The organism is Rathayibacter sp. AY1C7 (assembly GCF_002931865.1).
Classification (GTDB): domain Bacteria; phylum Actinomycetota; class Actinomycetes; order Actinomycetales; family Microbacteriaceae; genus Rathayibacter.
Genome location: NZ_PSWB01000024.1, coordinates 1 through 54,904, shown reverse-complemented (window position 1 = coordinate 54,904; position 54,904 = coordinate 1). Strand labels below are relative to the sequence as shown.

Sequence of the window (54,904 nt, the reverse complement as noted above, 5' to 3'; positions counted from 1 at the left end):
ACGGCGAGGACGGCCGCGATCAGGACAGCGAGCACGGCGACGACGACCCGGCGGCGGGCCCCGCGGCGGCGGCGGCCGGCCGCGACGGCGCGGGCGGTGGCGGAGGGCGCCTCGAGCAGCGCGGTCACAGCTCGCGCACCTTCTGGCGGCGGACGATCGCGATGAACACCGGGGCGCCGACCAGCGCGGTGACGATGCCCACGTCGATCTCGCTCGGGCGCGCGACGACGCGGCCGACGATGTCCGCCGCGATCAGGAGCACGGCGCCGGTCACCGCCGAGAACGGCAGCAGCCAGCGGTGGTCCACGCCGACGAGGAGGCGGCAGGCGTGCGGGACGACCAGGCCGACGAAGCCGATGGGCCCGGTGACCGCGGTCGTCGCTCCGCAGAGCACGACCGCGCCCAGGGCGGCCCCGCCGCGCGCGAGGGCGACCCGCTCCCCCAGGCCCGCGGCGAGCTCGTCGCCGAGCGCGAGGGTGTTGAGGCTCTTGGCCGAGAGAACGCAGAGGACGAGGCCGGCCAGGAGGAAGGGGAGCACCTGCGCGATGCTCGCGGACGTGGCGCCGCCCACTCCGCCGATCTGCCAGGAGCGGATGCCGCCCGCGATGTCGGCGCGCGGCAGGACGATCGCGCTGATGACCGAGACGAGCGCGGCCGAGGTGGCGGCGCCGGCCAGGGCGAGCTTGAGCGGAGTCGCGCCGCCGCGCCCGAGCGAACCGACCGTGTAGACGAAGACCGCGGCGACCGCGGCCCCGCCGATCGCGACCCAGACGTAGGCGGCGGAGCTCGTCAGCCCGAAGAAGACGATGCCCGTCACGACCGCGAGCGAGGCTCCGGTGTTCACCCCGAGGATGCCGGGGTCGGCCAGCGGATTGCGGGTCACCCCCTGCATCAGCACGCCGGCGACGCCGAGGGCCGCGCCCGCGATCGCGGCGAGCACGGTGCGCGGGATGCGCTTGGCGACCGCGGCCTGCGCGAATCCGTCCGTGGACCCGCCGAACGCGGCGACCACGTCGCTCCACGCCACCTCCCGCGACCCCACCAGCACCGAGACCACGGCGGCGGCGAGCAGCACGGCCACGGCCGCGACCAGCCAGAGGGCGCGCAGCCGCCTCGGGCGGCGCACGGCGGCGACGCCCGAGGCGGCGGGAGGAGCGGCGAGGGTCACGCGGGTCGGATCCCGGCTCAGGCGGCCGGAGTGCTCTGCGCGGCCTTGGCGGCGGCCTCGTCGAGCAGGTCCAGGTAGTCGTCGAGGACCCACGAGATCGAGAGCGGCGTCGGGTTGGCGGCGGTGCCGAGCGGGGTGGAGGGCAGGCGCACGATGGCGTCGTCGGCGACCGCGGGGATCTGCGAGAGCAGCGGGTCGGCCTTGAGGGTGCTCACGAGCTCGTCGTCGCCGTAGGTGACGATCACGTCGACGTCGCTGAAGGCGTCGGCCTGCTCGGCGCTCTGCGTGAGCGAGAACTTGTCCGTCTCGGCGGACGCGGTGGCGATGCTGCCCGGGGTGGCCATGCCGAGGTCCTCGAAGAACGCGGGGCGGGTGTCGTGCGACGTGTAGAAGCTGACCTGGCTCAGGTCGGTCGGGTCGACGTGGGTGAGGAACATCGCCGAGGTGCCGGCCAGCTGCGGGTGCGCGGCGACCTTCTCCTCGATCTCGCCCTCGAGCTCGGTGATCAGGGCGGCGCCCTCGTCGGCCCTGCCCATCGCCTCGCTGTTCAGCGTGATCATGTCGCGCCAGGAGGTGCCCCACGCGGTCTCGGGGTAGGCGACGACGGGGGCGATCTCGCTCAGGGTGTCGTAGTCCTCCTGCGTGAGGCCGGAGTAGGCGGCGAGGATGACGTCCGGGTCGGTGTCCGAGACGGCCTCGAAGTCGATGCCGTCGGTCTCGTCGAAGAGGACGGGGGTCTCGGCGTCGAGCTCGTCGAGCTTCTCGCTCACCCAGGGGAGGAGTCCGTCGCCGTCGTCGTCGCCGAAGTTGGCGGCGGCCATGCCCACGGGGACCACGCCCAGCGCGAGCGGCACCTCATGGTTGGCCCAGTTCACGGTCGCCACGCGCTCCGGCGCCGACTCGATGGTGGTGGTGCCGAGGGCGTGCTCGATCGTGATCGGCGTGAAGCCGCTGTCCGAGGCGGCGGCGTCTCCGGCGGCCGAGCCGCTGCAGCCGGCGAGGCCGATCGTCAGCGCGGTGGCGGCGAGCAGGGCGAGGGGCGTGGTGGCGCGGGGCATGGGTCCCTTTCGAGAGGCTGTGCGGGAGGCGGCGCAGGGTCCGAGTGGACCGGCACTAAGGACAGCCTAACCAAAGAATGTGCGTGCTCTCAGCCCCGATTCCTCGCCTCCCGAGGTCGGAGGCGCCCCGAGGCGCCGCTCGCGGAGCCCGGAGACGGCCCTGCCACGGCCGCGGACGTCACGCCGTCGCGAGCCTCTCGACGGTGCGCAGGTTCCGGGTCGTGGTGCTCGAGCGGTAGGCGGAACGGGCGAGGATCCTCGCGACCGGAGTGTCCGTCGAGGAGCCGCGCGGGCAGCGCCAGTAGAGGACACCGGCGCCCCGGGCGACGAGCTCGACCGCCGGATCCGGCTCGCCGATCGCGGCCTGCGCGGCGTCGAGCGCCTCCTCGTCCGAGCCGAAGACGACGTACGGATGCGCCTCCTCGTCGATCCGCGGGAACGGGTAGGCGGCGAGCACCGCGGCGAGCGCCTCCTGCTTCACTAGCACGATCCAGGCGTCGTAGCCGAACCGCTCGGCGAGCGCCGCCTCGAGCCCGGGCTTCAGCTCGGCGGCCGGGCGGTCGGAGTCGAAGGCCGCGTTGCCGCTCGCGAGGACCGTCCGCACCCGGTCCACGCCGATCCGTCTCGGCGAGCTCGGCGCTGCGGACGGTGCGGCCGTTCACGTTCACTCCGCGGAGGAGGGCGAGGAACCGGGTCATGCGGCCGACGGTAGCGTGACGGCATGGCGCGCGGAAGCGGACGACGACGACCCCGGCGGACCCTCGAGGAGGAGATCCTGCGGGCGAGCGAGCGCGGACCCGGGGCGAGGACGCGGGCGGAGACCGTCCCTCCCTCCGGACGCCGGCTGGTGGCGCCGCCCGCCTCGGGCACCCTGCTCCACGTCGACGTGGACGCGCTGGTGGCGCTCGCCGCGCGGGAGGACCTGCTGATCGCGCTGGAGCGGCGGATCGGCGAGCACGCGGTGGCCGCGACTCCGGTGCTCTCGTGGTGGTCGGCGACTCCGTCGGTCCCGGGCGAGGAGGAGGAGCGCCGGCTCGACGCGCTCGTGCTGCGGGCGGTGGAGCTCGGGGCGGGGCCGGCCGAGGACGTGGACTCGCGGCTGCGGGAGCTGGCGCGCGCGGGCGACCTGGACGAGCTGGGAGCCGCGCTGGCGCTGCTCGCGCGGGTCCCGGATCCGCCGGCGGCGTTCCAGGATCCGGATGGGTTCCTGCGCGTGACGGTCCCGGAGTCGCCGTTCGAGCGGCGGCTCGAGGTCCTCGCGGAGGCGCAGGGCGGGCCGGGCGAGCTCCTGGTGCTGCTGCGCGACTGCGCGTTCACCGCGACGCTCCCGCGGCGGCGCGCGGCGATCGCGGCGATGAGCGGGCGGATCCGGGCGGCCGCGGACCCGGGGCGCCTCGACTCCCGGCGGCTGGACGAGCTCGCGGAGGCGGTGGACGCGGCGCTCGAGAAGCGGTGGACCGTGCTCTGACGGCGGTCGGCGTTACGGGCGCGCCCGTCGCAGTGACCGTTCGCGCACCGGTTCAGCCCCCGCGCACTCCGGGTGAATAGGCTGGACGGATGCCTCTCACCGGTCTCGACCTCCGCCGCTTCCCCGCCGCCCTGAACGACGAGGGCGGTCCCGACGCCGCCACCGCCGCGTGGGCCACCGCGATCAACGCGGGCTTCCACGAGAAGGAGTTCACGCCGGAGAAGCTGCGGGACTGGGCCGAGCACATGGTCGCCGACCAGCGCGTGCTGACCGCGGTCGTCGACTCCTCCGCCCCCGAGGGACTCGACGGCGCGGGCGTGCCGGTCGGCACCTACGCGGCGTTCCCCGGGGCCCTGCAGGTCGGCGGCGGACGCGAGCTGCCGGCGCACCTCGTCTCGCAGGTGACCGTGCGGCCCACGCACCGGCGCCGCGGCATCCTGCGCGCGATGATCACCGAGGACCTGCGCCTGGCGAAGGAGGCCGGCACCCCGGTCGCCGCGCTCACGGCGAGCGAGGCCTCCATCTACCGCCGGTTCGGCTTCGGCCGCTCGGCCTTCACCCGCTCCATCCGCGTCGACACCGGGCCGCGCTTCGGCCTGCAGACCGAGCCCGCCGGCCGCGTCGAGGTGGTCGCGACGAGCTGGCTGCAGCCGCGCATCCCCGCGGTGTTCGCCGCGTTCCAGGCGTCGACCCCCGGCTCGCTGACCCGCCAGTCGCGCTACGAGGCGAACTCCGTCGGCACCGCGTCCGGCGAGACCACGCCCGGCCTCGACGTCCGCTCGGCCGTCCACCTCGACGAGGAGGGGACGCTCGACGGCTTCGTGACCTACCGCGCGGTCGGGCCCGAGGACGACAAGACCCTCGAGATCGTCGACCTCGTCGCCCCCGGCGCCGACGCCTATCTCGCGCTCTGGGGCTACCTCGGCGCGGTCGACCTCGCCTCCGCGGTGACCTGGGACATGGCGCCGGTGGACGATCCGCTGACCTGGGCGCTCCGCGACGCGCGCGTGGTGCAGGTGAGCCACGTGGGCGACCTGATCTGGCTGCGGATCCTCGACGTCGCCGCCGCGTTCTCGGCCCGGCCGTGGACCGCTGACGGCTCGGTCGTCGTCGAGGTGGCCGACGGGCTCGGGCTCGCCGACGGCCGCTACCGCCTCACCGCCTCGGGCGGCTCCGCCACCGTGGAGCGCACCGGGGACGAGGCCGAGCTCGCGCTGGACGTGGCCGACCTGGGCTCGCTGCTGCTGGGCTCGGTGCGGCCGTCGATCCTGGCGAAGGCCGGGCTGGCGCGCGTCACGGGCGAGGCGGGGCGGATGGACCGCCTGTTCGCGCCGATCGCGACGCCGTACTGCATCTCGTTCTTCTAGGGGGCACCGCCCGCTCGGATGCAGCGCCCGCCCGGAGGCGTCCGGCTCCCGCGCCGCCGCCGTCCCGCGCACCTCAGCCGCCGCGGACTGCCAGCCGCTTCCGGGCGTCCGCGCATCCCGCGTCGGTCATGCTGGAGGACCCGTCCCCGACACCGGCAGGAGTTCCGCGTGGGTGCATCCGTGATCGTCGACGTCATCGTCGTGCTGAGCCTCATCGGCGCGCTCGTCGACGGTCTGCGGCGCGGTCTGCTCCGGACCCTCGGCGGTCTCGCCGGGATCGTCGCGGGCGCGATCGGCGCCTCGTTCGCCGTGCCCGCCGTCTCGTCGTGGGCGGCCGGCAGCGAGTGGCGCCTGCTCGCCGTGATCGGCACCGCCGTGCTGCTGCTGGGCGTCGGCTACGCGATCGGAGCGACGCTCGGCGCGGTCATCGGCCGCGGAGCCGACCGGGTGAAGCTCGGCCTGCTCGACCGGCTCGCGGGCGGCGTCGCCGGCGTCGCGATCTCCGGCCTGGTCTGGATCGCCGTCACCTCGGCCGTCTCCCTCCTCGGCGTCCCCCTCGTCACGACCTCGGTCGCCGGCTCGACGGTCATCCGCACGATCGACGACCTCACCCCCTCCCCCGTCCGCGCCTTCCTCGCCCAGCTGCAGTCGACCGTGGTCGACGAGGGCACGTCCTGGGTCGTCGAGGCGCTCGACGCTCCGACCCAGGCGCCCGCGATCCCGGACGTCTCGACCGACGACCCGGAGGTCGCCGCCGCCACCCGCTCGGTCGTGCGCGTCTCCGGCACGGCCTGGGCCTGCGACGTCGGAGTGACGGGCAGCGGCTTCGTCGTCTCGGACGACCGCGTCATCACCAACGCGCACGTGGTCGGCGGAGTCTCGCAGCCGGTCGTCGAGGCGCCGGGCGAGGCCCCGCGCACCGGCCGCGTCGTCTACCTGGACCCGGCCGCCGACCTCGCCGTGATCGCCGTCGACGGGCTCGACGCGTCTCCGCTCCCGCTCGACGACGCCGTCGCCGCCGGGGACGACGCCGTGGTCGCGGGCTACCCCTTCGGCGGCCCGCTGACCCTCGGCTCGGCCGAGATCTCCTCCGACGCCACGGTCTCGCTGATGGTCGACGGAGCACCGACCTCACGGGAGGTGCTGACCCTCGCCGCCGTCGTCAACCAGGGCAACTCGGGCGGCCCGCTGCTCTCTCTCGAGGGCACCGTGTCGGGCGTCGTCTTCGGCAAGGCCGCCTCCGTCGACAACGTCGGCTACGCCATCCCGCTCTCGGTCCTCACTCCCGTGGTCGAGCAGGCCGCCTCGCTGACGGACGCCGTCGATCCGGGGGCCTGCCGCTCGAAGTGAGCGGTCACGGCAGCGGTCCGTCGACCAGCACGAGGGTGAGGTCGTCGAGCCGCACCGTCTCGGGCCGCGCCGACTCGAGGTAGGCGGACACGCGCGGATCGACGGGGAAGCGCGCCGACCGCTCGATCGCGATGGCGACGATCCCTGCGGACGACGGATCGGTCGTCACCCGGTCGCCGATGTAGGGCACGTAGACGCCCGAGGACATGCCCTGCGCGAGGACCAGGCCGCCGTCGAGGCCGCGCTCGCGCAGCACGTCGGCCACCCGCGCGATCCCGGTCGGCCGCTCCTGGGCGATCCCCGCCGAGGTGGCGATCGCGATCACGAGGGAGGCGGCCAGCAGCACCGCGCCGGCGCCGCGGGCGAGGGGTGCGGGCAGCACGATCCCGCCGCGCAGTTCCTCCGCGATGCCGATGCCCGCCAGCGCGCAGAGGAGCCACGCCCACGCCGCGTAGTAGTGCGGCAGCGCGACCGAGCTGATCGCCAGGTGGAACACGAGGAGGAGCAGCGTCGCGGCGCCCAGGTAGAGCACCAGCGCGCGGCGCCGCGGAGCGAGCAGGGCCAGCAGGGTCCCGAGGAGCAGCACGGCGAGCGCCGCCGGCCCGATGCCGACGACCATGAACCAGAGGTTCGCCCACCACGGAGGGAAGACGTACGCGGTCCCGGCGACCTCGATCAGGTGGCCGTCGGCGTTGTGCTCGGACTGGAACTCGAGCAGGTACCGGACCGCCTCGACCGGGTGCACCGGCAGGTAGGCGAGCACCCCGGTGACGACGAACGCGACGGAGAGGGCGAGGCCGCCCCGCAGAGCCCGGGCCCTGCTCCCCGACCACAGCAGCGGCAGCAGGAGCACGGGCGCGAGGACCGCGGTGGTCAGCTTCGAGGTGACCGACAGCGCCAGCAGCGCACCGGCCAGTGCGATCAGCCAGCCGCTCCGCCTGTCCGGGGAGGCGCGCGACCAGGTCCACGCCGCCGCCATCGCCGCGACGGCGAAGAGCACCATGAACGGCTCCAGGAGCGCGAGGCGGTCGATCCGGGTGCCGGCTCCCACGGCGGTGCGCGGGAGGAGGAGGAACAGGCCGGCCGGGACGAGCGCGAGCGTCGGGCCGAGCTCGCGCCGGAACCAGAGCCAGAGCACCACCCCGGTGAGGAACGCGGCCGCGCCGGCGGCGATCCTGCCCGCGAGCAGCCCCTCGCCGAGCAGCACCTGCGCGAGCCCGATCAGGTACTTCGCCGTCGGCGGATGCTCGAGGTTCGCGCTCACGTCGCCGTGCAGGTAGTCCCACCCCGCGGCGAGGTACACGGGCTCGTCCGACGAGATGTTCGCCGCTCCGAGGTTCCCGAAGCACTGGTAGAGCCCCCACAGCACGGTCCCGATCAGAGCCGCCCGCTTCACCCGCCCGATCCTAGGCGCCGCTGCCCGCACCGCTCCACCGGAGGGCCCGGGCCCCGGCGACCGCGGCGGGTAGGATCGACGCGCATCCCGTCCCCCTCCCCTGGAGCCTCCAGCACATGGCAGACAGCCGCACCGCCGTTCCCGACACCACTGCGAACGCGGAGGCGACGCCCGAGCGGGAGCAGCCCTACGCGGCCCTCGGACTCAAGCCCGACGAGTACGCGAGCATCCGCGAGATCCTCGGCCGCCGCCCCACGAGCGGCGAGCTCGCGATGTACTCGGTGATGTGGAGCGAGCACTGCTCCTACAAGTCGTCGAAGATGTACCTCCGCCAGTTCGGGCAGAAGGTCTCCCCCGCCATGAAGAAGAACCTCATGGTCGGCATGGGCGAGAACGCCGGAGTGGTCGACGTCGGCGAGGGCTGGGCCGTCACCTTCAAGATCGAGAGCCACAACCACCCGAGCTACATCGAGCCCTTCCAGGGTGCGGCGACGGGGGTCGGCGGCATCGTCCGCGACATCATCTCGATGGGCGCCCGGCCGGTCGCGGTCATGGACGCGCTGCGCTTCGGGGCGATCGACGACCCCGACACCGCGCGCGTGGTGCACGGCGTCGTGGCCGGCATCTCCTTCTACGGCAACTGCCTCGGCCTGCCGAACATCGGCGGCGAGACCTACTTCGACTCCGTCTACCAGGGCAACCCGCTCGTCAACGCGCTGGCCGTCGGCGTCCTCCGCCACGAGGACCTGCACCTCGCGAACGCCCGCGGCGTCGGCAACAAGGTCGTGCTCTTCGGGGCGCGCACCGGAGGCGACGGCATCGGCGGCGCGTCGATCCTCGCCTCCGACACCTTCGCCGACGGCGGACCGACCAAGCGTCCCGCGGTGCAGGTCGGCGACCCCTTCGCCGAGAAGGTGCTCATCGAGTGCTGCCTCGAGCTGTTCCGCAAGGACCTCGTCGAGGGCATCCAGGACCTGGGCGCCGCGGGCATCTCGTGCGCCACCTCGGAGCTGGCCTCCAACGGCGACGGCGGCATGTTCATCGAGCTCGACTCGGTGCTGCTGCGCGACCCCTCGCTCACGGCGGAGGAGATCCTCATGTCGGAGTCGCAGGAGCGGATGATGGCCGTCGTCACGCCCGAGAAGCTCGACGCGTTCCTCGAGGTCGTCGGCAAGTGGGACGTCGAGACCAGCGTGCTCGGCGAGGTCACCGACTCCGGCCGCCTCATCATCAACTGGCACGGCGAGGAGATCGTCAACGTCGACCCGCGCACCGTCGCGGTCGACGGCCCGGTCTACGAGCGCCCGATCGAGTACCCCTCCTGGCTCGACGCGCTGCAGGCCGACTCCTCCTCCCGCCTGCCCCGCTCGACCGGCGGCGACGCGCTGCGCGCCGAGACCCTGGCGCTCCTGGGCTCGGCGAACCTCGCCGACAAGAGCTGGATCACCTCGCAGTACGACCGCTACGTGCTCGGCAACACCGCGCTCAGCTACCCCGACGACGGCGGCATGGTCCGCGTCGACGAGGAGTCGGGCCTCGGCTTCGCGGTCGCGACCGACGCGAACGGGCGCTGGTGCCAGCTCGACCCGGCACAGGGCGCCCGCCTGGCGCTGGCGGAGGCGTTCCGCAATGTCGCCGTCACCGGAGCGACCCCGGTCGCCGTCTCGGACTGCCTCAACTTCGGCAGCCCCGAGAACCCCGAGGTGATGTGGCAGTTCCGCGAGGCCGTGGGCGCGCTCGCCGACGCCTGCCTCGAGCTCGAGATCCCCGTCACCGGCGGCAACGTCTCGTTCTACAACCAGACCGGCGACGTGCCGATCTTCCCGACCCCGGTCGTCGGCGTCCTCGGCGTGATCGACGACGTCGCGCGCCGCATCCCCTCCGGCTGGCAGGACGAGGGCGACAACCTCTACCTCCTCGGCACCACCCGCGACGAGCTCGACGGCTCCGCGTGGGCCGGCACCATCCACGACCACCTCGGCGGGCTGCCCCCGCAGCTCGACCTGGCCGCCGAGCGCGCGCTGGCTGAGCTGATCTCGGCGGGCGCGAAGGAGTCGCTCATCGCCTCCGCCCACGACCTCGCCGACGGCGGGCTCGTGGTGGCGCTGGCCGAGTCCGCGCTGCGCTTCGGCGTCGGCGCGCGCATCTGGCTCGACGAGCTGATGGAGCGCGACGGCGTCGACGCGACCGCCGCGCTGTTCTCGGAGTCGACCGGCCGCGTGCTCGTGTCGGTGCCGCGCGAGGACGACGTGAAGTTCCGCGGGCTCTGCGAGGGCCGGGGCTACCCGGTGCTGCGCATCGGCGTGACCGACGCGGCGACCCCCGCGGTCGAGGTGCAGGGCCTCTTCACGCTACCGCTGGACGAGCTCCGCTCGGTGAACGGCGCCGTGCTGCCGCGCCACTTCGGCTGAGCCTCCGGGCGATCCGAGTCCGCAGGAGTCGCGGTGGTCGAGCTGGACCACCGCGACTCCTGCGGTATCGGCTCCGCTCCGGAGTTCCGTGATTACGGAATGTTTGCAATAGTGGAGGCATGACCTCCTCCCGAGACCTCGCCGGCGAGGTCGACGAGCTCCGAGCGCGGCTGGACCGCCTCGAGCGCGCCGACACCCCCGCCGCGCCCGCCGCCGACGATCCGCTCTGGGCCCTGACCGCTCTCCGCGAGCGCCTGCCCTCTCCCGGCGGAGTCGTCTTCGCCGGCTCGGTCGCCACTCCGGCCGGCCCCGTCGAGTGGCAGTACGGCCTCAGCACCGACGCGTTCTTCGAGCGCGACTGGGGAGCGAGCCCCGGGCCGACCGCGCTCGCCGCGCTGGGCAGCCCCGTGCGCCTGCGGTTTCTGCAGGCGGTGGCCGGCGGAGTCGAGACCGTCGCGCAGCTCGCCGAGAGCGAGGGCGCGGGTACCACCGGACAGATCTACCACCACGTCAACCAGCTGGTCGCCGCCGGCTGGCTGGAGGCGCGCGGCCGCGGCCGCTACGGCGTTCCGCCGGAGCGGCTCGTCCCCCTGCTCGTGATCCTGCTCGCCTCCGGAGGACCCCGATGACCCGCCGCCGCCTCGCCCTCGCCGCCGCCTCCGCCGCGGCCGTCGTCCTGCTCGGCGGAGTGCTGCTCCGCCCCTCCGCTCCCACCCTCTCGACCGAGGCGACGGGCGACGCCGAGATCGCCGAGTGGCTCCGGACCGACGTCGGAGACGGGGCGCGGAACCACCTCGTCGCCGCCGTGATCACGCCCGACGGCGTGCGCTACGGCGGACTCGGAGCCGACGAGCGGACCGAGGTCGAGATCGGATCGGTCACGAAGACGATGACCGCGCTCCTCCTCGCCCGGAGCGCCGCCGAGGGGACGGTCGGGCTCGAGGACCCCGCCGCGGAGCACGCCGACGTCGGCGGCTTCACCGGGACGCTCGAGGAACTGGCGACCCACCGCTCCGGCCTGCCGCGCCTCCCCACCGGTGTCTGCGACCTCGCCTCGACGCTCGTCGCCCAGCTGCGCGGCACGGACCCCTACGCGGGCTGGTCGGCCGACGACGTCCTCCGGCAGGCCGCCGAGGCGGACCAGGGCGAGCACGTGCACGCCTACTCGAACCTCGGTGCGGCGGTGCTGGGCCAGACGCTCGCCCGCGCCGAGGGCCGCGACTACGCCGACCTCCTCCGCGAGCGCGTCCTCGATCCGCTCGGGATGACCGCGACCTCCGTCCCGGAGACCGCGGACGCCCTCCCCGCCGACGCGCCGACCGGCTTCTCGGCGAGCGGGCGGTCCGTCGACGCGTGGACGATGGCGGGCTACGCACCGGCGGGCGGCGTCCGCTCCACGGCGGCGGACAGGGCCCGCTACGCGCAGGCCCTCCTCACCGACGACCCCGCGCTGGGCGTGCCCGCGGCGAGCGTCCTGGATCCCCGATTCGACGCCGACGGGGCGCGGATCGGCCTCGGCTGGTTCACCTCGGAGTCGGAGGACGGCGGATCCGTGACCTGGCACAACGGAGGGACCTCCGGCTACTCGACGATGCTCGCAATGGACCGGGAGCGCGGCCTAGCCGTGTTCGTCAACGGGGACACGGCGAGCTCGGTCGACGAGCTCGGTCTGCGCCTGCTGCAGCGCGCCGGGGAGGAGTCGTGATGATCGCCTCGATCCTCGTCCTGCTCGTCGTCGCGTTCACCGTCGGCCGCTTCGCCCAGGGGAGCATCCCCCGGCGCCGGGCGGCCGGGTTCCTCGACCGCGACCGCGTCCGGACGCTCGCCCGCGGCGTCGAGGCCGTCGCCGTGCTGCTGCTCGGGCGGGCGCTCGTCGACTGGTCGGCGCTGACGCTGCTCCCCTGGGCCGTGCTGGTGGCTCTCACCGCGGCCGGGGCGGCCGGCGCCGTGCTGCGCTGGGACGGGCTGCCGTGGTTCGAGGACCCGGCGCGCCGCCGCTCGCGGACGACCGGGCTCGCGGCGACCGTCGCCGTGTCGGCGGTCCTGATCGGCGTCCTGGGCTGAGCGCCGCGCACGTGCCGTCGGATCCGCGCCTTCCGCGGTGGTCGCGTGCTGCTGCGAGGCGGGAGGAGTGGCGGCGGGCGTCGGCGGCGTCAGCCGGTCTGCGCGGGGAGGTCGTCGGGCTCGGCGTTGTCGAGGACGCGGCCGTTCTGGTCGCCGACGCTCAGGACGGTCGCCGGGCGGAGGTTGAGGGTGTCGCCGCCGTAGAGGCTGTCGATGTCGACGCCGTCGCGGCGCACCGAGTTCAGCGCGGAGAGGTAGTCGGAGCTGATGCAGAACCGGTCCGCGATCCGCTCGCTGATGTCGCCCGCTGCCACCAGGTAGGAGGCCGGGGCGCCGTCGGAGGCGGTGCTCGCCGTCCCGGTCGCGCCGACGCGGGTGCCGCGGTCGCGCACGCGCTCGAGGTCGACGCCGTCGAGCGTCCCCTCGTCGAGCGCCTGGACGACGCACTCGCCCGAGACGTCCTCGACGGGTGCGGGAGTGGTCGAGACGCTCGGCACCGGCCGCGGCGTGGACTCGGCTCCGGCGGCGGGCGGTGCGGTCGAGGCGGTCGAGGCGGTCGGCTCGGCGGGCGCGGCGGCGGGGCTCGTCGCCTCCGCCGTGCAGCCGGCGAGCAGGACCACGGCGGAGAGGGCGATCACGAGGCGCTGCGTCGTCCGGACCATTCCGCGACTCTAACCCGGCACCCGGGCGGCCGGGCGCCACCGCGCCCAGCGGGCTGCGGGCGATCCGGTCGAGGCCGCTGGACCCGGCCGACGCGCAGGCCCGAGGCGGGGCGCGGGGTGGTCCCTGGACGGCGCGCCCCCGATTGACCTCCCCCGTCGATCGCACCCATGCCGAGCACCTGTTGGACACGCGGCCCGAACCGGAGTCGACTGGGACCATGCAGTACACGCACCTCGGCCGCACCGGCCTGTCCGTCTCCCGCACCGTCCTCGGCACCATGAACTTCGGCATGCAGACCGAGGAGTCCGACTCGTTCGCGATCATGGACCGCGCCCACGAGCTCGGCGTCAACTTCTTCGACACCGCCAACGTCTACGGAGGCGAGGCCGGCCGCGGCGCCACCGAGGAGATCGTGGGCCGCTGGTTCGCGCAGGGCGGCGAGCGCCGCGAGCGCACCGTCCTCGCGACCAAGGTCTTCGGCGACATGGGCGAGTTCGCCGCTCCCGGAGCCGAGCGCGGCCGCGACTCCTGGCCCAACGGCGGCCGCCTCTCGGCGCTCACCCTGCGCCGCGCGCTCGACGAGAGCCTCCGCCGCCTGCAGACGGACCACATCGACCTCTACCAGTTCCACCACGTCGACCGGACGACGCCCTGGGACGAGATCTGGCAGGCGATGGAGGTCGCCGTCCAGCAGGGCAAGGTCCTCTACGTCGGCTCCAGCAACTTCGCCGGCTGGCACCTCGCCCAGGCGCAGGAGGCGGCGCGCGCCCGCCACTTCACCGGCCTCGCCTCCGAGCAGTCGATCTACAACCTGCTCGTCCGCGACGTCGAGCGCGAGGTCCTGCCCGCCGCGCTGCACTACGGGCTCGGCGTCATCCCCTGGTCGCCGCTGCAGGGCGGGCTGCTGGGCGGCGTCCTCGAGAAGACCGCGGAGGGCGGGCGCCGCTCCTCCGAGCGCACCCTCGCCGCGATCGAGGAGCACCGCCCCGCCCTGGAGCAGTGGGAGGCGTTCGCCCGCGAGCGCGGCGAGGCGCCCGGCGAGCTGGCACTGGCGTGGCTCCTCCACCAGCCCGCCGTCACCGGTCCGATCACCGGGCCGCGGACGCTCGAGCAGCTCGAGAGCGCCGTCGCCGCCGTCGACATCACCCTCGACGCCGAGGCCCTCGCGCGCCTCGACGAGATCTTCCCCGGTCACCGGACAGCCCCCGAGGACTACGCCTGGTGACCACCCACCCCACTGCGAAGGAGCATTCATGAAGCAGCGCACTCTCGGCGACCTCCAGGTCGGCGCGATCGGACTCGGCGGCATGCCGATGTCGATCGAGGGCCGCCCGGACCGCGAGCGCTCGATCGCCACGATCCACGCCGCCCTCGACGCCGGCGTGACCCTGATCGACACGGCCGACGCCTACCACCTCGCCACCCAGGACGACCTCGGCCACAACGAGCTGCTGATCGCGGAGGCGCTGCGCAGCTACGGCGGCGACACCTCCGCCGTGCTCGTCGCCACCAAGGGCGGCCACCTGCGCCGCGAGCCCGGCCCCTGGGATCAGGACGGCCGCCCCGAGTACCTCAAGGAGGCGGCTCGCGCGTCCGCGAAGCGCCTCGGCGTCGACGCGATCGGCCTCTACCAGTACCACCGGCCCGACCCGGCGGTCCCCTACGCCGACTCGATCGGAGCGCTGGCCGAGCTGCTCGACGAGGGCGTCGTCCTCCGCGCGGGCATCTCGAACGCCGACCCGGACCAGATCCGCGAGGCGCACGGCATCCTCGGCGAGCGCCTGGTCGCGGTGCAGAACCAGTTCTCGCCGTCGTTCCGCTCCAGCGAGCCGGAACTCGAGCTCTGCGCCGAGCTCGGACTGGCGTTCCTGCCGTGGAGCCCGCTCGGCGGCATCTCCTCGGCGGGCGAGCTCGGCTCGCGCTACTCCGCGTTCGCGGCGGTCGCCGAGGCCCGCGGCGTGACGCCGCAGGTCGTCTGCCTCGCCTGGGAGCTGGCGAAGGCCCCGGTCGTGCTGCCGATCCCGGGCGCCTCCCGCCCCGAGAGCATCCGCCACTCCGCCACGGCGGCCGACCTGGAGCTCACGCCCGAGGAGCTGGCCTCGCTCGACTGAGCCCGTTCATCACGGAGGAGGGATCCGGTCGAGGCACCGGTCCGACGCGGATCGCGGGATCTCGGCGCTGATCCCTCCTCCGTTGCGAGCGCGATCCGACTCAGACCGCGTCCTGCAGCGGCTGCGGGAGGGCCGAGACGAACGCGCGGGCCGCGGCGCTCGGCCGTTCCGGCACCGCCACCATCGTCCGCCACACCAGGAGCGGATCGGCGAGCGCCACCGCCCGCAGCCCGGCCGGGCGCTTCTCGGCGAAGTGCGCCGGCACGACCGCGATCCCCATGCCGTACTCGACCAGGTCGAGCAGCGTGTGCACGTCGTTCACCTCGAGCTCGACCTCGAACGCGAGGCCGTGCGCCGCGAACGCCCGCGCCGCGAGGTGACTCGCCGCCCAGTGCTCCTGCAGCCCCACGATCGTCTCGCCCGCCAGGTCCGGGACGCGGCAGCCGACGCGGCTCGCGAGCGGGTGACCCGGGCGCACGAGCACCGCGAAGCCCTCGCTCGCCAGCGGCATCGTCCGCACGCCGCCCGGCACGGCTCCGATGTCGGCGACCAGCGCCAGGTCGAGGCGGCCGGCGGCGACGGAGTCGAGCAGCGTGCCGGACCCCTCGTGGATCAGCCGGAGCGCGACTCCCGGGTGCTGCTCGCGGAAGGTCGCGAGCTCGCGCGGCAGGTGCACGCCGCCGAGGCACTCCTCCGTGCCGACGGCGAGGCTCCCGCGGAGCACCCCCTGCACGGCGAGAACCGCGTCGCGGGCGGCGAGCGCGCTGGCGACCGAGCGCTCCGACTCCGCGAGCATCGCCCGGCCGACCGGCGTCAGCTCGACCCGGCGCGTGCTGCGGGTGAAGAGGGGGCTGCCCAGCTCGCTCTCGAGCGCGCGGATCGACGCCGAGAGGCCCGACTGCGAGATCTGCAGGGCGCTCGCGGCGCGGGTGAAGTGCTGCTCCTTCGCGACGGCGAGGAAGTGTTCGAGCTGACGCAGTTCCATGGGTCCATCCTCGTCGCGCGGGCGGAGGAGCGGGGACCGGACCAGACACTCTCCAGCGGCCGCTCGGCCTGCCTGTGCGGAGCCGGCCGTCGGGTACGGCGGCCGCCGTCGCGAGAGCCGGCCCGGCTCAGGCGTCGGCGGACGAGATCGCGAGGACGATCGCCGTCAGCGTCGCCCGCAGGCGCTCGAGCGACTCGGGCTCCGACTCGTCCTCGAGGATCGACTGCTTGACCGCGTCGTCGTAGCCCGCCACCAGCAGGCGCACGGCCGTCGTCGGCTCGAGGGAGAAGTCGCGGCGCACCTGGCGCAGCGCCCCGTGCACGATCTGCACGAGCGAGGCGTCGAAGCCGGCGCGGAAGTCGCGGTACTGCGGAGCGATCCGCGGGTCGCGCAGCGCGAGCAGCTCGAACTCCGACTCGACCACGCACCAGCGGCGGTTGTCGGTGGCAGGACCCTGGAGGAAGTCGAGGATGACCACGGCCAGCGTCTCGGCCGTCAGCGGCTCGTCGGCCGAGACGACGCGCGGGATCGTGCGGTCCATCTGCTCGACGAGGGCGGTCACCCGGGCGCCGTTCTCCCGCTCCATGAGCGCGAAGAACAGCTCCTCCTTGCTGGAGAAGTTGGAGTAGAAGGCGCCGCGCGAGAACCCGGCGCGCTCGCAGATCTGCTCGACGGACGCGCTGTGCACGCCGGTCTCGGCGAAGACGTCGTAGGCCGCGTCGAGCAGGCGCTCGCGGGTGCGGCCGCGGCGGGAGGTCTCGGGAGGGGTGGAGTCGATCGCCGTCATCACCAGCCTCCTGCCCGCCCTGTCAACACCTTCGACGCCGTTCACCTTATCCGATACATTCACGTATCGAATACGGTCCTGTATCGGATACGCTCGTGTATCGGAGCCCGGCTCCGCCCTGGTACAGAGACGTATCGCCACCCTCCCCACCCATCGTCAGGAGACCGCGTGTCGTCGCTGCTCTACCGTCTCGGTCGTCGCGTGTACCGCGCCCACCGCCTCGTCGCCGTCCTGTGGCTGCTGATCGTGGTGGCGGGCGGAGGAGGAGCGCTGCTGCTCAACCAGGGCACCGACAACACGTTCTCCATCCCGGGCACGCAGTCGCAGACCGCCCTCGACCAGCTCGAGCGCACCTTCCCCCAGGTCAGCGGCACGTCCGCGCGGTACGTGGTCGTCGCGCCCGACGGGGGCAGCGTCCAGGACGCCGACGTGAAGGGCCCCGTCAGCGACGCGGTCGCCGCGCTCGGCGACGTCGACGAGGTCGCGGCCGTCACGGACCCCTACTCCGACAGCGTGTCCGGCACGATCTCCGACGCCGGGAACGCCCTCGTCATCACCGCCCAGATGGACGGCTCCGCCACCACCACGAGCCCCGAGAGCCGCGACGCGCTGAAGGCCGAGGCGACGACCCTCCAGGACGCGCTGCCCGCCGGCTCCGTGGTCTCGCTCGGCGGCGACCTCTTCGCCCAGAACCTCCCCGGCGTGACCATCACGGAGGCGATCGGCCTCGTGGTCGCCCTCGTCGTCCTCGTGCTCACCTTCGGCTCGTTCCTGGCCGCCGGCATGCCGCTGGTCACCGCACTGCTCGGCGTCGCCCTCTCGATGTCGGCCATCTTCATCGCCACCCGCTTCGCCTCGATCTCCTCGACCACGCCGCTCCTGGCGCTGATGCTGGGCCTGGCGGTCGGCATCGACTACGCCCTCTTCATCATCAGCCGCCACCAGGACCAGCTGAAGCAGGGCATGGACCCGGAGGAGTCGACCGCGCGGGCGACCGCGACCGCGGGCTCCGCCGTCGTCTTCGCGGGCCTGACCGTGATCATCGCGCTCGTCGGCCTCTCGGTCGCGGGCATCCCGTTCCTCACCACGATGGGCGTCGCGGCGGCGGGCGGAGTCGCGATCGCCGTGGTCATCGCGCTCACCCTGACCCCCGCCCTCCTCGGCTTCGCCGGCGCGCGGCTGCGCCCCAAGGAGCGCCGGGCCAAGAGGAAGGCCGCGAAGGCCGCCGCCGCCGCGGGCACCCACGTCGACACCGAGGCGCACGAGGAGGCGGCGACCGCCTCCCCCGGCGGCCACGTGCACGCCGAGGTCCCGCGCGGGTTCTTCCGCGGCTGGGTCCGGGTCGTCACGCGCTTCCCGATCGTGACGATCATCGCGGTGATCGGCGTGCTCGGCGTCGCGAGCATCCCGGCGCTCAGCCTCCGCCTCGCCCTGCCGGACGCCGGCTACCAGGCCGAGGGCACTCCCGCGCGCACCACCTACGACCTGCTCGCCGAGAACTTCGGCGCCGGCTACAACGGCCCGCTCATCGTCACCGGCACGATCATCGGCTCGACCGATCCGCTCGGCCTGATGGACGACCTCAAGGGCGAGATCGAGAAGCTCGACGGAGTCGCCTCGGTGCCGCTCGCGACGCCCAACGAGACCGCCGACACCGGCATCATCCAGGTGATCCCCGAGGGCGGCCCCGACTCCGAGGCCACCAAGGCGCTGGTCGCCGAGATCCGCGACAAGCACGACTACTTCCAGCAGGAGTACGGCGTCGACCTCGCAGTGACCGGCCAGACCGCGGTCGGGATCGACATCTCGGACACTCTCGCCAAGGCCCTGCTGCCGTTCGGCCTGCTCGTCGTGGGCCTGTCGCTGGTGCTGCTGACGATGGTGTTCCGCTCGCTCTGGGTGCCGATCAAGGCGACGCTGGGCTACCTGCTGTCGGTCGGTGCGTCCTTCGGCGCCGTGGCGGCGGTGTTCGAGTGGGGATGGTTCTCGGACGCTCTGCACGTCGACAAGACGGGCCCGATCATCAGCTTCATGCCGATCATCCTGATGGGCGTGCTCTTCGGCCTCGCGATGGACTACGAGGTGTTCCTGGTCTCGCGGATGCGCGAGGACTACGTGCACGGGAGGCCGGCGCGCGCCGCCGTCGAGTCGGGCTTCGTCGGCTCGGCCAAGGTGGTCACGGCCGCCGCGGTCATCATGTTCTCGGTCTTCGCCGCCTTCGTGCCGGAGGGGGCCACCAACATCAAGCCGATCGCGCTCGGGCTCGCCGTGGGCGTCTTCGTCGACGCGTTCATCGTGCGGATGACGCTGGTGCCCGCCGTGCTGCACCTGCTCGGCGACCGCGCCTGGCACATGCCGCGCTGGCTCGACCGCGTCCTGCCGTCCTTCGACGTCGAGGGCGAGGGCCTCACGAAGGAGCTCGCGCTGGCCGACTGGCCGGAGCCCGGATCCACGGACGTGATAGCGGCCGAGGACCTCCGCCTCGACGGACCCGACGGTCCCGTCTACAGCGGCGTCTCGCTGCGGGTCGCGCCCGGCTCCTCCCTCGTGGTCCACGGGCCGCACCGCTCCGGCCGCACCGCGCTGCTGCTGAGCATCGCCGGCCGGCTCGCCCCCGACTCCGGGCGCCTGAAGGTCGCGGGCCTGGTCGTGCCGATCCGCTCCGCCGCCGTGCGCGGCCGGGTCGGGCTGGTGCGCCTCGCCGGAGCCGCCGACCCCGTCGCCGACGTCCGGTCGGCCCTGGAGTCGGCTCCGCCGATCCTGGTGCTCGACGACCTCGACACGGTCACCGACCCGCAGCTGCGCGGCGCGATCCGGGCCGAGCTCGACGCCGCCCGCGCCGCCGACGACGCGTTCACCGTGGTCGCCTCCTCCGTCGACGCCGAGGGGCTCGACGACCTCCTCCCCTCCGACCGCGGCGTGCTCGCGGTCTCGCCCGCGGCCGAGCGCCGCGCGATCGCAAAGGTCCTCTGACAGATGGCTCTCCTCTCCCTCGAACGCCCCCGCGGCGTCAAGAAGGTGTCCTGGCTGACCCTTCTCGGGATCGTCCTGGTCCCCCTCGTCATCGGCGGCCTCCTGGTGTGGGCGCTGTGGAACCCGACCGAGCGACTCGACACGATCACGGCCGCCGTGGTCAACGAGGACACCCCGGTCGAGATCAACGGGCAGACCGTGCCGCTCGGGCGCCAGCTCGCGGCCGGCCTGGTGACGGGCGGCACCGACTCCGCGAGCTCGGACGCCCCCTCCTCCACCCCCTCGGCGAGCGCGACGCCGTCCGCGAGCACGACCCCGGTGCCCAACGTCTCCGGCTCGGACTCGACGGGCAACTTCACCTGGGTCCTCACGGACAAGGACGACGCCGCGAAGGGCCTCGCCGACGGCAGCTACGCGACCGTCGTGACGATCCCCTCCTCCTTCTCCGCCGCCGCCACCTCGTACTCGGGCGACGCCGCGGAGGCGACGAAGGCGACCATCGACATCGCCACCAGCGAGAAGGCCAAACTCGTCGACGACGCCATCTCGGCCACCGTGACCAGCACCGCCACCTCGCTGCTCAACACGCAGCTGACCACGGCCTACCTCGAGAACGTCTACGTCGGCTTCAACACCCTCAACGAGCAGATCGGCCAGGCGGCCGAGGGCGCGGGCACGCTCGCCGACGGCGCCGACCAGCTCGGCACCGGCGCCTCCACCCTCGCCGACGGCACCAGCAGCCTCGCCGACGGGATCGACGAGCTCGCCACCGGCGCCTCCTCGCTCTCGGACGGCGTCGGGCAGATCGGCACCGGAGCCTCGTCCCTCGCCGACGGCGTGGGGCAGCTGGGCACCGGAGCCTCCGACCTCTCCGGCGGAGTCGCGCAGCTGGCCACCGGTGCGCGCGGCCTCTCCGGCGGAGTGGGACAGCTCGCGACGGGCGCCCGCGACTCGGCGACCAAGACGACCGCGCTGCAGGGCGGCGCCTCCGACCTGGCCGACGGGCTCGACCAGCTGAGGGAGGGAGTGGTGAGGACCGGCGACGGGACCCAGCAGGTCGCCGCCCTCAGCGCCGGCGCCGCCGCCGCCACTGCGGGGACCTTCGAGGCGCTCAGCGCCGCGCTCGAGGGCTGCGAGACGACGCAGTGCCTCGCCGCGCGCGCCGTCATCGCCTCGGCGGACGGACCCACCGGCGCGACCACCCTCGCCACGACGACCGCGGGAGCCGTCGCCGGGATCGACGCGGGCATCCGCCTCGGCGGCGACGGGCAGCCCTCGCTGATCGACGCGGTCGGGCAGTCCGCCACCGGCGCGCGCACTCTCTCGGGGGGCATCGGACAGCTGTCCGGCGGCCTGACGCAGCTCGCCGACGGCGCGGACGACGCCGCGGGTGGAGCGTCCCAGCTCGCCGACGGCCTCGACACCACGGCGGCCGGGTCGGCGCAGCTCGCGACCGGCGCCACCACCGCCGCGGCCGGCGCCCGCGACCTCGCGACCGGCGCGACCACGGCCGCGGGCGGTGCCGCCGACCTCGCCACGGGAGCCTCCTCCGCCGCCGACGGAGCCGACCAGCTCGCCGACGGCGCGAGCGGGGTCTCGGACGGCGCCGTGCAGCTCGCCGACGGCACCCGCACGCTCGCGACCGGCCTCGACGCCGCGGTCGCGCAGCTCCCGACCTACACCGAGTCGGAGTCGACGAACCTCGCCGACGTCGTCTCGGACCCGGTCGAGAACGCGAGCAGCGCGACCGACCTGTTCGGAGCCTCCAGCGTCCCGTTCTTCGCGACGATCGCCCTCTGGCTCGGCGCCCTCGCGACGTTCCTGGTGCTCGCCGCGTTCTCGCACCGCGCGCTCTCCTCGACCCGATCCTCCGCGGCGCTCGCCCTCTCCTCCTACGTGCCGGCGCTCGTGATCGGCGTGGTGCAGGGACTCGCGGTCGCGATCGTGATGAGCGGGGTCGCGGGCCTGGAGCCGGGCCGCTGGGTCGGCTTCGCCCTCCTGGCGATGCTCACCGGCGCCTCGTTCGCCGCGGTGAACCAGGGGCTGGTCGCCCTGCTCGGAGGGATCGGCCGCTTCCTCGCGATGGTCGCGGCGGTGATCGCGCTCGGCGCGGGCATCATCTCGACGGTCCCCGGGCTGTTCGACGACGTGCTCGGGTTCCTGCCGCTCTCGGCGGCGCAGAACGCGCTGTCCGGAGTGGTCGAGGGCACCGACGGCACGGCCGGCGCCGTCGTCGGCCTGGTGATCTGGCTGCTGTTCGGGCTGCTGCTCACCGTCGCCGCGATCGCCCGCCGCCGGGTCGTCTCGGTCCGCGCCCTGCACCGCACCGCGGAGGCGTAGGCCGCGCCTCGCGCCACTCCTCCCCCGAACCGGGGACGGGTGGCGCGAGGATCGCGCCACCGACGCGCCTCTCCGGGCGACCGGTCCCGGCCGGGGCTAGCCTGACGCGATGGAGTCGGAACCGATGGCGATCCGGACGCGACGGGTGTACGGCCCGTCGGTCCTGCGACGCCTCCGCGCCCTCCTCCTGCGGATCCTCGGCGCCGGCCTCGCGGCCGTGCTCATCCCGTTCGCCGTCCTCGCGGACCGCCGCGGCGTCCTCGACGAGTCGGTGCTCGCGCTCGGGCTCCTCGCCCTCACCGTCGTCAACGGACTGGCCTCGGCGGTCTCGCTCTTCGTCGTCTCCCCCACCCGCGTGATGACGACCGAGACGCAGGTCGTGCTGATGCGCGGCCGCCGCCGCCGCGAGCAGTGGCCCCGCCGGTCGGTCCGCTTCCTCGAGTCCGCCGACGGCGACGGCTTCGTCGCCTGGTGCCGCGGAGACGGAGTCGAGGTCCGCTGCGGCCACTTCCGCCCGGAGGACCTCGCCGCCCTGCTCGCCGACCTCGGCGCCGCCGCCCGCGTCCGCGACGCCCTGCCGCCCGCTCTGGCCGGGCCCGCCTCGGCCGTCCGCTTCCGGCCGCACCGCGCTCCGCTCCAGCGCCGGGCGGTCGCCCTGGTCGTCGTCGCCACGGAGGCGTTCGCCGCCGGCGTCCTGGCCGTCGCCCTCGCGGGATCCCCGTCGGGCGACCGCGCGCAGATCGCGCTGGGGGCGGTCGTCGTGGCGCTCTCCCTCCCGCTCGGGCTGGTCGCCGCGCGGCTGGCGCTGCGGCCCGGGCTGCCGGGCTCGATCGTGGTGTCGGAGTCGGCCATCCAGATCGACGGGCTGATCTTCCCGCTCGAGGCCCTGCGCTCGGTCGTCGCCTCGAGCCCGACGGGGAGCCATAGCCTCCGCCTGACCCTCACCGAGACGAACGGCCGCGTCACGGAGATCCCCCTCGGGCTGCGGGTGCCGACGCTGCGGCGCGACCAGCTCTTCCCCGACTACCCGCTGCTGCTCGGCGTGCTGCGCGAGCGCACGGCGGGGCTGCTGCGGATCGAGGGCTGAGGCTCAGTCCTCGGCGCCGTCGGCGATGCGCTGGTGGTGGTGGATGACCTCGGCGACGATGAACCCGAGGAACTTCTCGGCGAACGCCGGGTCGAGGTGCGACTCCTCGGCGAGCGCCCGCAGCCGCGCGATCTGGCGGGCCTCGCGCTCGAGGTCCGCGGCGGGCAGCCCGTGCGCGGCCTTCAGCCGGCCGACCTTCTGCGTGAACTTGAAGCGCTCGGCGAGCAGGTGGATCAGCGCCGCGTCGATGTTGTCGATGCTCTGACGGATCTGCACGAGCTCGGCCCGCGCCAGGGACTCCTCGTGCGACGGCTCCTCGTGCGACAGCTCCTCGGTCATGCCCCGACCCTAACGGACCGCCCCCGGACACGACGACGGCCCCTGCCCGGAGTCCGGGAGGGGCCGTCGAGACGGCCCGGTCAGTCGACCAGGTTGATCTGCACGGGGATGTTGCCGCGGGTGGCGTTGGAGTACGGGCAGAGCTGGTGCGCCGCGTCGGCGACCTTCTGCGCGTCCTCGGAGCTCGCCTTCGGCACGTAGACGTCGAGCTCGACCGAGAGGCCGAAGCCGTCGGAGTCGTTCTTCCCGATCGAGACGCTGGCGGAGACGGCCGCGTCGGTCGTGTCGATCTTCAGCTGGCGACCGGCTCCGTGCAGGGCGCTGAGGAAGCAGGCGGAGTAGCCGGCCGCGAACAGCTGCTCGGGGTTGGTCCCCTCGCCGGAGCCGCCGAGCTCCTGCGGGGCGCGGGTGTCGAGGTCGAGACGGTCGTCCTCGGTGCGGACGTGGCCGTCGCGTCCTCCACCGGAGGCGTGGGCGATGGCGGTGTAGAGAGCATCCATCCCCCCATCCCACCACTCGGCCGCCGTGAGTCGGGTGAACGCGGGATGCACGTCCGTGCGTTCTCCCGGGAATCCCCCTCGGGAACGCTCCGGGGAGCGTCAAGCCCCTCCCCCTCGGCGCCCTCCGGGTGTGCGGTGGAGGGACACCGACCCCGACCGGCGCGAGCCGGAGAACGGACACGAGCATGCGAGCACTCACCTGGCAGGGCATCAAGAAGGTCTCGGTCGAGACCGTCCCCGACCCCCGCATCCAGCAGCCGACCGACGCGATCGTCCGGATCACCTCGACCGCGATCTGCGGCTCCGACCTGCACCTCTACCGCCTACTCGGGCCCTACATCGACCGCGGGGACGTGCTCGGCCACGAGCCGATGGGCGTCGTCGAGGAGGTGGGCTCCGGAGTCACCACCCTGAAGCCCGGCGACCGCGTCGTCGTGCCCTTCACCATCGCCTGCGGCGAGTGCTTCATGTGCCGCAGAGGGCTGCAGTCGCAGTGCGAGACGACGCAGGTCACCGAGTACGGCTCGGGAGCGGCGCTCTTCGGCTACACGAAGATGTACGGCCAGGTCCCCGGCGGGCAGGCCGAGCTGCTCCGCGTGCCGCTGGCCGACTACAACACGATCGTCGTCGGCACGGACCTGCCGGACGAGCGCTACCTCTTCCTCAGCGACATCGTGCCCACCGCGTGGCAGGGCGTGGAGTACGCGCAGGTGCCCGACGGCGGGACCCTGGTCGTCTTCGGACTCGGCCCTGTCGGTCAGTTCGCGGCGCGGATCGGCGCCCACCGCGGCTACCGCGTCCTCGCCGTGGAGCCCGTCGCCGAGCGGCGCGCGATGGCCGAGCGGTACGGCGTGGAGACGTTCGACCTGTCCGACGACATCGCCGCGCAGCTGCGCGACCTCACGGACGGGCGCGGCCCCGACTCCGTCGTCGACGCGGTCGGCATGGAGGCGCACGGCTCGCCTGTCGGCTCGTTCGCGCAGTCGATGGCGGGGCTCCTGCCCGACCCGATCGCCCGCAAGGCGATGGACACGGTCGGCGTCGACCGCCTCGCCGCGGTGCACGCCTCCCTCGACCTGGTGCGCCGCGGCGGCACCGTGTCGCTGAGCGGGGTCTACGGCGGAGAGGCCGACCCGATGCCGCTGAAGTCGATGTTCGACAAGCAGGTGACGGTGCGGATGGGCCAGTGCAACGTGAAGCGCTGGATCGACGACCTGCTGCCGCTGGTGGAGGACTCCTCCGATCCGCTCGGCGTGATGGACCTCGTGACCCACCGGGCGCCGCTCGAGGACGCTCCGGCCCTCTACGAGACCTTCCAGAAGAAGGAGGACGGCTGCATCAAGGTCGTCCTGCACCCCTAGCCGGGGAACAGCGAAGGCGGCGCCCCCCGAGGGGAGCGCCGCCTTCGCGGTACTGCCGAGACCTACTTGAAGACGTCCTTGACGTCCTCGCCGGCCTTCTTGGCCGAGGCCGCGGCCTGGTCCTTCTGGCCTTCGGCCTTCAGGCTGTCGTCGTTCTTGTGGTCGCCCAGGGCTTCCTTCGCCTTGCCGGCGATGTCCTGAGCGGCGTTCTTGATCTTGTCATCGAGCCCCATGGTGGTGCCTCCTTCGCTGATCGTTGGCACGACCGTAGGACCGGGAACTGCCCGCTTCCTGGGAGCGGGAAGGGGCTTGCCCGGGCGCCCGCTGGACTGCGATGATTCGCGCCCTCGACCGGTGCCGGCCGGTCGAGGGCGCGGGATCAGGTCGCCGGGGTGGCGGACTCGGACGGAGCGGACTGCGAGGGCGCGTTCGTGGGCGTCTGCGACGATCCGTCGTCGGCGCTGGTGGGCACCGCGCTCCCCGACTGGTAGGGCGTCTGGGCGTCGCCGGTGCAGCCGGCCAGCAGGCCGATCGTCAGAGCGGAGGCGCCGAGCGCCCCGAGGACCCGTGCGGCGCTCACTTGCCCGTCACCGCGTCCTTGACGGCCCCCACTGCCTTCTCGACGATGTTCGGCTTCGGGTCGGTGCCGTAGAGGCGCTCGTCCGGCTGCGTGGGCGGGGGCATCGGGACGTTGCCGCCGGGCTCCGCGACGCGGTAGCTGAACTCTCCCTTGCCGTCCGGGGTCGGGCCCGAGGCCCAGCTGCCCTCGGAGGCCGCTGCTCCGTCCGAGAAGTTGATGTACTCGTGCGACACGGAGCGCTCCTCCTTCGAGATCGGGAAGTTCGAGGGCACGGGCAGGTCCTCCCGGCCCTCCGCGCGCAGCTCGGCGGCCGCCGCGATCCACTGGTTCTGGTGCATGGTGTCGCGGGCCAGGAGGAACGACAGGAGGTCGCGCACGCCGTGGTCGTCGGTCATGTGGTAGAGCCGGGCGACCTGGAGCCGGCCCTGCATCTCCGCGTTCGCGTTGGCGGTGAAGTCGGCCAGCAGGTTGCCGCTGGCGGTGATGTAGGAGCCCTGCCACGGGTTGCCCATGCTGTCGACGGGGCGCGCGCCGGCGCCGGCCACGATGGCGTGCTGCACGTCGGAGCCGCCGATGACCGCCGCGAGCACGGGGTCCTTCTTCATCGCGTCCTCGGACTGCTCCACCGGAGCCTTCTCGAGCAGCTGGGCGATCATCACGGCGATCATCTCGACGTGGCCGAACTCCTCGGCGCCGATGCCGAAGAGCAGGTCCCGGTACTTGCCCGGGTCGTGGGCGTTCCAGGCCTGGAAGCCGTACTGCATCGCCACGGTGATCTCGCCGTACTGGCCGCCGAGCACCTCCTGGAAGCGGCGGGCGAAGACCGCGTCGGGCTTCGAGGGCGTGGACGTGAACTGGAGTTCCTGACGGTGGAAGAACATGACTGGTTGCCTTTCCGGGGTAGCCGGGCGGATCCGGGTGCGGACGTCCGATGTCTGTCCTCTCGACGGTAGGGAGCCCTGTTCGCGGGTCAGAAGGGGCTTGACGCGGCGGCGGAGCAGTCGATCCACGGACCCTCGGGACCCGCCCTCGTGGGCGCGGGATGGTAGCCCCATCGGCGGGTCAGCCGCTATGCCCTTCCCGGTACTCGAGGGCCCGAACAGACTGGCGACGCCGGCACGCATTCATTCCCCACTCGATCCTGGAAGGGACAGACGATGTCGAACATCGATTCCGCTTCACCTCCGTTCGGAGACGGCGCCGCGAACTTCGGCGCGACCGAGACCCCCATCGACAGCGGGGCGCACGTCGCCTCCACGGACACCTCCTCCGGCTCCTCCTCGGGCGGCACGGCCGACTCCGCGAAGGAGAAGGCGAGCGCCGCCGCGGGCACCGCCAAGGACCAGGCCGGCGCCGTCGCCGGCGACGCCAAGCAGGCCGCGAGCGAAGTGCTCTCGACCGGCAAGGACGAGGCCGCCAACGTGGTCCAGGAGGCCAAGGTCCAGGTCAAGGACCTCTACGACCAGAGCCGCACCCAGCTCACCGAGCAGGCCCACGCCCAGAAGGAGAACGCCGCCAAGGGCGCCCGCGCCTTCAGTGACGACCTGACCGCGCTGGCCAACGGCGAGGGCGGCAGCGACAACGCCGCCGCGAAGCTCGTCTCCCAGGCGGCCACCCGCGTGCAGGGTGTGGCCTCGTGGCTCGAGAACCGCGACCCGTCCGAGCTCCTCGACGACGTCCGCGCGTTCGCCCGCCGCCGCCCGGGTGCCTTCATCCTCATCGCCGCGGCGACGGGACTCGTCGGCGGGCGCCTCATCCGCGCCCTGACCGCCGAGGCGAAGGACGAGAAGGAGGCGACGAGCACCCGCACCGACGGGCCCGAGTTCGACGCCCCCGCCTCGACCACCGCGTACTCCGACGCCTCCGCATACGACGCGCCCGTCGCGTCCGCCTACGGCACCGTCGGCTCGAGCTCCCTCGAGCGCGACTACGCGCCGACCGAGCCCGTCGCCGACCCGCTCGACGGCGGCTTCCCGAACGGCGGCCGGCTGTGACCGACCCGACGGGCGTCCACCGCTCGACGGAGACGCCCGACCAGCGGGCCGGGTCGACGTCGCTGGGCGATCTGCTCGGCGAGGTCTCGCGCGACCTCTCCACGCTGATCCGCCAGGAGATGGCCCTCGCCAAGGCCGAGCTCAAGGAGTCCGCCGGCAAGGCGGGCAAGGGAGCGGGCCTCCTCGGCGGGGCGGGCTACGCCGCGCTGATGGCCGTGCTCTTCCTCTCGATCGCCCTCTGGTGGGGCCTGGGCACTCTGATCGGCAACGGCTGGTCCGGAGTGGTCGTGGCCGTCATCTGGGCGATCGTGGCCGCGATCCTCTACGCGGTGGGCCGCAAGAGCCTGAAGCAGGTCGACGGCGCTCCCGAGACGGTCGACTCCCTCAAGAAGATTCCCGACACCCTCAAGCCGAACGGGGCAGGACGATGACGTACGACGCAGGACAGAACAAGACACCCGAGGAGATCCGGGCGGACATCGAGCGCACGCGCCTCGAGCTGGGCGGGGACGTCGACGCGCTGGCCGAGAAGGTCAGCCCGTCCGCCATCGCGCAGCGTCAGACCGACAAGGTCAAGTCGGCCGTGGGCTCCGTCCGCGACCGGGTGATGGGCTCGGCGCACGACGCCTCCGACTCGCTCTCGAGCGGTGCGGGCTCGGCGAAGGCCAAGGCCGAGGGCAACCCGTTCGCCGTGGGGCTCATCGCCCTCGGCGCCGGACTCCTCGTCGCCTCGCTCATCCCCGCCTCCAGCAAGGAGAAGGAGGCGGCGAGCCGCGTCAAGGAGCAGGCCCAGCCGGTCGTCGACAAGGTGACCGACGCGGCCAAGGAGGCGGCGAGCGAGCTCCGCGAGCCCGCGCAGCAGGCCTTCGCCTCAGTCAAGGAGACCGCGACCGACGCCGCGCAGAACGTCAAGGAGGCGGGCACCTCCGCCACCGACGACGTGAAGGACTCGGCCCGCGAGGCCAAGCACGCCGTCCAGGAGGACGTGCAGCACTGATCCGTCGGCGCTGACAGGGCGGTGGGCCTCCGGGCCCGCCGCCCTTCGTCGTGCCGCCGGGAATACACCGCCGCCCGCGCTCCTTGCCCTCCGTATGCGATCGATCGTCTACTCCCGCACCGGTGACTCCTCCGTCCTCTCCCTCGTCGACCGGGAGGAGCGGGCGCCGGGCGCCGGCGAGGTCCGCGTCCGCGTCCTGGCGTCGGGCGTGAATCCGACCGACTGGAAGGCGCGCGCCGACGGCGACCTCGCGTTCGACGAGGTCGTGCCGAACCAGGACGGTGCCGGTGTCGTCGAGGCGGTCGGCGAGGGCGTCGAGGGCCTGGCCGTCGGCGACCGGGTCTGGATGTACCTCTCCGCGCACCGCCGCCCCACCGGCACCGCGCAGGAGTCGGCGGTGCTCGCCGCCGAGCACGTCGTGCGCCTGCCCGAGGGCGTCGGCACCGACGTCGCCGCGAGCCTCGGCGTCCCCGCGATGACCGCCCACCGCGCCCTCACCGTGCACGAGCACGGCCCCTCCCGCCTCGCGCCCGGCGCCCTCGCCGGTCGCACCGTCCTGGTCCAGGGTGGCGCCGGAGCCGTCGGGCACGCCGCGATCCAGCTCGCGGTCTGGGCCGGGGCGACCGTCATCGCGACGGTGAGCAGCGACCCCAAGGAGCGGCTCGCCCGTGCGGCCGGTGCACAGCACGTGCTGCAGTACCCGGACGACGCGCTCGCCGACCGGATCCGCGAGCTCGCCCCCGAGGGCGTCCAGCACGTGGTCGAGGTCGCCCCGGCTCAGAACGCCGCGCTCGACGTCGAGGTGCTCGCCAACCACGGCAGCATCGGGTACTACGCGAACAACAACGGCGACGAGTTCACCGTGCCGATCGTCGCGAGCTTCGCGAAGAACGCCCGCTGGCAGGGCCTGCTGCTCTACACCGTGGGCGAGGAGGCGCTGCAGGCCGCGGCCGAGGACATCACCGCGGCGCTCGTCGACGGCGCGCTCCCGGTGGGCGAGGAGGCGGGCCTCCCGCTGACCTGGTTCCCGCTCGAGGAGACCGCGGCCGCCCACGACGCGGTCGAGCAGGGCGCGACGGGCAAGGTGCTCATCCGCGTCGCCGACTGACCGGGAGGGCTCGCCTCCGATCGACGACCGGCCGGATCATCCCCGGAGCGGGGGCGAGCCCGGGACGGTCGAGCGGTCGGCCAGGCCGGCCACGAGCTCGGCGAGCGCCTCCTCGGCCGTGCGGGTCGGCGCCCAGCCGAGCTCGGCGCGGGCGCGCTCGGTCGACATCACCGGGACGTTGCCCGCGATGTCGAGCCAGCCCGCGTCGGTGCGCTGCAGGCGCAGGTGCCAGGTCGCGGTGACGACGGAGCGGAGCAGCCCGAACGGCACCGTGACCAGGCGGGCGCCGAAGGCGTGCGCCAGCCGCTCCGGAGTGAGGACCGGCTCGGCCGCGATGTTGAAGGCCCCGCCGGCGCGCCGGTCGAGCGCGCGCCAGAAGGCGTCGGCCACGTCGTCGGCGTGCACGCCCTGGAAGACGATGCTTCTCGGCAGCGGAAGGACCGGGATCCGGACCGCCTTCAGCCACCGCGTCGGGTAGTGGGGTCCGGCGAAGAGCCCGGCGATCTCGGTCGCCGCTCCGCGCTGGAAGACGAGCCCCGGGCGCAGGCGCGTGACGACGATCTCGGGGTGCCGCTCCTCGAAGGCGTCGAGCTGCCGCTCGTTCGCGGCCTTGTGGCGGCTGTAGGTCGAGGTGTGCAGGCCGCCCGTGGGCCAGTCCTCGGTCACCCGGATCGACTTCGGCGCCGCGCTGTAGGCGCCCACGGACGAGGCGACGGCGACCTGGCCGACTCCCGCGGCGGCGACCGCCTCGAGCACGGCCGCAGTGCCTCCGACGTCGACCAGCCGCTGGAACGGCTCGTCGTGGCTGGGCTGCAGCGCCCAGGCGAGGTGGACGACGGCGTCGACGCCGGCGAAGGCCTCGCGGAGCCGCCGCGGGGCGACGCTCGACGCGAGGTCGATCTCGACCCAGCGCACGTCGCGGTACTCCTCCGAGCGGAGCCGAGGGGCCCGGCGGGCGATGCCCACGATCTCCTCCACCCCGGCCTCGCCGTGCAGGCGCCGCAGCAGGGCCGTCCCCAGGTTGCCGGTCGCCCCGACGATCGCGATCCGCATGGCGTCATCCCTCCGGGAGCGGCGCACGCCGGCCCCCTCCTCCGAGGCTAGGCAGGGGTGCCGTCGCGGAGGAGCCGCTTGACAGCGGGGACGACGGGACGCTCGGCGGGGACCGCCGGCGGCCGGCGGGGTGAACGCTCCTCCCCAGGGCGGATGCGGCCTAGACCACGGCGGGAGCGGGCGCATCCCCCCGCGCGGCCGGCCGCCGATCCCTAGCCTGGGACGATGCTGCCGACACCGCCCCGCCGCGTCCTCCCCGTGCGACACGAGGTCGAGGGCGTCACGCTGCGGACGGTCGACACCGGTCCGGCCGGAGCGGGCGCGGTGTTCGTCCTGATCCACGGGATCGGGATGTCGCACCACACCTTCTCGCCGCTCGCCGCCCGCCTGAAGCGGCACGGCCGGGTGATCGGCGTCGACCTCGCCGGCTTCGGCGCGAACGCGCGCCCGCGGCGGAGGGTCGGCCTCGAGGACCACGCGCGGCAGGTCGAGCAGGTCCTCCGCGGACTGGGCGTCTCGCGCGCGGTCGTCGTCGGGCACTCGATGGGGTCGCAGGTGGCGGTCGAGCTGGGGCTGCGCGCGCCCGGCCTCGTCGACGGCGCGGTGCTCATCGGGCCGGTGGTGGATCCGCAGCGGCCCGGAGCGGTCCGCCAGGGGCTCGCGCTGCTGCGGGACTGCCTCGGCGAGCCGGTGGGCGTCGACGCGATCCTGCTGGCCGACTACCTGCGCGGCGGCCTGCGCTGGTACCTGCGCCAGCTGCCCGAGATGCTGCGGCATCCGGTGCAGGAGCGCGTCGCCCGGCTGGAGGTGCCGGTCCTCGTCGCCCGCGGCCGCGACGATCCGATCGCCACCCGTGACTGGTGCGAGCGGCTCACGGCCCACGCGCGCGAGGGGCAGCTCGTCGAGTTCGCCGGCTCGCGCCACGTCGTCCCCCGCACCGAGCCCGGAGCGCTCGCCCGCGAGATCCTCCGCTTCGCCGCTGCGCTCGGCGAGAGGCCCGCCTCCCCCCTGCCCCTCCGGTCGGAGCCGGCCGCATGAGCCGGCTCCGGCGCCTGGTCCGCGACGCCGTCTGGTGGATCCGCGACTACGCCTACGCCGTCGCCTGGCAGGTGCGCGGCGTCCTCTCGCGCCGTGCCCCGGACGACTACCTCGACGGCGACCGGCGGCCCGTCGTGGTCCTGCCGGGGATCTGGGAGACCTGGTCCTTCCTCCGCCCGATCATCGATCCGCTGCACGAGCGCGGGCACCCTCTCCACGTGCTGACGAGCCTCGGCCGCAACGGCCGCCCGGTCGCCCGGACGGCCGAGGACGTGGCCGCCTACCTCGCCGAGCACGGGCTCCGCGACGTGGTGATCGTCGCCCACAGCAAGGGCGGGCTGATCGGCAAGTACGTGATGACCGAGCTCGACCCGGACGGCCGGGTCGACCGGATGGTCGCCGTGGCGACTCCGTTCGGCGGCTCCCGCTACGCGCCCTACCTGGTCCTCCGGAGCCTGCGCGCCTTCTCTCCGCGCGACGCCACGACCCTGCTGCTGTCGAGCCGCTCCGGAGCGAACGCGCGGATCACGTCCGTGTTCGGCCTCTTCGACCCGCACATCCCGGAGGGCAGCATGCTCGAGGGCGCGGTCAACGTCCGGATCGAGACCGGCGGGCACTTCCGCATCCTGAGCGACCCCGAGACGCTCACCGCGGTCGCCACGGCGGTCTCGGCGGAGGAGCGCGCCGACGGAGAGGCGCCCTGACGACGGCGGAACCCCTGACGACTCCGTAGCAACCCGCGTCGCCGCGGCGGAACCCCCTGGCGCCTCCTGCCCGCGAGGCGGAGCGTGGAGCCATGCCCGCCTCCTCCACCGGCCCGACCGAGCTCCTCCTCGTCCGTCACGGCGAGAGCCTCGCCAACATCGCGGCGAGCGCCGCCGAGGCCTCGGGGGCGCACGAGATCGCCGTCGACCGCCGCGACCCCGATGTCGAACTCTCCCCCGCCGGCGAGGACCAGGCGCGCGCGCTCGGCCGCTGGCTATCCGAGGAGGCGCGGCCCGCCTCCGCCTGGACGTCGCCCTACCGCCGCGCCTCCGCGACCGCCCGCCTCGCCCTCGGCGAGGCCGGCATCGACCTGCGGCTGCGCCCCGACGAGCGCCTGCGCGACCGCGACCTCGGCGTCACCGACCGCCTCACCTCCGCCGGCGTGCGGGCCCGGATGCCCGAGGAGGCGGCGCGGCGCGAGTGGCTCGGCAAGTTCTACTACCGGCCGCCGGGAGGCGAGGCCTGGACGGACCTCGCGCTCCGCGTCCGCGCCTTCGTCGACCACCTCGCCGTCGCCGCGCCTCCCGGGCCGGCGATCCTCTTCTGCCACGACGCGGTCGTCCTCGTCCTCCGCTACGTCCTCGAGGGCCTCTCCGAGCACGAGCTGCTCGACATCGGCGCCTCGACGCCCGTCGCCAACGGCTCCGTCACACGTCTCGTCCGCGACGGCGATGCGTGGCGCCTCGAGCTCTTCAACCGCACGTCCCACCTCGAGCGCTCCGGCGCCCCCGTCACCCGGCACGACGACCGCGCGGCCGGAGAAGGAGACCCTCATGAGTGACCTCGTCTCCCGCGCCCTGCTCGAGCAGCGCTGGCCCCTCCCGGAGCCCGGAGGCTCGAAGCACTCCCGCGGCGACGTGGTCGTCGTCGGCGGCGCCCGCAAGACGCCCGGCGCCGCGATCCTCGCGGGGATCGCCGCGCTGCGGACCGGCGCGGGTCGCATCACGCTCTGCGTCGCCGAGTCGGTCGCGTCGGCCACCGCGGTCGCGCTGCCGGAGTGCGGAGTGGTCCCGCTCGCGGAGACGCGCACCGGCTCCGTCTCGGGCCGCGGGCTCGACGTCCTGGCCGGCGAACTCTCCTCCGCCGACGTCGCCCTGATCGGACCCGGCCTGGACGACCCGCGCGCGACCGCCGCGACCCTGCGGGCCCTCGCTCCGCTCCTCGACGACGTGCCGGCCGTGCACCTCGACGCCTTCCCGCTCGGGGTCCTGCCCGGGCAGCGCCGTCTCGCGCGGAGGCTCGCGGGCCGGCTCCTGCTGACCCCGAACTCGCAGGAGGCGTCCCGCCTCCTCGGCGAGGAGGTCGACGACGTCGAGCGGGCCGCCCTCGCTGTCGCCGAGCGCTACGGCGCGGTGGTGAGCCTGTTCAACACGATCGCCTCGCCGGACGGCGACGCGGTGCGGATCGAGGGCGAGCACCCCGGGCTGGCCACCGCGGGCAGCGGCGACGTGCTCGCCGGAGCGACGGCGGGCCTGCGCGGGCGCGGCGTCGATCCGATGGGCGCGGCCGCGTGGGGCGCGTTCCTGCACACGGAGGCGGACACGCGCCTCTCCGCACGGATCGGCCCGGCCGGGTACCTTGCGAGCGAGATCCCGGGGGAGTTCCCGCGCGTGCTGGCGGGCTGAGCGGGGCGGGTGCGCTGAGGACGGCAGTCGTTCCGAGGCGGGCCGGCGGTGCGAGCGCCCCGGCCCGGGCCGGCGGCGTGAGCGGCGGCGATCACCGTGACCGCGGCGTCGACCTCAGTGCGCGACGTCGGCGACCGAGAACGCCACTCCCGGCGTGATCAGGATCGAGGTCTCGCGAGGCTCGCCCTCGCCCTGGTTCACCGTGATCCAGCGCGACGCGGAGCCGTCCAGGGCGCGGTCGATGCTCTCGCGCACCTCCGCGGCCGACGTCTCGCTCAGGCTGAACGGCGCTCCGCCGTAGATGATCTCGACGCGCTTCACAGCATGCTCTCCTCGCTCTGACGGGCGGTCCCGTGGGGCTCCTCGCTGATCCGCAGCCCGTGCGCCGTGTGCGAGTCGGCGAGCAGCTGGCGGATCCAGTCCGGGTTGATGTTCGGGGCACGGCCGCCGTGGTACTTGAAGCGCAGCGGGATGGCGGGGTGCAGCCAGATCGAGGTGCGTCCGTCGCCGACCGCCTGCGAGTCCTTCCACGAGAAGTAGAAGGACTCGTTGCGCGCGAGCTTCGAGCCGATCACGATCTGCAGGTGCGCCAGCAGACGGTCGTCGAAGTCGGCCTCGAGGGTCGAGTCGTAGATCAGTCGCCCCATCAGGCGGTTCTCCGTTCGGGAAGTCGCCCGTCCGCGAAGGGTCGGGCGGAGTCGTGAGTGTCGATCCTACCGGCGCCCCGGATGCTCACCAGGAGTCGTCCTCGCCGTGGAAGTGCGGGATCTCGGTGTCGACGGCGGAGAGGGGCCCGGCGCCGCCGTCCTCCTCGGCCACGGGGTGCGAGACGCCCAGACGGGCCGTCTCGCGGGTGAAGCGCTCGACGAGCTCCTCGTCGAGCAGCTCCTCGGCTCCGTCGTCCTCGGACTCCGAGAACAGCTGGCTCGCCGGTCCGATCAGCAGCGCCGCCCGTCCGGGCCGGCCGGACTCCTGGCGGATCGGGATGTCGACCGTGATCGACCCCTTGGTGAGCGCCAGCGCCTCCGCGTAGGCCAGCAGCGACCGCGCGATGGCGGTACCCGTCAGCACGGAGCTGCCGGCGTAGTGGATGCGTTCCATGCCTCCTTCCTACTCCTCGGGCGGCCGCCCGGTCAGCGGTTGCGCGGTCGAGGGAGGGAGCGCTAGCGCCGCGTCGATCCGGCGGTCGAGCGCGTCGCGGACGGCCGGCCACTCGGCCGCGAGGATCGAGTGGACGGCCGTGTCGCGCCACGAGCCGTCGGCCCGCCGCTGGTCGTGGCGGAGCACCCCCTCGAACACGGCGCCGAGGCGGAGGATCGCGGCCCGCGAGCGCGCGTTCACCGCATCCGCCTGGAGCTTCACCCGCTCGTAGCCGCTGTCGAAGGCGAGCCCGAGCACCAGCCGCTTCGCCTCCGGGTTCACGACGGTGCCCCACGTCTCGGGCGCGTAGGCCGTCCAGCCGAGGTGGGCCGCCTCGCGCGTCTCGTCGAAGTCGGCCAGCGAGGTCGTGCCGACGACGCGCCCCTCCTGCAGCACAGCGAACGGCAGGCCCGTGCCCCAGGGGTAGTAGCGGTCGACGAAGGCGCGGAACTCCTCCGGGGTGCCGGGGAGGCCGGCGGGTCCTCCTCCGTAGCCGCCGGCGAACACCTCCGGACGCCCGATCGCCCGCCCGAGCGGCTCGACGTGCTCGGCGGCGAGCGGCTCGAGGACGATCGAGCGGCCGACGAGCGTGACGGGACCGGGGCGGCGGGGACTGCTCATGCGATCAGTGTGGGGCACCGTGCCAGCATGGCTCCATGAGCACCGCCGCGCTGTTCGAGTCCGCCGCCGCCGCCCTCGTCGGCCTGCTCGCGCAGGTGCGGGACGACCAGTGGGAGCAGCCGGGGCTCGGCGTCTGGGACGTCCGCGGCCTCGCGGGCCACGCGTCGCGGGCGGTGCTGACGGTCGAGGCGTACCTCCTCGCTCCGGAGCCGCCCGAGCCGACCATCGAGGACGCGCTCGACTACTACGCCGCGCTGGCCGGGAACGTCGCCGACCCCGCGGCGGTGGCGCGGCGCGGGGTCGAGGCGGGGCTGCTGCTCGGCGACAGGCCGGCTCAGGCGCTGGCGGAGGCGGCGGGCCGCGCGGTCGAGCTGGTCGCCGCCCAGCGTCCCGGCCGCCTCGTCGCCGTGGGCGGCCACGCGATCGAGCTGGACGAGTACCTCCGGACCCGGCTGCTCGAGCTGGTCGTGCACACGCTCGACCTCTCGCGGGCCACCGGGATCCCGCACGTGCTGCCCGGCGAGGCCGTCGAGGCGTGCTGCGCGCTGACCGGCGGGCTGGCCGCTCGAGCCGGACGCGGCGAGGAGCTCCTGCTCGCGCTGAGCGGGCGGGAGCCCCTCGCCGCGGGGTTCTCGGTGGTGTGAGGGCGCCGGCCCTCCGGCTGCGGGTTCTGCGCGGCGCCGGCCCTCGGGGCACCGGGTCCTCCGTGGTGAGGGCGCCGATCCTCGGGCCGCGGGTTCTACGTGGTGCCGGTCCTCAGGCCACGGCGAGAGCGGCGACCGGCGACACCTTCGTGGCGCGGCGGGCGGGCAGCACGGCCGAGACGACCGTGATCACGACACCGACCACGAGCACCGCCACCAGGATCGGCACCGGGACGGTCGGCGGGATCAGTCCGATGCCCGGCAGCGAGCCGAACACCGAGATCGCGCCGCACCAGCCGTAGACGATCCCGAGCACGATGCCGAGCACCGCGGCAGCGATGATCATCTGCGCCGCCTCGAGCACCACCATCGACCGCACCTGCGAGCCGGTGAAGCCGAGCGCGCGGAGCAGGCCCAGCTCGCGCCGGCGCTGCAGCACGCTGAGCGACAGCGTGTTGACCATCCCGACGGCGGCCAGGACGACCGAGAAGCCGAGCAGGACGCTCATCACCGCGGTGCTCACCTGGATGAACTGCTCGAACGCCGCGATCACCTCGGGATTCGTCTCACCCGAGCGCTCCATGATCGTGCCGAAGGTGGCGGCGGCGACCGCGAACATCGTGACCAGCGACACTCCGATGACCAGTCCGATGACGGCGCGGGCGCTGCGCGCCGGATTGCGGACGGCGTTGGCGGACGCCAGGCGGGCGACGGGGCCCCGGCCGAAGGCGCGGCCCACGAGGGCCGTGAGCGGAGGGAGCAGGACGGGCGCCCCGAGGATCACGCCGGTGAAGGACGCCATGCCTCCGACGAGCCCGAGCAGGACGCCGCCGGGGTTGGCCAGCCCGAACACCACGCCGCCGGCGAGCAGCAGCGCGCCGACCACGACGAAGACGATCGCCGTGACGTTGCGGGCGATGCGGCCGCGCAGCTCCTCGTAGCGGGGCTCGGCGGACGATCCGGCGGCCTGCGACGGCGCGACCGCGAGCACGCGGCGCGATCCGGACCACGAGGCGATGACCGTCGAGGCGACCACGGCGATCAGCGGCAGCACGAGGCCGGGCGAGACGAGCGGGTAGTCGAAGCGGGGCAGGGTGCCGCTCCGGATGGCGAGCTCCGCGGCGAGCGCCACGAGAGCGACGCCGGCGACCAGGCCGATCGCCGCTCCGAGGAGCCCCTGCAGGAGGCCCGTGCGGACGATCCCGCTGCGCAGCGACCGGCCGGAGGCGCCGAGCAGGCGCAGCAGGGCGATCTCGCGGGTGCGCCCGGCGATGACGGTCGAGACCGCGTTGGCCGTGACGATCCCGCCGACGAACACCGCGATGCCGAAGAAGACGGCGCCGACCATCCCGAGCATGAGGGCGACCTGGCCGATGCCGTCGATCCCCGCTGCCGCGAAGGCCGCGACCATGTCGGCGATGACCTGCACCAGCACGGCGCCGAACGCCGCGGCGAGTGCGGCGACGGTGACGATGGCGCCCCCGCCCTGGCTCGAGCCCGTGCGCACGCCGCTCACGCCGCGCCCTCCATCGTGAGCATCGCGCGCGAGATCTCCTCGGCGCTCATCCCGCGGCGGTCGTCGACGACGGCCCCGTCGCGGAGGAAGACGATGCGGTCGGCGTAGGCCGCCGCGATCGGGTCGTGGGTCACCATGGCGATCGACTGGCCGTACTCGCGGGTGGAGGCCCGGAGCAGGCTGAGGACCTCGCGGCCGGTGCGCGAGTCCAGGTTGCCGGTGGGCTCGTCGGCGAAGATCAGCTGCGGCCGGGTGGCGAGGGCGCGGGCGATCGCCACGCGCTGCTGCTGCCCGCCCGAGAGCTCGTGGGGCCGGTGCGTGAGGCGCTCGCGGAGCCCGAGGGACTCGATCAGCCGGGCGATCCACTGCTCCTCGTCGCCGGTCACGGAGCGGCCGTCGAGCTCGAACGGGAGGCGGATGTTTCCGCGCACGTCGAGCGTGGGGACGAGGTTGAAGGCCTGGAAGACGAAGCCGACGCTGCGGCGGCGCAGCACGGTCAGCTCGGCGTCGCTCATCGAGGTGATCTCGGCGTCCCCGAGGAACACGCGGCCGGAGGAGGCGGTGTCGAGGCCGGCGAGGACGTGCATGAGCGTCGACTTGCCGGATCCGCTGGGGCCCATCACGGCGGTGAACTCGCCCCGCTCGATCGAGAGCGTGACGTCGTCGAGGGCGACGACGGGCGGCGTGCTGCCGTAGAGCTTGCGCACGCCCTCGACGCGCGCCACGACGGAGGAGGTCTGGTTCTGCATGTCCTCGACGCTACGGAGGCACCCGTGTCGCCGGCGTCGTCCGCAGTGGCTCGCGGCGTCATCCCTCCGGCGGACCCGCGGTGGTCCCGCGGTGGTCCTGCGGTGGTCCTGCGGGGTCAGCGGGGCCGGAGCCCCGCCCGGCGGAGGGCGAGGGCCGCCAGCGCGGCGGTGACGGCGGGGTCACCGGTCCGCCAGCCCGCGGCGGCCTCCGGGTGCGCGGCGAGGATGTCGCGGGGGGACGCCTGGGTGAGCGCGCGCAGGGCCAGCAGCTCGGTTCCGCCGCCGGTCGAGCCGAGGGCGCGCAGCTCGGCGGTCCGGCGGGCGAAGCGGAGCCGGGGCCGGAGCCAGAGCACGGCCAGGAGCAGGAGGGGGAGGCCCCCGACGGCGAGCCCGGCGACCACGGCCAGGGCGCTCGCGAGCTGCTGCTGGTCGCGTCCGGCGGCGGCGAGCACGGAGCCGGCCCCGCTCGCCTCGTCGAACGGCGCGCGCACGGCGTCGCCGAGCAGGGGGATGCCGCCGAGGGTGGTCCCGGCGTCGCTCATGGTCGAGCCGAAGCCGCTGCCGGCGCTCTCGAGCCGCCGGCCGATCTCGGCCAGGCCGGCGATCAGCGAGCCGACCGCGATCCCCGCGGCGATCGCCACGACGGCCACGCCGAGAGCGAGGGCGTCGGCCAGGATCTGCCGCGCGCGGACGGCCGGGAGGTCGGCGTAGATCTGCATGCGCCGATTATCCGGCGCGCTCGGCGGCGGTCGTGTCCACACCGGAGGAAGAATTCGTCGAGAGGGCCCGGGATCCGCGTCACTCCGCGAGGTCCCCGACGTTCTTCCTCGGTTATGAACACGTCGGCCGCCTCCGAGAGGGCTGCCCGACCCGGCTCCTCGCCGCTTCTAGTCGAGCAGGTCGTGCAGCACGACGACCTGCTCGCGCTCCGGGCCGACGCCGATCGCCGAGAACCGGGCGCCGCTCATCGCCTCGAGCGCGCGCACGTAGTCCTGCGCGGTCTGCGGCAGGTCCGAGAACTCGCGGCAGCCGGAGATGTCCTCCTGCCAGCCGGGGAACTCCTCGTAGATCGGCTTCGCGTGGTGGAAGTCGCTCTGCGAGACCGGGACCTCGTCGTGGCGCACGCCGTCGACGTCGTAGGCGACGCAGACGGGGATGGTCTCGAGGCCCGAGAGCACGTCGAGCTTGGTGAGGACGAAGTCGGTGACCCCGTTGATCCGCGCCGAGTAGCGGGCGATCGGGGCGTCGTACCAGCCGCAACGGCGCGGGCGGCCGGTCGTGGTGCCGAACTCGAAGCCCTGCCGGCGGAGGTACTCGCCCCACTCGTCGAAGAGCTCGGTCGGGAACGGGCCGGCGCCGACACGGGTCGTGTACGCCTTGATGACCGCGATGACGCGGTCGATGCGGTTCGGCGCGACTCCGGACCCGGTGGCCGCTCCACCCGAGGTCGCGTTGGAGGAGGTGACGAACGGGTACGTGCCGTGGTCGACGTCGAGCATCGTGGCCTGACCGGCCTCGAACAGCACCGTTTTGCCCGCGTCGAGCGCCTGCGAGAGGACCAGCGACGTGTCGGCGACCATCGGGCGCAGGCGCTCGGTGTACTGCAGCAGGTCCTCCAGCACCTGCTCGACCAGGATCGCGCGGCGGTTGTAGACCTTCACCAGCAGGTGGTTCTTCTGGTCGAGGGCGCCCTCGACCTTCTGGCGGAGGATGTTCTCATCGAAGAGGTCCTGGATGCGGATGCCGACGCGGTTGATCTTGTCGGCGTACGCCGGGCCGATGCCGCGGCCGGTGGTGCCGATCTGGCGCTTGCCGAGGAAGCGCTCCGTCACCTTGTCGAGGGTGCGGTGGTAGCTGGTGATGACGTGCGCGTTGGCGCTGACGAGCAGCTTCGACACGTCGACGCCGCGGGCGCTCAGCGCCTCGAGCTCGTGGAACAGCACCTCGATGTCGACGACGACGCCGTTCGCGATGACCGGGACGACGCCCGGGGTGAGGATGCCGGAGGGGAGCAGGTGCAGGGCGTACTTCTCGTCGCCAACGACGACGGTGTGCCCGGCGTTGTTGCCGCCGTTGAACTTCACGACGTAGTCGACGCGGCTGCCGAGGAGGTCGGTGGCGCGTCCCTTGCCCTCGTCGCCCCACTGGGCGCCGGTGATGACGATTGCTGGCATGGCGTGTCCTTCTCGACGGGAGGGGCGGGGGTGGGCGGGTGCGGCGCGGCAGTCGTGCCGCCTCCGCGCGACCAGCCGATCGATTCTAGCGGAGGGGCCGGAGGACGGCTCCAGCGCGCGGGGGCGGCACCGCGGACTCCCCCGGCTCCGGGCCGGCACCGCGGACGCATCGCCGAGCAATGCTCTCGATCCCGTCATGCGCAGTTCACACGCGGCGCATAGATTCGAGGACGTTCACACTCCACTCATCACGCGAACAGGACCACGATGCGCAGACTCCGCGCCGCAAGCCTCCTCGCCGTCGTCGCACTCGGAGCCGCCACCGCCGCTCCGATCGCCTCGGCCGCCCCTCTCGACGACGGCGTCGAGCTCACCCTGGTGTCGACGACCGACACGCACGGGCACGTCTACGACTGGGACTACTTCGCGAACGCGCCGTACCCGGCCGACGGTGCGCTCGGCCTCACCCGCGTCGCGACCGAGGTCGACCGCCTCCGCGCCGAGAAGGGCGAGGAGTCCGTGCTCGTCATGGACAACGGCGACGCGATCCAGGGCACGCCGCTCACCTACTACTACGGCCTCGGCGACGGCGCCGCAGGCGTCCTCTCCGGCGAGACGACGCACCCGATGGCCACCGCGTTCAACACCATCGGCTACGACGCGCAGGTCGTCGGCAACCACGAGTACAACTACGGGCTCGACATGCTCAGCGCGTACGAGGGCGACCTGAACGCCCCGCTGCTGGGCGCGAACGTCGTCGACGTCGCCACCGGCAAGCCGTACCACGACCCCTACACGCTGATCGAGCGCGAGATCGACGGGAAGACGGTCACCGTCGGCGTCCTCGGCCTCGTCACCCCCGGCGTCCGCGTCTGGGACAAGCAGTACGTCGACGGCGTCCTCGAGTTCCAGGACATGGTCGCCGCCGCGAAGCAGTGGGTCCCGATCGTGCAGGAGCAGGCGGACGTGGTCGTCGTCCTCGCGCACACCGGCCAGGGCACGGTGCCCGACGCCGAGTACGACGCCGCCGACCTCAACGAGGACGTCGTCAACAACATCGCGACGCAGGTCCCCGGCATCGACGTGGTCGTCGCCGGCCACAGCCACAAGGACCTGCCGCAGACGCTGTTCACCAACGTCGCCGGCGAGCAGGTGCTGGTCACGCAGCCCGAGTTCTGGGCGCAGGGCCTCACCGAGGTCACCCTGAACCTGGTGCCGGACGCCGCGGGCGGCCTCGAGGTCGACTGGTCGGCCGGGAACGCACCCGTCACGCAGCCCGTCTACGCGAAGGACATCGCCGAGGAGTCGCCCGCACTGGTCGACGCCCTCACCGAGCAGCACGCCGCCACGATCGAGTACGTGAACACCCCCGTCGCCGACTCGGTCGAGGAGCTCTCGGCCGCGACCTCGCGCTACGAGGACACCCCGATCATCGACTTCATCAACACCGTCCAGGCCGAGACCGTCGAGACGGCGCTCGAGGGCACCGAGTGGGCGGACCTGCCGGTGATCTCCCAGGCGTCGCCGTTCTCGCGCACCGCCGTCTTCCCGAAGGGGCAGGTCAGCATCCGCGACATCGCGGGCCTGTACATCTACGAGAACACCCTCCGCGGAGTGGAGCTGACCGGAGCCGAGGTGCGCGACTACCTCGAGTTCTCGGCCCGCTACTTCGTGCAGACCGCCGAGGGCGCCGTGTTCGACCCCGAGACCGGCACCAACGCGACGACCGAGGACCGCCCCGACGGCATCCCGGACTACAACTACGACGCGATCTCGGGCCTGGACTACGTGATCGACGTCTCCCAGCCCGCCGGCTCGCGGATCCGCGGTCTCGCCCACGCCGACGGCACCCCGGTCGCCGACGACGAGCGCTTCGTGATGGCGGTCAACAACTACCGCCAGAGCGGCGGAGGCGCCTACCCGGCCGTCGCGCAGGCACCGCTCGTCTACGACGAGCGTCTCGAGATCCGCCAGCTCCTCATCGACTGGTCGACCGCCCGCGGCGTGATCGACCAGGCCGACTTCTACGACCCCAACTGGTCGCTGACGACGGAGCCCGCCGCCGAGGTCCCGGTCACCCCGGCGCCGACCGAGCCCGGCACCCCGACGGAGCAGCCCACCACCGCTCCGTCGCCGCACCCCACCACCACGGCGGCCCCCGTCGCGGGAGGCTCCGGCCCGGGCTCGCTCGCGAACACCGGCGCCGACGCGGCCGGCCTGATCGGCGGAGCCCTCGTGCTGCTGCTGTCGGGTCTCGCGCTGGTCGTCGCGCGACGCCGCCTCGCGGCATAGCCGAGCAGGGCACGGGCGGCGGTCGGCGGGGTCTCCCGCCGGCCGCCGTTCGTCGTTCCGGAGGATCGCGGGACGATCGGGCCGCGGACCGGCGGCTCAGTCCCCGCGGCGTCGCGACCGGCGGGCCCGCCAGGCCGAGAACGCCCCGGTCGACCAGAGCGCCCAGACCACCAGCAGGGGCTGGAAGACGAGCCGCACCGCGCGCGCCGCGTCCGTCTCGAGGCCGAACGCCGGCGTCCGCGTCACCAGCTGCGAGATGTTCCCCGGGAAGACCGCGACGAAGAACGCGGCCACCACGACTCCCACGAGCACGCGCCACCGCACGAGCACGACGAGCGCGAGCCCGAGCGCGATCTCGACGACGCCCGACGCGACGACCACCAGGTCCGGGTCGGCCGGCAGCCACGGCGGGACCTGCGCCTGGAAGGCCTGACGCGCGACCGTCAGGTGCGCCGTGCCGGCCGTGACGAGCACCAGGCCCAGGAGGATCCGGGCGAGAGTGCGCGGAACGGAGCGGCGTCCTCCGTCGGGCGCTGTGGCGGCGGTCATGCCCCCAGTCTGCGCTCGGAGCCCGCTCGCGCCGACCGCGCGCGCGTTCCGGCGGCGCCCCGTATCCTCGTTACCGCCCCGTCCGCAGACCGTGAAACGAGTTCCATGAGCACCCTGCCCCGCCTGATGGCCTTCGACCTCGACGACACCCTCGCCGCCTCGAAGTCCCCCGTCGACCCGGCGATGGCCGACCTCTTCGTGAAGCTGCTCCAGGCCACCGAGGTGTGCATCATCTCGGGCGGCCAGATCGGCCAGTTCCGGATGCAGGTGCTCGACCGCCTCGAGGGCGCCGACCCCGAGGTGCTCGCGAAGCTGCACCTCATGCCCACCTGCGGCACGCAGTACTACCGGTACGAGAACGGCGACTGGGCGCAGATCTACGCCGAGAACCTCACCGAGGACGAGAAGTCGCGCGCGCTCGCCGCCGTCGAGGAGAAGGCGAAGGAGCTCGGCTACTGGGAGTCCGAGACCTGGGGCCCGATCCTCGAGGACCGCGACTCGCAGATCACCTTCTCGGCCCTCGGCCAGTCCGCGCCCGTCGAGGTCAAGCAGGCCTGGGACCCGGACGGCGAGAAGAAGAACACCCTCCGCGAGGCGGTGCAGGCCGTGCTCCCCGACCTCGAGGTCCGCTCCGGCGGCTCGACGTCGGTCGACATCACCCGCAAGGGCATCGACAAGGCGTACGGGATGAACAAGCTCACCGAGCTCACCGGCATCCCTCTCGACGACATGATCTTCGTCGGCGACCGCCTCGACCCCGACGGCAACGACTACCCCGTCAAGGCGATGGGCGTCGAGTGCTTCGCCGTCGAGGGCTGGCACGACACCGCCGCGTACCTCCGCTCCTACGGCCTGTAGCCGCTCCGCGCGCGACGTTCCGGGATCCCCTGCTGCGGCGGGGGATTGCGTGCATCCGGGGCCATCGCACGCCCCGGACGTGGTGCGTCGCCGGGCGTCCTGCGTCCAGCCGCCGTCAGGCGTCGGAGCCCCCTCGCGGGTCCTGTGCACCCGCGCGTCCAGGCGCTGCGCAGGCGGGCACCGTCAGGCGTCCGGTGCTCCGTCGGGGCCTCGGGCGCAGCGCGTCCAGGCTCGGCCAGTTCGGGCCCTGCGCGTCCCGGCCGCTGTCAGACGTCCTCGTTCAGCGATCCGGACGCCGTGCCGTCGAGGGCGAGGCGGAGCCGTTTCGGCAGGTTCGCGACCACGATCGCGTGCGACTCCTCGATGAGCTCGAGCACCAGCTCGGGCTCCACGGTCCCGCCGGCGTCGACGGTGACCCAGTGCTTCTTGTTCAGGTGGTAGCCGGGCTCGATCCCGTCGACCCCCGCGACCAGGTGCACCACGTTCTCGGGCAGCGCCTTCACGCTCACGACCGGCCGCCCGAACCGCTCCGACTCGAGCGCGAACACCTTCCCCGCGACCTTCCACACCCGGATCCCCTCCCCGAACGGGAACCCCGCCTCCGCTCCCGGAAGCCCCTCGAGAAGCCGCTCCACCGCCCCGCCGTCCATCCCCCCATCCTGCCGCAGCCCTCTCGCGCCGCCTAGATCACCCGCCACCCGAGGCCGGCCTCGCGCCGAACGCACGTCCGACACCCCAGCGCCCGAGGCGGCTCGTGCCGAAGGCACGGCCCGACCCTCCAGCACCCGCACCACGCTCGTGCCGCAACCACGGCCCGACTCCTCCACCCCGACCCGGCTCGCGCCGCAGGCGCGGCCCCCGTACTCCCCCCGACCAGGCTCGTGCCGCAGGCACGGCCCCCGCACTCCCGCGCGAGCAGGCTCGTGCCGCAGGCACGGCGCCCACCCCACCAGCACAGGGCTAGGCGGCGTCCGGGTGCGGTTCTGGCAAGGCGGAGGAGGAAGCCGTAGCGGCGCTACGGCGCCCGACGACAACGCCGCCAGAACCGCACCCGGGCGGCGCCTAGTCGTTGCCGAGGATGATGATGGCGGCGGTAGGGGGTAACGCGTCCTCGTGGTACCGCTCGATCTCCTCGATGGCGATCGGGTCGGCCTGCTGGAGGAACTGGGTGAGGCGGGTGACCTCCTCGGTCTCGCCGATGGAGTCGGCGGCGCGGCGGAGGGCGTAGAGGGAGAGCAGGAATCCGCGGTTGGGTCCGTGGCGCCAGGGGATGGGGCCCTGGCCGCGCCAGCCGGCTCCGCGGAGGAGGTCGAGGCCGCGGTGGTAGCCGACGCGGGCGTAGGCGTAGGAGGGGAGGGCCGCGTCGATGCCCCAGACGCTGTCGGCGAGGAGTGCCCAGGCCAGCGGGGAGCGCGGGTGGGCGGCGGCGAGGGCGGCGAATTCGACGGCTCCCGGGTTCGCGTGCTTCGCGAGGGCCGCGGTGACCGCGGGCTCGTCGGGGAGGAGGGTCGGTTCGGGGCCCAGCAGGTTCTCGCCACTCATGCCTCCCAGGCTATCCCGCTCGCGGCTGTGCGGGTCCGGGGTCCGGCCGTCCGGCGCACGACGGTCGTCCCTCCACAGGGGCGTCAGCGGAGGGAGCCGGGCGGTTCGCCGGTCGTCGCCGTCGTGCGCGGGGGTGCCGCCGATAGCATCGACCCATGGCGACGAACCGCAGTGAAGTCGAGGCCTGGCTCACGGACATGGACGGCGTGCTGGTGCACGAGAACAAGGCGCTCCCCGGCGCGCCCGAGCTGATCCAGGAGTGGACCGATTCGGGCACGCCGTTCCTGGTGCTGACGAACAACTCGATCTTCACGCCGCGGGATCTGGCGGCGCGGCTGCGCGGGTCGGGGCTGCACGTGCCGGAGGAGCGGATCTGGACGAGCGCTCTGGCGACGGCGGACTTCTGCGCGTCGCAGAAGCCGGGCGGGAGCGCGTTCGTGATCGGCGAGGCGGGGATCACCACCGCGCTGCACGAGGCGGGCTTCATCATGACGGAGACGGCGCCGGACTACGTGGTCGTGGGCGAGACCCGCAATTACAGCTTCGAGGCGATCACGAAGGCGATCCGCCTGATCGTCGCGGGTGCGCGCTTCATCGTCACCAATCCCGATGCGACGGGGCCGAGCGCCGAGGGCGTGCTCCCGGCGACGGGGGCGATCGCGGCGCTCATCACGAAGGCGACGGGCAAGGATCCGTACGTCGTCGGCAAGCCGAACCCGATGATGTTCCGCTCGGCGATGAACAAGATCGGCGCGCACAGCGAGAACACCGGGATGATCGGCGACCGGATGGACACCGACATCGTCGCGGGCATCGAGGCGGGCCTGCACACCGTGCTGGTGCTGACGGGGATCAGCGACGAGGCCGAGATCGAGCGCTATCCGTTCCGCCCGGACGAGGTGCTGAGCGGGGTGCACGAGCTCCTGTCGTCGGAGCCGCTGGAGACGGAGTTCCCGCCGGATTCGGCGGTCTGAGTCCCGGCGGCCCGGCAGCGGGTCGGGCGCCGCTTCCTGACACGGCACCGCGGCTCGCGGGGGTCAGAAGCGGACGTGCTGCAGCACCCAGGCGTGCATCGCGACGGCTGCCGCCGCCGAGGCGTTGATCGACCGGGTCGAGCCGAACTGCGTGATCTCGAGCACGGCCTCCGAGGCGGCGATCGCCTCCTCCGAGAGGCCGGGTCCCTCCTGCCCGAACAGCAGGAGGCAGCGCTCGGGGAGCCGGTAGGTCTCGAGCGGCACGCAGCCGGGGACGTTGTCGACGGCGAGGAGGGGCACGTCCGCCTCCGCGGCCCACTGCACGAGGTCGGCCACCGTCTCGTGGTGCTGGACGTGCTGGTAGCGGTCGGTGACCATCGCGCCGCGCTTGTTCCACCGCCGCCGGCCGACGATGTGGACGCCCTCCGCGCCGAACGCGTTCGCGCTGCGGACGATCGAGCCGATGTTCATGTCGTGCTGCCAGTTCTCGATCGCGACGTGGAACGGGTGCCGCGTGCGGTCGAGCTCCGCGACGATCGCGTCCATCCGCCAGTAGCGGAAGCGGTCGACCACGTTGCGCGCGTCGCCACGCTCCAGCAGCTCCGGGTCGAGGCGGTCGTCCTCGGGCCGCTCGCCCTGCCAGGGGCCGACGCCGTTCGTGGTGAGCTCCACGGAGGCGGTGGGTCCGGTCGCGGGGGTCGCCTCGTTCTCCTGCACGACGAGCGATCCTACTGGGCGCTCCGCGGCTCGGCCGGGTGCACCGGGCCGGTGCCCGGCGGCGTCCCCCGAAGCCTGAGGGACGGCGCGCGTCAGGCCGCGGGAGTGCCGGCGAGGGAGCCGGTCAGTTCGCCGCCGCCCGCCCGGTCGACGAAGCAGTAGTAGCTGCGCTCGCCCGCGTCCCACTGCTCCTGGGTGACGGGGAACGCACCGGCGACCTGCACGTCGCCGTAGGTCTCGGCCGCGGCGACGTCCACGACGCCCTGCGCCTGGCAGAGCGAGGAGACGGTGACGGCCAGGGCGTCCTGGCCGGGGAACGCCGCGTCGGTCAGCTCCGCGGTGGAGACGAGCTGGGCGGAGTGGGCCCCCGCGCAGTCCACGACGGTGAACTCCTCCGCCCAGACGGAGTCGAAGGGCTCGACGCACTCGCCGCCGAGGAGCGCGCTCCAGGCCCAGGTGCCGACGGGCAGCGGTCCGACGGTCGGGAGGGTCGCGGTCGGCGTGGGCGAGGGGTTCGGCTCCGCCGTGGGCGTCTCGCTGACGACCGGGACGGCCTGCGGCTCTGCTCGGCCGCCGGCGCTCCCGACGGCGATGCCGATCGCGAAGAGCCCGGCGAGGAGGATCACCGCACCCGCCGCGATCAGGCCGATCAGGAGCCGGCGTCGGCTGAGCGTGCGCCACGCGGGCGCTGGGGCGGGCGCCGAGTCGCGCTCGCGGCTCTCGGGTCGGGACCGGGCGGAGCGGCGCTTCCGCGGCGGAGCGGCGTTGACGTGGGCGGCCGCGGGAGCGGTGCGGAAGGGCGCGGGCTCGGCGCGGTCGGCGGGCTCGGCGGCCGGCTCGAGGTTCCACGAGTAGGCGCCGGCGGTCTCGCGCCACAGCTCCTCGTCGCCGCCGTCCTCGTCGGGCTCGTCCTGCGGAGCGACGACCTGCTCCCACACGGGCGGCTGGTCCCAGTCCCCGCGCGGGTCGGGCCACTCGTAGACGGCGGGCGGAGTCGGCTCGCGCGGAGTCGGCGGGGTCGCGCCGACCGGGCGTCCGTCAGCGGGGTAAAGGGCGCCGGAGCGGTCCGCCGGGTCGACGTCGGCCGAGGATCCGGCATCGGGCTCATCGTCCGGCCGGTGGGCGCTGCGGAGTCCGGCGGGGGCGGTCGGCAGGTCGGCGGGAGGGTCGGTGTGCGGCAGGACCGGGCGCACGGAGTCCGCCCCGCGGCGGTGCACCTCGGTGCGGCCGGCATCGGCGGAGGCGTCGGAGCCGGAGCCGTCGGCGTTGTCGTCGCGGAGGGGGGCGAAGAACGCGTCGAAGGCGTCCTCGTCGGACACGTCCGCGTCGGAGGCACTCGTGTCGCGGGCAGTCGTCCCACCGGCACCCGTCTCTCGGGCACCCGTCTCGCTGGCACTCGCCTCACGGGCACCCGTCTCGGGCGCTCCCATGGCGCGGGCTCCCGTGTCAGGGGCTCCCGTGTCAGGGCCCGGAGAGCTCCGTCCCTCGGCGGGGACGCCGTCGCGGCCGGAGGAGCGCTCCGGCTCCGCGACCGTTCCGCGGTCGGCGTCGGCGTCCTGCTCCTCCACCGGAGCGGAGTCGTCCGCGGGGTTCGGGAGGTCGCCGCCGGCCTCCTCGGCGGCGGGCGTCGCACTCAGCACGGGCTCCCCCGGCCACAGGCCGACCGGAGCGGCAGGGGCACGGCGCGGCGCAGCGTCGGAGTCGGAGTCGCCCGAGGACGGTCCGGCCGCGTCGGCAGAGGAGGCCGACTCACTCGCAACGCTCCGCTCCTCCGTTGACGCGTGGGCCTCGTCGGCTGCGGACTCAGCAGGACCGGACGTCCGCTCCGCGCGCGACTCCTCCACGGGAGGGACGGGGCGGGGCGAATCGAAGATGCTCTTCAGGCGGCCGCCGCTGAGCTGCTGCAGCAGCCACTCGCTGCTGCCGACGGGACGCTCCGGCTCGGGTCGCTCCGGCTCGGCACGCTCCGGCTCGGAGGTCTCCGATCCGGCAGGCTCCGGCTCGTGGCCCTCCGGCTCGCGGCCCTCGGACCCGCGGCGCTCCGGCTCCGGGTGCTCGCCGCCTCCCGGGCCCCCGCCGCGTCCCCCCTCGTCGACCATCAGCTCAGGCCGAGGTCGGCCAGACCGATCGCGGCGAAGTACGGGTAACCGGCGTCCTCGATGATCTCGCGGGCCCCGGTCGCGCGGTCGACGACGACGGCGACTCCTGCGATCTCGGCGCCGACCTTCAGCAGGGCCTCGATCGCCTTCAGCGGCGAGCCGCCGGTGGTGGACGTGTCCTCGACGACGACGACGCGCTTGCCCTCGAGGTCGGGGCCCTCGACCTGCCGGCCGCGGCCGTGGTCCTTGGGCTCCTTGCGCACGACGAACGCGTCGTAGGCGAGACCGCGGGCGGCGCCCTGATGGAGGATCGCGGCGGCGATCGGGTCGGCTCCCATGGTGAGGCCGCCGACGGCGTCGACGCGCTCGATGGGCGCGATGAGGTCGAGCATGACCTGCCCGATCAGCGGCGCGACGCGGTGGTCCAGGCTCACGCGGCGCAGGTCGACGTAGTACGACGCCTTCTTGCCGCTCGTGAGGGTGAAGTCCCCGTGGAAGACGGCGTCGGAGCCGATGTACTCGATGAGCTGCTGGCGTGCGTCGGTCACGCGCCTACTCTACGGGGCGACCCCTCCCCCGCTCGGGAGCGCGCCCGCTGCGGCGTGCTCTCCCGCCTCGTCGCCTCCTCCGCGGAACTGTGTCATGTAGAGCTCGTAGTAGGCGCCGCGCTGCTTCAGGAGCGCCTCGTGCGCGCCCTGCTCGACGATCCGGCCCGACTCCATCACCAGGATGGTGTCGGCGTCGCGGATCGTGGAGAGCCGGTGCGCGATGACGAACGAGGTCCGGTCGGTGCGCAGCGCGTTCATCGCGTGCTGCACGAGCAGCTCCGTGCGGGTGTCGACCGAGGAGGTGGCCTCGTCGAGGATCAGCAGCGACGGGTTCGCGAGGAACGCGCGCGCGATCGTGATCAGCTGCCGCTCGCCCGCCGAGACGCTGCCGCCGTCGGCGTCCAGCACCGTGTCGTAGCCGTCGGGCAGCTGGCGCACGAAGCGGTCGACCATGGTGGCCTTCGCCGCGTCGACGATCTCCTCGTCGGTCGCGTCCAGGCGCCCGTAGCGGATGTTCTCGCGGATGGTGCCCTGGAAGAGCCACGCGTCCTGCAGCACCATGCCCACGCGCGAGCGCAGATCGCCGCGCGCGAGGCTCGTGATGTCGACGCCGTCGAGCAGGATGCGCCCTCCGGTGAGCTCGTAGAAGCGCATGACCAGGTTGACCAGCGTGGTCTTCCCCGCCCCGGTCGGACCGACGATGGCGACCGTCTGCCCGGGCTGCGCCGAGAAGGTCAGGTCCTCGATCAGCGGCTGCTCCGGGTCGTACGAGAACGAGACGCCCTCGAACTCCACGTGGCCGTCGGTGCGCTGCGGGAGCGACGCGGTCGCCGTCTCCGGCTCCTGCTCCTCGGCGTCGAGAAGCTCGAACGTGCGCTCGGCCGAGGCGACGCCGGACTGCAGCATGTTCGCCATGCTCGCCAGCTGGGTCACCGGCTGGGTGAACTCGCGCGAGTACTGGATGAACGCGGTCGCGTCGCCGAGCGTCAGCTGACCTGAGGCGACCCGCAGGCCGCCGACCACGGCGATGAGCACGTAGGAGAGGTAGGAGACGAAGGTCATCGCGGGCATGATCATGCCCGAGACGAACTGGGCGCCGAACGAGGCGGTGTAGAGGCTGTCGTTGCGGCGGTCGAACTCCTCGAGCATCTCGCGGTCGCGGCCGAAGGCGCGGACGATCTCGAGCCCGGAGAAGGTCTCCTCGATGTGGCCGTTGAGCGCGCCCGTGTTCTTCCACTGGGCGGCGAAGAGCTTCTGGGAGCGGGCGCCGATCACGCCCGCGATCACGCCCGAGAGCGGGATCGAGATCAGCGCGATCAGCGCGAGCTGCCACGAGACGATGAACATCATCGCGGCGATGCCGATGATGGTGAGCACCGACTGCACCAGCTGCGAGAAGGCCTGCTGCAGCGCCGTCTGGATGTTGTCGACGTCGTTCGTGACGCGCGACATCACGTCGCCGCGCTGCCGGGTGTCGAAGAAGCGCAGCGGGAGGCGGTTGAGCTTCGCCTCGATGTCCTGACGGAGGCCGAAGACCACCCGCATCACGAGGCCGTTGAGGATGTAGCCCTGCGCCCACATGAGCACCGACGCGACGACGTACATCAGCAGCACGATGATGATCAGGCGGCCGAGGACCACGAAGTCGATGCCCGCGCCGGGCACGATGTCGGTCTTGGCCAGCATGTCGGCGAAGGTGCCGTTGCCCGAGGCGCGCTGCTGCTCGATGATCTGCTCGAGCGGGACGCCGGCGGGGAGCTGGGAGCCGATCACGCCGTTGAAGATCGTGTCCATCGCCTGCCCGAGGATCTTGGGCGCGATGACGGTGAGGACGACCGACAGCGAGACCAGGGCGACCACGAGGACCATCCGGGCGCGCTCGGGGCCGAGCAGCGAGAAGAGGCGCTTGGCCGAGGGCCAGAAGTTCTGCGCCTTGCGGGCGGGCGGCCCGTCCCCGAACATGCCGCCGTCGCCCTCGCCGGGCTCGAACTCGGGCTCGGGGGACGTCGTCTCCTCGGGGGCGGTGGAGTCGCGTGTGCGCGCCATCTCAGGACACTCCTTCGACGCTCAGCTGGGATTCGACGATCTCGCGGTAGGTCGCGTTCGTCTCGAGGAGCTCGTCGTGCGTGCCGCGGCCGACGACGCGGCCCGCGTCGAGCACGACGATCTGGTCGGCGTGGCGGATGGTCGACACCCGCTGGGCCACGATGATCACGGTCGCGTCGGTGGTGGCGTCGGCCAGCGACTCCCGCAGCCGCGCATCGGTCGCGACGTCGAGCGCCGAGAACGAGTCGTCGAACAGGTAGACCCGCGGCTTCGCGACGAGGGCCCGCGCGATGCAGAGCCGCTGGCGCTGCCCGCCGGAGACGTTGGTGCCGCCCTGCGAGACCGGCTCGTCGAGCCCGTGCTCCTTGCTCCGCACGAAGTCCTCGCCCTGGGCGATGCGCAGCGCCTCCCACAGCTCGGCGTCCGTCGCGTCGGGGCGGCCGAAGCGCAGGTTCGAGGCGATCGTCCCCGAGAAGAGGTAGGGGCGCTGGGGCACGAGCCCGATCACCTCGGCGAGCTGCGCCCGGTCGAGGGAGGAGACGGGCACGCCGTCGATCGTGACGGTGCCCTCCTGCGGGTCGAACAGGCGCGGCACGAGGCCGAGCAGGGTCGTCTTGCCGGCGCCGGTGGAGCCGACGACGGCCGTGGTGCGGCCCGGCTCCGCGACGATGTCGATGCCCGAGAGCACGGGGCGCTCGGCGCCCGGGTAGCCGAAGACGACTCCGGAGAACTCGACGCGGCCGCGCGCGGGCGTCGGGGCTCCGCCCTGGGGCGTGGTGAGGCTGGTGCGGGCGTCGAGCACCTGCTGGATCCGCTCGGCGCAGACGACCGCGCGCGGGATCATCATCACCATGAAGACGCCCATCATCACGGCGGTGAGGATCTGGAGGAGGTACTGCAGGAACGCGGTGAGCGAGCCCACCTGCATCTGACCGGCGTCGACCCGCTGCCCGCCGAACCACAGCACGGCCGCGGTGGCCAGGTGCAGGATCATCATGATCGCGGGGAACATCAGCACGAAGATGTTGCCGACCTTGATCGACACCTCGGTGATCGCCGCGTTGGCCTTGCGGTACCGCTCGGACTCGAACGGCTCGCGCACGAAGGCGCGCACCACGCGGATGCCCGTGATCTGCTCGCGCAGCACGCTGTTGATCCCGTCGATCCGGTCCTGCATGAGGCGGAACAGCGGCAGCAGCAGGAACACCAGGAAGCCGACCACGACGAACAGCAGCGGCACCGACACCCAGACCAGCCAGGAGAGGCCGGCGTCCTCGCGCAGGGCGAAGACGATGCCGCCGACGCACATGATCGGCGCGGAGACCATGAAGTTGAGGGTCATCAGCACGAGCATCTGCACCTGCTGCACGTCGTTCGTGCCGCGGGTGATCAGGGTGGCCGTGCCGAAGCCGCCGACCTCGAGCCCGCTGAGCGAGTCGACGCGGCGGTAGACGTCGCGGCGCAGGTCGCGGCCGACGGACATGGCGGTGCGGGCGCCGAAGTAGACGGCTCCGATCGCCGCGGCGACCTGCACGACGCAGACGCCGAGCATGGTCATGCCGGTGCCCCAGATGAAGTCGGTGTCGCCGCGGCCGATGCCCTGGTCGATGATCTCGGCGTTGAGGCTCGGCAGGTAGAGCGCGGCGAGCGTCGCGACGAGCTGCAGCACGACGACGGCGGCCACCCAGCGCGCGTAGGGCTTCGCGTAGGCGGAGGCGAGGCGGAGCAGGATCATGGGTCCTCCGGAGGGGCGGTCGCAGGGCGGTCGGTCGCAGGGCGTGCCGTCGCGGGTCGGGCGGCGGGGCGGGAGGCGCCGGCCGAGGCGGCCTGGGCCCGCGCGCGCTTCT

Annotated in this window: 55 protein-coding genes (1 of these 55 cut by a window edge); 25 read left to right on the top strand and 30 right to left on the bottom strand. The window is 73.6% G+C overall.

All coding sequences use genetic code 11. From position 1 onward, the window contains the following. The 4 genes from C5C69_RS13050 to C5C69_RS13035 all read right to left on the bottom strand — a co-directional run. A protein-coding gene (locus C5C69_RS13050) for an iron chelate uptake ABC transporter family permease subunit (RefSeq protein ID WP_258065200.1) crosses the window boundary here: on the bottom strand, positions 1-128 show its beginning. It extends 925 nt beyond the left edge of the window; only the first 128 of its 1,053 coding nucleotides appear in the window; it begins with the start codon at positions 126-128; its stop codon lies off the left edge, out of view. Then, entirely contained in the window at positions 125-1,168 is a 1,044-nt protein-coding gene (locus C5C69_RS13045; RefSeq protein WP_104234258.1) for an iron ABC transporter permease, read from the bottom strand. The genes C5C69_RS13050 and C5C69_RS13045 overlap by 4 nt, the downstream gene beginning before the upstream one ends. Positions 1,169-1,185: 17 nt before the next feature. After that, entirely contained in the window at positions 1,186-2,226 is a 1,041-nt protein-coding gene (locus tag C5C69_RS13040; protein ID WP_104258065.1) for an iron-siderophore ABC transporter substrate-binding protein, read from the bottom strand. Positions 2,227-2,404: 178 nt separating this feature from the next. Further along, complete coding sequence (locus C5C69_RS13035) at positions 2,405-2,839, bottom strand: DUF1697 domain-containing protein (RefSeq protein WP_219812377.1); 435 nt, start codon at positions 2,837-2,839, stop codon at positions 2,405-2,407. Between the two features lie 108 nt (positions 2,840-2,947). On the opposite strand from C5C69_RS13035, the gene C5C69_RS17410 reads away from it, so the two are divergent. From C5C69_RS17410 to C5C69_RS13020, 3 genes are all read left to right on the top strand, one after another. Beyond that, on the top strand, positions 2,948-3,694 hold the full coding sequence (locus C5C69_RS17410) for a DUF2254 family protein (RefSeq protein WP_104258064.1): 747 nt from the start codon (positions 2,948-2,950) through the stop codon (positions 3,692-3,694). Positions 3,695-3,783: 89 nt separating this feature from the next. Further along, the gene (locus C5C69_RS13025; RefSeq protein ID WP_104222746.1) at positions 3,784-5,061 is read left to right on the top strand and encodes a GNAT family N-acetyltransferase; all 1,278 of its coding nucleotides are present in this window, start codon (positions 3,784-3,786) and stop codon (positions 5,059-5,061) included. A 168-nt stretch (positions 5,062-5,229) separates the two neighbouring features. Further along, positions 5,230-6,411 (top strand): MarP family serine protease, encoded by a 1,182-nt coding sequence (locus tag C5C69_RS13020; RefSeq protein WP_258060556.1) that lies wholly within the window; start codon positions 5,230-5,232, stop codon positions 6,409-6,411. A 4-nt stretch (positions 6,412-6,415) separates the two neighbouring features. On the opposite strand, the gene C5C69_RS13015 is transcribed toward C5C69_RS13020, so the two are convergent. After that, the gene (locus tag C5C69_RS13015; RefSeq protein WP_181127063.1) at positions 6,416-7,807 is read right to left on the bottom strand and encodes a glycosyltransferase family 39 protein; all 1,392 of its coding nucleotides are present in this window, start codon (positions 7,805-7,807) and stop codon (positions 6,416-6,418) included. Positions 7,808-7,923: 116 nt separating this feature from the next. On the opposite strand from C5C69_RS13015, the gene purL reads away from it, so the two are divergent. The 4 genes from purL (at position 7,924) to C5C69_RS12995 (ending at position 12,282) form a co-directional block, all read left to right on the top strand. After that, a complete protein-coding gene (gene purL / locus C5C69_RS13010; protein WP_104234263.1) occupies positions 7,924-10,218 on the top strand; it encodes a phosphoribosylformylglycinamidine synthase subunit PurL in 2,295 nt (764 codons plus the stop codon). Between the two features lie 119 nt (positions 10,219-10,337). Then, positions 10,338-10,847: a helix-turn-helix transcriptional regulator gene (locus C5C69_RS13005; RefSeq protein WP_104222749.1), complete on the top strand. Its 510-nt coding sequence runs from the start codon at positions 10,338-10,340 to the stop codon at positions 10,845-10,847. Beyond that, the gene (locus C5C69_RS13000; RefSeq protein WP_104258061.1) at positions 10,844-11,923 is read left to right on the top strand and encodes a serine hydrolase; all 1,080 of its coding nucleotides are present in this window, start codon (positions 10,844-10,846) and stop codon (positions 11,921-11,923) included. The genes C5C69_RS13005 and C5C69_RS13000 overlap by 4 nt, the downstream gene beginning before the upstream one ends. After that, positions 11,923-12,282 (top strand): hypothetical protein, encoded by a 360-nt coding sequence (locus C5C69_RS12995; RefSeq protein WP_104258060.1) that lies wholly within the window; start codon positions 11,923-11,925, stop codon positions 12,280-12,282. Before C5C69_RS13000 ends, C5C69_RS12995 begins: the two co-directional genes overlap by 1 nt. An 89-nt stretch (positions 12,283-12,371) precedes the next feature. On the opposite strand, the gene C5C69_RS12990 is transcribed toward C5C69_RS12995, so the two are convergent. Further along, positions 12,372-12,944, bottom strand: coding sequence for a hypothetical protein (locus tag C5C69_RS12990; protein ID WP_104258059.1), 573 nt, complete (start codon positions 12,942-12,944; stop codon positions 12,372-12,374). Positions 12,945-13,162: 218 nt separating this feature from the next. Between C5C69_RS12990 and C5C69_RS12985 the strand changes: the two genes are divergently transcribed. Together C5C69_RS12985 and C5C69_RS12980 are read left to right on the top strand one after the other, a co-directional pair. Next, positions 13,163-14,170 carry an aldo/keto reductase gene (locus C5C69_RS12985; RefSeq protein ID WP_104222753.1) on the top strand — a complete coding sequence of 336 codons (1,008 nt, stop codon included), beginning with the start codon at positions 13,163-13,165 and terminating at the stop codon, positions 14,168-14,170. Positions 14,171-14,198: 28 nt separating this feature from the next. Beyond that, positions 14,199-15,056, top strand: a complete 858-nt coding sequence (locus tag C5C69_RS12980) for an aldo/keto reductase (protein ID WP_104258058.1) — start codon at positions 14,199-14,201, stop codon at positions 15,054-15,056. Between the two features lie 100 nt (positions 15,057-15,156). Here C5C69_RS12980 and C5C69_RS12975 read toward each other — a convergent pair whose 3' ends face one another. Next, positions 15,157-16,041: a LysR family transcriptional regulator gene (locus C5C69_RS12975; RefSeq protein WP_104258057.1), complete on the bottom strand. Its 885-nt coding sequence runs from the start codon at positions 16,039-16,041 to the stop codon at positions 15,157-15,159. Positions 16,042-16,168: 127 nt separating this feature from the next. After that, positions 16,169-16,828 (bottom strand): TetR/AcrR family transcriptional regulator, encoded by a 660-nt coding sequence (locus C5C69_RS12970; protein WP_104258056.1) that lies wholly within the window; start codon positions 16,826-16,828, stop codon positions 16,169-16,171. A gap of 168 nt (positions 16,829-16,996) precedes the next feature. On the opposite strand from C5C69_RS12970, the gene C5C69_RS12965 reads away from it, so the two are divergent. The 3 genes from C5C69_RS12965 (at position 16,997) to C5C69_RS12955 (ending at position 23,228) form a co-directional block, all read left to right on the top strand. Further along, entirely contained in the window at positions 16,997-19,801 is a 2,805-nt protein-coding gene (locus C5C69_RS12965) for an MMPL family transporter (protein WP_104258055.1), read from the top strand. Positions 19,802-19,804: 3 nt separating this feature from the next. Next, on the top strand, positions 19,805-22,141 hold the full coding sequence (locus C5C69_RS12960) for a YhgE/Pip domain-containing protein (protein WP_104258054.1): 2,337 nt from the start codon (positions 19,805-19,807) through the stop codon (positions 22,139-22,141). A 109-nt stretch (positions 22,142-22,250) separates the two neighbouring features. Continuing rightward, a complete protein-coding gene (locus C5C69_RS12955; protein ID WP_146083630.1) occupies positions 22,251-23,228 on the top strand; it encodes a hypothetical protein in 978 nt (325 codons plus the stop codon). Between the two features lie 3 nt (positions 23,229-23,231). On the opposite strand, the gene C5C69_RS12950 is transcribed toward C5C69_RS12955, so the two are convergent. Together C5C69_RS12950 and C5C69_RS12945 are read right to left on the bottom strand one after the other, a co-directional pair. After that, the gene (locus C5C69_RS12950) at positions 23,232-23,567 is read right to left on the bottom strand and encodes a chorismate mutase (protein ID WP_104222760.1); all 336 of its coding nucleotides are present in this window, start codon (positions 23,565-23,567) and stop codon (positions 23,232-23,234) included. An 80-nt stretch (positions 23,568-23,647) separates the two neighbouring features. Beyond that, on the bottom strand, positions 23,648-24,067 hold the full coding sequence (locus tag C5C69_RS12945; protein ID WP_104222761.1) for an organic hydroperoxide resistance protein: 420 nt from the start codon (positions 24,065-24,067) through the stop codon (positions 23,648-23,650). Positions 24,068-24,252: 185 nt separating this feature from the next. On the opposite strand from C5C69_RS12945, the gene C5C69_RS12940 reads away from it, so the two are divergent. Continuing rightward, positions 24,253-25,428, top strand: a complete 1,176-nt coding sequence (locus C5C69_RS12940; protein ID WP_104258052.1) for a zinc-dependent alcohol dehydrogenase — start codon at positions 24,253-24,255, stop codon at positions 25,426-25,428. Positions 25,429-25,490: 62 nt separating this feature from the next. On the opposite strand, the gene C5C69_RS12935 is transcribed toward C5C69_RS12940, so the two are convergent. From C5C69_RS12935 to C5C69_RS12925, 3 genes are all read right to left on the bottom strand, one after another. Further along, positions 25,491-25,661, bottom strand: a complete 171-nt coding sequence (locus tag C5C69_RS12935; RefSeq protein ID WP_104222763.1) for a CsbD family protein — start codon at positions 25,659-25,661, stop codon at positions 25,491-25,493. Positions 25,662-25,807: 146 nt separating this feature from the next. Then, on the bottom strand, positions 25,808-26,008 hold the full coding sequence (locus tag C5C69_RS12930; protein ID WP_104222764.1) for a hypothetical protein: 201 nt from the start codon (positions 26,006-26,008) through the stop codon (positions 25,808-25,810). Continuing rightward, on the bottom strand, positions 26,005-26,889 hold the full coding sequence (locus tag C5C69_RS12925; RefSeq protein WP_104258051.1) for a manganese catalase family protein: 885 nt from the start codon (positions 26,887-26,889) through the stop codon (positions 26,005-26,007). Before C5C69_RS12925 ends, C5C69_RS12930 begins: the two co-directional genes overlap by 4 nt. Before the next feature lie 276 nt (positions 26,890-27,165). On the opposite strand from C5C69_RS12925, the gene C5C69_RS12920 reads away from it, so the two are divergent. The 4 genes from C5C69_RS12920 (at position 27,166) to C5C69_RS12905 (ending at position 30,107) form a co-directional block, all read left to right on the top strand. Further along, the gene (locus C5C69_RS12920; protein WP_104258050.1) at positions 27,166-28,002 is read left to right on the top strand and encodes a hypothetical protein; all 837 of its coding nucleotides are present in this window, start codon (positions 27,166-27,168) and stop codon (positions 28,000-28,002) included. After that, entirely contained in the window at positions 27,999-28,433 is a 435-nt protein-coding gene (locus C5C69_RS12915; protein ID WP_104222767.1) for a phage holin family protein, read from the top strand. The genes C5C69_RS12920 and C5C69_RS12915 overlap by 4 nt, the downstream gene beginning before the upstream one ends. After that, complete coding sequence (locus tag C5C69_RS12910; protein WP_104222768.1) at positions 28,430-28,999, top strand: DUF3618 domain-containing protein; 570 nt, start codon at positions 28,430-28,432, stop codon at positions 28,997-28,999. The genes C5C69_RS12915 and C5C69_RS12910 overlap by 4 nt, the downstream gene beginning before the upstream one ends. A gap of 94 nt (positions 29,000-29,093) precedes the next feature. Then, the gene (locus C5C69_RS12905; protein WP_104258049.1) at positions 29,094-30,107 is read left to right on the top strand and encodes an NADPH:quinone reductase; all 1,014 of its coding nucleotides are present in this window, start codon (positions 29,094-29,096) and stop codon (positions 30,105-30,107) included. A gap of 36 nt (positions 30,108-30,143) precedes the next feature. On the opposite strand, the gene C5C69_RS12900 is transcribed toward C5C69_RS12905, so the two are convergent. After that, positions 30,144-31,160: an NAD-dependent epimerase/dehydratase family protein gene (locus C5C69_RS12900; protein ID WP_104222770.1), complete on the bottom strand. Its 1,017-nt coding sequence runs from the start codon at positions 31,158-31,160 to the stop codon at positions 30,144-30,146. A 225-nt stretch (positions 31,161-31,385) separates the two neighbouring features. Between C5C69_RS12900 and C5C69_RS12895 the strand changes: the two genes are divergently transcribed. The 4 genes from C5C69_RS12895 (at position 31,386) to C5C69_RS12880 (ending at position 34,588) form a co-directional block, all read left to right on the top strand. Then, entirely contained in the window at positions 31,386-32,198 is an 813-nt protein-coding gene (locus C5C69_RS12895) for an alpha/beta fold hydrolase (protein WP_104258048.1), read from the top strand. Further along, complete coding sequence (locus C5C69_RS12890; protein WP_104258047.1) at positions 32,195-32,902, top strand: triacylglycerol lipase; 708 nt, start codon at positions 32,195-32,197, stop codon at positions 32,900-32,902. Before C5C69_RS12895 ends, C5C69_RS12890 begins: the two co-directional genes overlap by 4 nt. A 92-nt stretch (positions 32,903-32,994) precedes the next feature. Beyond that, positions 32,995-33,744, top strand: a complete 750-nt coding sequence (locus tag C5C69_RS12885) for a histidine phosphatase family protein (protein ID WP_104258046.1) — start codon at positions 32,995-32,997, stop codon at positions 33,742-33,744. Then, the gene (locus C5C69_RS12880; RefSeq protein ID WP_104258045.1) at positions 33,737-34,588 is read left to right on the top strand and encodes an NAD(P)H-hydrate dehydratase; all 852 of its coding nucleotides are present in this window, start codon (positions 33,737-33,739) and stop codon (positions 34,586-34,588) included. The genes C5C69_RS12885 and C5C69_RS12880 overlap by 8 nt, the downstream gene beginning before the upstream one ends. Positions 34,589-34,702: 114 nt before the next feature. Here the strand turns inward: C5C69_RS12880 and C5C69_RS12875 are convergent, their stop codons facing one another. From C5C69_RS12875 to C5C69_RS12860, 4 genes are all read right to left on the bottom strand, one after another. Next, positions 34,703-34,909, bottom strand: coding sequence for a hypothetical protein (locus tag C5C69_RS12875; RefSeq protein ID WP_104222775.1), 207 nt, complete (start codon positions 34,907-34,909; stop codon positions 34,703-34,705). After that, positions 34,906-35,235, bottom strand: coding sequence for an ATP-dependent DNA ligase (locus tag C5C69_RS12870; protein WP_104222776.1), 330 nt, complete (start codon positions 35,233-35,235; stop codon positions 34,906-34,908). Before C5C69_RS12870 ends, C5C69_RS12875 begins: the two co-directional genes overlap by 4 nt. 85 nt (positions 35,236-35,320) lie before the next feature. Then, positions 35,321-35,689 carry a hypothetical protein gene (locus tag C5C69_RS12865; protein ID WP_104222777.1) on the bottom strand — a complete coding sequence of 123 codons (369 nt, stop codon included), beginning with the start codon at positions 35,687-35,689 and terminating at the stop codon, positions 35,321-35,323. A 9-nt stretch (positions 35,690-35,698) separates the two neighbouring features. Continuing rightward, entirely contained in the window at positions 35,699-36,349 is a 651-nt protein-coding gene (locus tag C5C69_RS12860; protein WP_104258044.1) for a GNAT family N-acetyltransferase, read from the bottom strand. Positions 36,350-36,384: 35 nt separating this feature from the next. On the opposite strand from C5C69_RS12860, the gene C5C69_RS12855 reads away from it, so the two are divergent. After that, positions 36,385-36,993 (top strand): maleylpyruvate isomerase N-terminal domain-containing protein, encoded by a 609-nt coding sequence (locus C5C69_RS12855; RefSeq protein WP_104234280.1) that lies wholly within the window; start codon positions 36,385-36,387, stop codon positions 36,991-36,993. 112 nt (positions 36,994-37,105) lie between these two features. Here C5C69_RS12855 and C5C69_RS12850 read toward each other — a convergent pair whose 3' ends face one another. The 4 genes from C5C69_RS12850 to C5C69_RS12835 form a co-directional block, all read right to left on the bottom strand. Further along, the gene (locus C5C69_RS12850; protein WP_104258043.1) at positions 37,106-38,509 is read right to left on the bottom strand and encodes an FtsX-like permease family protein; all 1,404 of its coding nucleotides are present in this window, start codon (positions 38,507-38,509) and stop codon (positions 37,106-37,108) included. After that, the gene (locus tag C5C69_RS12845) at positions 38,506-39,258 is read right to left on the bottom strand and encodes an ABC transporter ATP-binding protein (protein ID WP_104222781.1); all 753 of its coding nucleotides are present in this window, start codon (positions 39,256-39,258) and stop codon (positions 38,506-38,508) included. Before C5C69_RS12845 ends, C5C69_RS12850 begins: the two co-directional genes overlap by 4 nt. A 116-nt stretch (positions 39,259-39,374) precedes the next feature. Further along, on the bottom strand, positions 39,375-39,977 hold the full coding sequence (locus C5C69_RS12840; protein ID WP_104225708.1) for a hypothetical protein: 603 nt from the start codon (positions 39,975-39,977) through the stop codon (positions 39,375-39,377). A gap of 168 nt (positions 39,978-40,145) precedes the next feature. Further along, positions 40,146-41,432: an adenylosuccinate synthase gene (locus tag C5C69_RS12835; protein WP_104250676.1), complete on the bottom strand. Its 1,287-nt coding sequence runs from the start codon at positions 41,430-41,432 to the stop codon at positions 40,146-40,148. A 267-nt stretch (positions 41,433-41,699) separates the two neighbouring features. On the opposite strand from C5C69_RS12835, the gene C5C69_RS12830 reads away from it, so the two are divergent. Further along, on the top strand, positions 41,700-43,724 hold the full coding sequence (locus C5C69_RS12830) for a bifunctional UDP-sugar hydrolase/5'-nucleotidase (RefSeq protein WP_104258042.1): 2,025 nt from the start codon (positions 41,700-41,702) through the stop codon (positions 43,722-43,724). Between the two features lie 96 nt (positions 43,725-43,820). Here the strand turns inward: C5C69_RS12830 and C5C69_RS12825 are convergent, their stop codons facing one another. Further along, complete coding sequence (locus C5C69_RS12825; RefSeq protein ID WP_104258041.1) at positions 43,821-44,273, bottom strand: DoxX family membrane protein; 453 nt, start codon at positions 44,271-44,273, stop codon at positions 43,821-43,823. A 105-nt stretch (positions 44,274-44,378) separates the two neighbouring features. Between C5C69_RS12825 and C5C69_RS12820 the strand changes: the two genes are divergently transcribed. Then, the gene (locus C5C69_RS12820) at positions 44,379-45,131 is read left to right on the top strand and encodes an HAD-IIB family hydrolase (RefSeq protein ID WP_104222786.1); all 753 of its coding nucleotides are present in this window, start codon (positions 44,379-44,381) and stop codon (positions 45,129-45,131) included. Between the two features lie 266 nt (positions 45,132-45,397). Here C5C69_RS12820 and C5C69_RS12815 read toward each other — a convergent pair whose 3' ends face one another. Both C5C69_RS12815 and C5C69_RS12810 read right to left on the bottom strand, forming a co-directional pair. After that, on the bottom strand, positions 45,398-45,781 hold the full coding sequence (locus C5C69_RS12815; protein WP_104258040.1) for an MmcQ/YjbR family DNA-binding protein: 384 nt from the start codon (positions 45,779-45,781) through the stop codon (positions 45,398-45,400). 412 nt (positions 45,782-46,193) lie between these two features. Then, positions 46,194-46,673, bottom strand: coding sequence for a DUF3151 domain-containing protein (locus tag C5C69_RS12810; RefSeq protein ID WP_104234388.1), 480 nt, complete (start codon positions 46,671-46,673; stop codon positions 46,194-46,196). A gap of 155 nt (positions 46,674-46,828) precedes the next feature. Here C5C69_RS12810 and C5C69_RS12805 point away from each other — a divergent pair, with 155 nt between their 5' ends. Further along, positions 46,829-47,647, top strand: coding sequence for an HAD-IIA family hydrolase (locus C5C69_RS12805; RefSeq protein WP_104258039.1), 819 nt, complete (start codon positions 46,829-46,831; stop codon positions 47,645-47,647). A 63-nt stretch (positions 47,648-47,710) separates the two neighbouring features. Here C5C69_RS12805 and C5C69_RS12800 read toward each other — a convergent pair whose 3' ends face one another. From C5C69_RS12800 to C5C69_RS12780, 5 genes are all read right to left on the bottom strand, one after another. Then, positions 47,711-48,364 carry a TrmH family RNA methyltransferase gene (locus tag C5C69_RS12800; RefSeq protein ID WP_104225722.1) on the bottom strand — a complete coding sequence of 218 codons (654 nt, stop codon included), beginning with the start codon at positions 48,362-48,364 and terminating at the stop codon, positions 47,711-47,713. Positions 48,365-48,456: 92 nt separating this feature from the next. Then, positions 48,457-50,004 (bottom strand): septum formation family protein, encoded by a 1,548-nt coding sequence (locus C5C69_RS12795; protein WP_146083629.1) that lies wholly within the window; start codon positions 50,002-50,004, stop codon positions 48,457-48,459. Between the two features lie 458 nt (positions 50,005-50,462). Further along, positions 50,463-51,011: an orotate phosphoribosyltransferase gene (gene pyrE, locus C5C69_RS12790; RefSeq protein WP_104222804.1), complete on the bottom strand. Its 549-nt coding sequence runs from the start codon at positions 51,009-51,011 to the stop codon at positions 50,463-50,465. 9 nt (positions 51,012-51,020) lie between these two features. Continuing rightward, positions 51,021-53,057: an ABC transporter ATP-binding protein gene (locus C5C69_RS12785; protein WP_104258037.1), complete on the bottom strand. Its 2,037-nt coding sequence runs from the start codon at positions 53,055-53,057 to the stop codon at positions 51,021-51,023. Position 53,058: 1 nt separating this feature from the next. Further along, the gene (locus C5C69_RS12780; protein ID WP_104258036.1) at positions 53,059-54,792 is read right to left on the bottom strand and encodes an ABC transporter ATP-binding protein; all 1,734 of its coding nucleotides are present in this window, start codon (positions 54,790-54,792) and stop codon (positions 53,059-53,061) included. Positions 54,793-54,904: the final 112 nt, after the last annotated feature.

Excerpts from the sequence above, each read along its gene's own strand:
- C5C69_RS13040 (WP_104258065.1), bottom strand. The coding sequence starts at position 2,226 with ATGCCCCGCGCCACCACGCCCCTCGCCCTGCTCGCCGCCACCGCGCTG.
- C5C69_RS17410 (WP_104258064.1), top strand. The coding sequence starts at position 2,948 with ATGGCGCGCGGAAGCGGACGACGACGACCCCGGCGGACCCTCGAGGAG.
- C5C69_RS13025 (WP_104222746.1), top strand. The coding sequence starts at position 3,784 with ATGCCTCTCACCGGTCTCGACCTCCGCCGCTTCCCCGCCGCCCTGAAC.
- purL (WP_104234263.1), top strand. The coding sequence starts at position 7,924 with ATGGCAGACAGCCGCACCGCCGTTCCCGACACCACTGCGAACGCGGAG.
- C5C69_RS13005 (WP_104222749.1), top strand. The coding sequence starts at position 10,338 with ATGACCTCCTCCCGAGACCTCGCCGGCGAGGTCGACGAGCTCCGAGCG.
- C5C69_RS13000 (WP_104258061.1), top strand. The coding sequence starts at position 10,844 with ATGACCCGCCGCCGCCTCGCCCTCGCCGCCGCCTCCGCCGCGGCCGTC.
- C5C69_RS12995 (WP_104258060.1), top strand. The coding sequence starts at position 11,923 with ATGATCGCCTCGATCCTCGTCCTGCTCGTCGTCGCGTTCACCGTCGGC.
- C5C69_RS12990 (WP_104258059.1), bottom strand. The coding sequence starts at position 12,944 with ATGGTCCGGACGACGCAGCGCCTCGTGATCGCCCTCTCCGCCGTGGTC.
- C5C69_RS12985 (WP_104222753.1), top strand. The coding sequence starts at position 13,163 with ATGCAGTACACGCACCTCGGCCGCACCGGCCTGTCCGTCTCCCGCACC.
- C5C69_RS12980 (WP_104258058.1), top strand. The coding sequence starts at position 14,199 with ATGAAGCAGCGCACTCTCGGCGACCTCCAGGTCGGCGCGATCGGACTC.
- C5C69_RS12975 (WP_104258057.1), bottom strand. The coding sequence starts at position 16,041 with ATGGAACTGCGTCAGCTCGAACACTTCCTCGCCGTCGCGAAGGAGCAG.
- C5C69_RS12970 (WP_104258056.1), bottom strand. The coding sequence starts at position 16,828 with ATGACGGCGATCGACTCCACCCCTCCCGAGACCTCCCGCCGCGGCCGC.
- C5C69_RS12960 (WP_104258054.1), top strand. The coding sequence starts at position 19,805 with ATGGCTCTCCTCTCCCTCGAACGCCCCCGCGGCGTCAAGAAGGTGTCC.
- C5C69_RS12955 (WP_146083630.1), top strand. The coding sequence starts at position 22,251 with ATGGAGTCGGAACCGATGGCGATCCGGACGCGACGGGTGTACGGCCCG.
- C5C69_RS12950 (WP_104222760.1), bottom strand. The coding sequence starts at position 23,567 with ATGACCGAGGAGCTGTCGCACGAGGAGCCGTCGCACGAGGAGTCCCTG.
- C5C69_RS12945 (WP_104222761.1), bottom strand. The coding sequence starts at position 24,067 with ATGGATGCTCTCTACACCGCCATCGCCCACGCCTCCGGTGGAGGACGC.
- C5C69_RS12940 (WP_104258052.1), top strand. The coding sequence starts at position 24,253 with ATGCGAGCACTCACCTGGCAGGGCATCAAGAAGGTCTCGGTCGAGACC.
- C5C69_RS12935 (WP_104222763.1), bottom strand. The coding sequence starts at position 25,661 with ATGGGGCTCGATGACAAGATCAAGAACGCCGCTCAGGACATCGCCGGC.
- C5C69_RS12925 (WP_104258051.1), bottom strand. The coding sequence starts at position 26,889 with ATGTTCTTCCACCGTCAGGAACTCCAGTTCACGTCCACGCCCTCGAAG.
- C5C69_RS12920 (WP_104258050.1), top strand. The coding sequence starts at position 27,166 with ATGTCGAACATCGATTCCGCTTCACCTCCGTTCGGAGACGGCGCCGCG.
- C5C69_RS12910 (WP_104222768.1), top strand. The coding sequence starts at position 28,430 with ATGACGTACGACGCAGGACAGAACAAGACACCCGAGGAGATCCGGGCG.
- C5C69_RS12905 (WP_104258049.1), top strand. The coding sequence starts at position 29,094 with ATGCGATCGATCGTCTACTCCCGCACCGGTGACTCCTCCGTCCTCTCC.
- C5C69_RS12900 (WP_104222770.1), bottom strand. The coding sequence starts at position 31,160 with ATGCGGATCGCGATCGTCGGGGCGACCGGCAACCTGGGGACGGCCCTG.
- C5C69_RS12895 (WP_104258048.1), top strand. The coding sequence starts at position 31,386 with ATGCTGCCGACACCGCCCCGCCGCGTCCTCCCCGTGCGACACGAGGTC.
- C5C69_RS12890 (WP_104258047.1), top strand. The coding sequence starts at position 32,195 with ATGAGCCGGCTCCGGCGCCTGGTCCGCGACGCCGTCTGGTGGATCCGC.
- C5C69_RS12885 (WP_104258046.1), top strand. The coding sequence starts at position 32,995 with ATGCCCGCCTCCTCCACCGGCCCGACCGAGCTCCTCCTCGTCCGTCAC.
- C5C69_RS12880 (WP_104258045.1), top strand. The coding sequence starts at position 33,737 with ATGAGTGACCTCGTCTCCCGCGCCCTGCTCGAGCAGCGCTGGCCCCTC.
- C5C69_RS12870 (WP_104222776.1), bottom strand. The coding sequence starts at position 35,235 with ATGGGGCGACTGATCTACGACTCGACCCTCGAGGCCGACTTCGACGAC.
- C5C69_RS12865 (WP_104222777.1), bottom strand. The coding sequence starts at position 35,689 with ATGGAACGCATCCACTACGCCGGCAGCTCCGTGCTGACGGGTACCGCC.
- C5C69_RS12860 (WP_104258044.1), bottom strand. The coding sequence starts at position 36,349 with ATGAGCAGTCCCCGCCGCCCCGGTCCCGTCACGCTCGTCGGCCGCTCG.
- C5C69_RS12855 (WP_104234280.1), top strand. The coding sequence starts at position 36,385 with ATGAGCACCGCCGCGCTGTTCGAGTCCGCCGCCGCCGCCCTCGTCGGC.
- C5C69_RS12845 (WP_104222781.1), bottom strand. The coding sequence starts at position 39,258 with ATGCAGAACCAGACCTCCTCCGTCGTGGCGCGCGTCGAGGGCGTGCGC.
- C5C69_RS12840 (WP_104225708.1), bottom strand. The coding sequence starts at position 39,977 with ATGCAGATCTACGCCGACCTCCCGGCCGTCCGCGCGCGGCAGATCCTG.
- C5C69_RS12835 (WP_104250676.1), bottom strand. The coding sequence starts at position 41,432 with ATGCCAGCAATCGTCATCACCGGCGCCCAGTGGGGCGACGAGGGCAAG.
- C5C69_RS12830 (WP_104258042.1), top strand. The coding sequence starts at position 41,700 with ATGCGCAGACTCCGCGCCGCAAGCCTCCTCGCCGTCGTCGCACTCGGA.
- C5C69_RS12825 (WP_104258041.1), bottom strand. The coding sequence starts at position 44,273 with ATGACCGCCGCCACAGCGCCCGACGGAGGACGCCGCTCCGTTCCGCGC.
- C5C69_RS12820 (WP_104222786.1), top strand. The coding sequence starts at position 44,379 with ATGAGCACCCTGCCCCGCCTGATGGCCTTCGACCTCGACGACACCCTC.
- C5C69_RS12815 (WP_104258040.1), bottom strand. The coding sequence starts at position 45,781 with ATGGACGGCGGGGCGGTGGAGCGGCTTCTCGAGGGGCTTCCGGGAGCG.
- C5C69_RS12810 (WP_104234388.1), bottom strand. The coding sequence starts at position 46,673 with ATGAGTGGCGAGAACCTGCTGGGCCCCGAACCGACCCTCCTCCCCGAC.
- C5C69_RS12805 (WP_104258039.1), top strand. The coding sequence starts at position 46,829 with ATGGCGACGAACCGCAGTGAAGTCGAGGCCTGGCTCACGGACATGGAC.
- C5C69_RS12785 (WP_104258037.1), bottom strand. The coding sequence starts at position 53,057 with ATGGCGCGCACACGCGACTCCACCGCCCCCGAGGAGACGACGTCCCCC.
- C5C69_RS12780 (WP_104258036.1), bottom strand. The coding sequence starts at position 54,792 with ATGATCCTGCTCCGCCTCGCCTCCGCCTACGCGAAGCCCTACGCGCGC.